Source organism: Streptomyces sp. NPDC051315, from assembly GCF_044455165.1.
GTDB lineage: Bacteria > Actinomycetota > Actinomycetes > Streptomycetales > Streptomycetaceae > Streptomyces.
This window is the reverse complement of record NZ_JBITEN010000003.1, coordinates 285617-341314: the sequence shown is the minus strand read 5'-3', so window position 1 is coordinate 341314 and position 55698 is coordinate 285617. Positions and strand designations below refer to the sequence as shown.

Genomic DNA, 55698 nt, shown 5'->3' with positions numbered 1-55698 from the left:
CACGGCGTCGGCCGGTGCGGTCACGCGGGGCAGCGTCAGCGGGTTCGCGACGGTCACAGCAGGCATGTCGGTACCTCCTTGGGCGACGTACGTCCCAGTTTAGTTGAGCGTTGAACTTTCTGCCACCCAGAACGACGAGAGCCCGGAGGGCATTCCCTCCGGGCTCCACCGCCTCGACGACCCTCTCCGGCCGCCGGGAAGGCTGTCAGCCGTACATCCGGCGCATCGCGAAGTCGACCATCTGCTCGACCGCCTTGGCGTCGAAGACCATCCGGTGCTCGCCCTCCATGTCGAGGACGAAGCCGTAGCCGGTGGGCAGCAGGTCGAGCACCTCGGCGCCCGTGATCACGAAGTACTTGGACTCCTTGCCCGCGTACCGGCGCAGCTCCTTGAGCGTGGTGAACATCGGGATCACCGGCTGCTGGGTGTTGTGCAGGGCGAGGAACCCGGGGTTGTCGCCGCGCGGACAGTAGACCTTCGAGGTCGCGAAGACCTGCTGGAAGTCCTCGGCGGCCAGCTGCCCGGTGGTGAAGGCCCGCACCGCGTCCGCGAGCGAGGGCGGGGACGGCTCGGGGTAGAGGGGCGGCTGCTGTCCGTATCCGCCGGCCATGGGCTGCTGCGGCGGGGCGTACTGCTGCTGAGCGCCGACGTTCTGGTCGTAGCCGTACATGGGCGCAAGCGTACCGAGAGCGTTCCCCGGGCGGGGACGGTACGGGTGCCGAGGGGCCGCCCGGCGGTCCCGCCCGTCTGACGCGTCACACTTCCGGATCGGGGTTGCGACTTATTACCGACGGGTAGCATCATCGTAGCTACTTGTTGGTACGTGAACTAGAGCGAGGATCTCAGTGCCTCGCCGATCTCTCTAACGGAGCCGGGAGCCGTCCGCCATGGGGCACTACAAGTCGAATCTCCGCGACATCGAGTTCAACCTCTTCGAAGTACTCGGGCGCGACAAGCTGTACGGCACCGGCCCGTTCGAGGAGATGGACACCGAGACCGCCAAGAGCATCCTCGAGGAGCTGACCCGCCTCGCGGAGAACGAGCTGGCCGAGTCCTTCGCGGACGCCGACCGCAACCCCCCGGTCTTCGACCCGGAGACCAACACCGCGCCCGTGCCGGCCTCCTTCAAGAAGAGCTACCAGGCCTTCATGGACTCCGAGTACTGGCGCCTCGGCCTGCCCGAGGAGATCGGCGGCACGACCGCTCCGCCGTCCCTGATCTGGTCGTACGCCGAGCTGATCCTCGGCGCGAACCCGGCCGTGTGGATGTACTCCTCCGGCCCCGCCTTCGCCGGCATCCTCTTCGACGAGGGCAACGAGGTCCAGAAGAAGATCGCCCAGATCGCCGTCGAGAAGCAGTGGGGCTCCACCATGGTCCTCACCGAGCCGGACGCCGGCTCGGACGTCGGTGCCGGCCGCACCAAGGCGGTCCAGCAGGAGGACGGCTCCTGGCACATCGAGGGCGTGAAGCGGTTCATCACCTCCGGTGAGCACGACATGTCGGAGAACATCCTCCACTACGTGCTCGCGCGCCCCGAGGGCGCCGGACCCGGCACCAAGGGGCTCTCCCTCTTCCTCGTCCCGAAGTACCTCTTCGACTTCGAGACCGGCGAGCTGGGCGAGCGCAACGGCGTCTACGCCACGAACGTCGAGCACAAGATGGGCCTGAAGGCCTCCAACACCTGCGAGATGACCTTCGGCGACCAGCACCCCGCCAAGGGCTGGCTGATCGGCGACAAGCACGACGGCATCCGCCAGATGTTCCGCATCATCGAGTTCGCCCGCATGATGGTCGGCACGAAGGCGATCTCCACCCTGTCGACGGGCTACCTCAACGCGCTGGAGTACGCCAAGGAGCGCGTCCAGGGACCCGACCTGGCCAACTTCATGGACAAGACCGCGCCCAAGGTCACCATCACCCACCACCCCGACGTCCGCCGCGCGCTGATCACGCAGAAGGCCTACGCCGAGGGCATGCGCGCGCTGGTGCTGTACACCGCCTCCATCCAGGACGCCATCGCCGTCAAGGAGGCGAACGGCGAGGACTCCTCCGCCGAGCACGCGCTCAACGACCTGCTCCTGCCGATCGTCAAGGGCTACGGCTCCGAGAAGGGCTACGAGCAGCTCGCCCAGTCGCTGCAGACCTTCGGCGGCTCCGGCTTCCTGCAGGAGTACCCGATCGAGCAGTACATCCGCGACGCCAAGATCGACACCCTGTACGAGGGCACCACGGCGATCCAGGGCCAGGACTTCTTCTTCCGGAAGATCGTCCGCAACCAGGGCGCCGCCCTGAACTCCCTCGCCGAGGACATCAAGAAGTTCCTGGCCCTCGGCACCGGCGGCGAGGAGCTCGCCGGCGCCCGCGAGCACCTGGCCAAGGCGGCCGTGGAGCTGGAGGCGATCGTCGGCCTGATGCTGACCGACCTCGCCGCCACCGAGCAGGACGTCAAGAACATCTACAAGGTGGGCCTGAACACCACCCGCCTGCTGATGGCCTCCGGTGACGTCGTCGTCGGCTACCTGCTGCTGAAGGGCGCCGCGGTCGCCGCCGAGAAGCTCGAGACGGCCTCCGTCAAGGACAGGGCCTTCTACACCGGCAAGATCGCGGCGGCGAAGTTCTTCGCGGCGAACGTCCTGCCGGGCGTCACCCTGGCCCGCAAGGTCGCCGAGGGCGTCGAGCTGGACCTGATGGAGCTGGACGAGGCCGCCTTCTAGGACACCTCCGGGCTCCGTCCGCCGGCTGCCACAAACTCCACATCGTCCTCACGAGGGCCCGCTCCCTTCACCGGGAGCGGGCCCTCGTACGTCGTTAAGGTGAACCCCATGAGCGAACCCTCCCGCTTCGACCGCGGCCACACCGACGACCTCATGTCCTTCCTGACGGCCAGCCCGTCGCCCTACCACGCCGTGGCGAACGCCGCGGAACGGCTGGAGAAGGCAGGTTTCCGGCAGGTCGCCGAGACGGACGCCTGGGACGGGGCGAGCGGCGGCAAGTACGTGCTGCGCGGCGGCGCGATCGTGGCCTGGTACGTCCCCGAGGGCGCCACGCCGCACACCCCCTTCCGGATCGTCGGCGCCCACACCGACTCGCCGAACCTCCGCGTCAAGCCGCTGCCCGACACCGGCGCGCACGGCTGGCGGCAGATCGCCGTCGAGATCTACGGCGGACCGCTGCTCAACTCCTGGCTCGACCGGGACCTGGGCATCGCCGGCCGGCTGACCCTGCGCGACGGCTCGACCCACCTGGTGAACGTCGCCCGGCCACTGCTGCGGGTGCCGCAGCTCGCCATCCACCTGGACCGGGCCGTGTCCACGGAGGGGCTGAAGCTCGACAAGCAGCGCCACCTCCAGCCCGTCTGGGGCCTCGGCAACGACGTCCACGACGGCGACCTGATCGCCTTCCTGGAGGAGGAGGCGGGGCTGCCCGCGGGCGAGGTCACCGGCTGGGACCTGATGACGCACTCCGTCGAGCCGCCCGCCTACCTGGGCCGCGACGAGGAACTGGTGGCCGGCCCGCGCATGGACAACCTGCTGTCCGTACACGCCGGTACGGCGGCGCTGGTGGCCGTCGCGACCGGCGGGGCCGGCCTGCCCTGCATCCCGGTGCTCGCCGCCTTCGACCACGAGGAGAACGGCTCGCAGTCCGACACCGGCGCGGACGGGCCGCTGCTCGGCAGCGTGCTGGAGCGCTCGGTGTTCGCGCGCGGAGGGTCGTACGAGGACCGGGCGCGGGCCTTCGCCGGCACCGTCTGTCTCTCCTCCGACACCGGTCACGCCGTCCACCCCAACTACGCGGAGCGGCACGACCCGACGCACCACCCGCGTGTCAACGGCGGCCCCCTCCTCAAGGTCAACGTCAACAACCGGTACGCCACCGACGGTTCGGGCCGGGCGGTCTTCGCCGCCGCCTGCGAGAAGGCCCAGGTCCCCTTCCAGTCCTTCGTCTCCAACAACTCCATGCCCTGCGGCACGACGATCGGCCCGATCACCGCGGCCCGGCACGGCATCCGCACCGTGGACATCGGCGTGGCCATCCTGTCGATGCACAGCGCCCGGGAGTTGAGCGGCGCGGACGACCCCTACCTGCTGGCGAACGCGCTGACGGCGTTCCTGGAGGGCTAGCCCCACCTGCGTAAACGCTGGCTCCCGCATGGGAGTTGCCCGCCGGGGTACACGGATGCGGACACCGGAACGACCGGTAGACCGGACAGGGAGGCGACACTCATGGGCCTCGGCGGGTGCATCATCCTCATCGCCGTGGGAGCCATCCTCACGTTCGCGACCGACTGGGACATGCAGGGGGTCAACCTCGACCTGGTCGGCGTCATCCTGATGATCGTCGGCCTGATCGGCGTGACGACCTTCAGCAGCATCGCCCGGCGCCGCCGCGTGGTGGTGCCTCCGGCCTCGACGACCGTCGTCGAGGAGGAACGCCACCACCACCATCACCGCGGCGGATACAACGACGGGTACGGCGTGTGACCCTCGCCGGGATCAGGCGTCCAGGCCGGCCAGCACCAATGGCAGCCGGTCGGCGCCGTTCTCGGTGAGCAGCACCGGAACACCCCAGTCCTGCTGGTGGACATGGCAGGCCGGGTACTCGTTGGCGGGATCGTCGTCGCAGGACGCGGCCATCGCGGAGACGTGCAGCACCCCTTCTCCCACCTCCGGGTCGAGCTCCAGCGTGCGGGAGAGTTCCGTGCCCGCACCCTCCCCCGACAGCAACAGCTCGGGCGGGGTGGAGGAGACCAGGAGGCGGGTGGAGGGGCCGTACCGCGTGTCCAGCTTCTGCCCCGCGGGGGCCTGGAAGATCACGTCCAACGCGACTTCACCGGGCGCCACTTCGGTGGCCTCGCGCCGGGTGCGGTGGGCGACGGCCTCCACGCGGACCGCCTCCTCCGGCAGACGCAGACGGGTCAGGCGGTGGCGGGCGGACTCGACGACCACGATGTCGTCGCCCACGAGGACCGCGTCACTGGGCTCCCGCAGATCCGTCGCCAGCGTCGTCACCTCGCCCGTCGCCGGGTCGTAGCGGCGCAGGGCGTGGTTGTAGGTGTCGCTGACCGCGACCGAGCCGTCGGGCAGCGCGGTGACGCCCAGCGGGTGCTGGAAGAGCGCCTGGCCGGCGGCGCCGTCACGGTGACCGAAGTCGAACAGGCCGGTGCCGACGGCGGTGTGGACCTGGCCGTCGAGGTCCACCCAGCGCAGCGCGGAGGTCTCGGAGTCGGCGAGCCAGAGCCGGTCGGCGGTGGCCGCCAGCCCGGACGGCTGCGCGAACCAGGCCTCGGCGGCGGGGGCGTCGACGAGGCCCTCGTTGGTGGTGCCGGCCGCCGCCTCGACCGTGCCGGCGGCCGGGTCGTACGTCCACAGCTGGTGGACGCCCGCCATCGCGATCCACACCCTGCCTCCGAACAGGGCCACGTCCCACGGTGAGGACAGGTCGATCTCGCGAGCCGGGCCGGACGTCGCCGAGCCCTGCCACCACTGCTGCCCGGTGCCCGCCAGCGTCGTCACCGCACCGGAGACCAGGTCGACCCGGCGCAGGGCGTGGTTGACGGTGTCGGCGACGACGACCGAGGTGTCGTCGAGGAGGGCGAGGCCCTGCGGCTCGCTGAAGGCGGCCGCGTCCGCCGTGCCGTCGGCGAAACCGCGCGTGCCGGAACCGATGCGGCGCACGACGCTCTCGCCGTCGGCGGCCAGCTCCACCAGCTGGTGCCGGGTGGTGTCGCTGACCAGGAAGGTCCCCGACGGAAGCAGGACCGCCTTGCCGGGGAAGCGCAGGGCCGTCGGCTCGGGCTCCGGCGCCACGTACGGCCCGTCGCCCCGGCGCAGGGTGCCCTTCGCCTCGTGCTCGGCCTCCAGCTCCGTCACCAGCCGCTCGATGGCGTGCACATGGCCCTCGCCCGCGTGCTGCGCGACGACGTACCCCTCGGGGTCGATGACGACGAGCGTCGGCCACGCGCGCACGGCGTACTGCTTCCAGGTGGCGAGCTCGGGGTCGTCCAGGACGGGATGTTCGACCCCGTAGCGCTCCACCGCGTCGACGACCGCCCGGTGGTCCGCCTCGTGGACGAACTTGGGCGAGTGGACACCGATGACGACCACCGTGTCCCGGTGCTTCTCCTCCAGCTCGCGCAGCTCGTCCAGGACGTGCAGACAGTTGATGCAGCAGAACGTCCAAAAGTCCACGATGACAATGCGTCCTCGCAGGTCGGCGAGGGTGTACTGCCGGCCGCCCGTGTTCAGCCAGCCGCCCTTGCCGATCAGCTCGGGGGCGCGGACACGGGCGCGGCGGGAGGTCGGGGCCGGGGATGCGTCGGTCATGGATCAAGGGTGCCACTCGCCACCGACAGCACCGACGGTCACCCCAGCGCGTGCCCCGTGGTCGCGTCCACGTGGTCCGGTACCTCGTCGTGGCGGTCGCCGACGGTGGAGGTTCCGGTGGGCTCGAACACCAGGATCTCGGTGGGCACGGGCGCGTACGGCTTGTGCTCGGTGCCGCGCGGCACGGTGAAGACGGCGCCCTTGGGGAGGGTCACCGTGCGTTCGCCGTCGGCCTCGCGCAGGGAGATCCGCAGCTCGCCGTCGAGGACCAGGAAGAACTCGTCGGTGTGGTCGTGGACGTGCCAGAGGTGCTCGCCCTCGGCCTTCGCGACGCGGACGTCGTAGTCGTTGACGGCGGTGACGATGCGCGGGCTCCACTGCTCCGAGAAGGAGGCGAGGGCGGCGGACAGGACGACGGGTTCGTGGGTCATGGCGTCATCCTCGGCCGTGGCGCGGGGCCCGCACGAGTGCTAGGAATCGCATATGCCGCAAGAATCCTCTCAGCCGCACCGGGTCGCCGTCATCGTCGACGAGGGCACCAACCCGTTCGAGGTCGGGGTCGCCACCGAGCTGTTCGGCCTGCCCCGCCCCGAACTCGGCCGGCCGCAGCCGCTGTACCGGGTCACCCTGTGCACGCCCACGCGCTCGGTGCGGATGAACCACGGCTTCTTCACGCTGACCGGCACGGCCGGTCTCGACGCCGTCGACTCGGCGGACACCCTCGTCGTGCCGGGCCGGCCCGACAACGTCGTCCCGCGTGGGGAGGACGTCCTGGACGCCATCCGGCGCGCCCACGCGCGCGGGGCACGCGTCATGAGTTTCTGCACGGGCACCTTCGCGCTCGCCGAGGCCGGGCTGCTCGACGGACGCCGTGCCACCACCCACTGGATGTGGGCCGACACCTTCCGGGAACTGCATCCGCGGGTGCGGCTCGAGTCCGACGTGCTCTTCGTCGACGAGGGCGACCTGCTGACCGCCGCGGGCAGCGCCGCCGCGCTCGACCTCGGGCTGCACGTCGTACGCCGCGACCACGGCGCCGAGATCGCCAACGCCTTCTCCCGCCGGCTGGTGTTCGCCGCCCACAGGGACGGCGGGCAGCGGCAGTTCGTGGAACGGCCGGTGCCCGAGACGCGGGACGAGTCCCTGGGGCCGTTGCTGGCGTGGGCGCAGGAGCGGCTGGGGGAGCCGCTGACGGTGGCGGACCTGGCGGCCCGCGCGGCGGTGTCGCCGGCCACGCTGCACCGGCGTTTCCGCGCCCAGCTCGGCACGACACCGCTGGCCTGGCTGACGGGGGAGCGGGTGGCCCTGGCGTGCCGGCTGATCGAGCGCGGGGAGGAGCGGCTGGACGTGGTCGCGGCGAGGAGCGGGCTGGGGACCGCCGCGAACCTCCGGACGCGGCTGCGCCGCGAGACCGGACTCAGCCCGTCGGCCTACCGGCGGCGTTTCGGACCGGCCGCCGGGGAAGCGCTGACCGTATGAGATTCCTCGTACGCGACCGGATCCTCGGCTTCGGTGACGACTACTGGATCGAGGACGACCGCGGCCACAAGGTCTACCTCGTCGACGGCAAGGCGATCCGGATGCGGGACACCTTCGAGCTGAAGGACACCCGCGGACAGGTCCTGATCGACATCCGCCAGAAGATGTTCGCCCTGCGCGACACGATGGTGATCGAACGGGACGGCGAGCCCCTGGCGACCATCCGCCGCAAACGGCTGTCGCTGCTGCGCAACCACTACCGCGTCTCCCTGGCGGACGGCCGTACCGTGCTCGACGTCAGCGGCAAGATCCTCGACCGGGAGTTCGCCGTCGAGTACGACGGCGAACCGCTGGCCGTCGTCTCCCGGCGCTGGCTGCACGTACGGGAGACGTACGGCGTCGACGTCCTCCGGGAGGACGCCGACCCGGCCCTGCTGATCGCGGTGGCGGTGTGCGTGATCCACCTGGCGGAGAAGGAGCGGGAGGACTAGGTGTGCTGTCCGGCGGATCCGGCCGGGCGTGCCGGTCGCCGGCCCGGATGTCCCAGGCGCCTCCACGGTCGCCATGGCCGCCACGCCCGTACGGGTCCGGGCGCCGCAGCCGGTCCGGCGGGGGCCGCTCCGCTCCAGCCGCGGTGGGAAGCTCTCAATCCCGAGCCGCCAGCCCCGGCGGGGGGCCTCTCAACCCGAGCCGGTCAGCCCGGACCCGGGCCACGCAACCCCGAGCCGCTCAGCACCGGCGGAGGTCATTCCGCGCCGGCGGAGGTCACTCCGCCGGGCGGGGGGCCGCTCAGCCGCGGGGAGGGCGCAGGCCCAGTACGCGGTCCTTCAGGGCCGGGAACTGCTCCCGGGTCGTCGCGACCTTCGCCGGGTCGAACTCCACCGTGAGCACCTGCTCGCCGTGTCCGGCCTCCGCGAGCACCTCGCCCCACGGATCGACCACGATCGAGTGACCCGCCTGCGGAACTCCCGCGTGCGTCCCGGCCGTTCCACACGCGAGCACGAACGCCTGGTTCTCGACCGCCCTCGCCCGGGCCAGCAGCGTCCAGTGCCCCCGGCGGCGCTCCGGCCAGCCCGCCGGCACCACCAGGGTCTCGGCACCGGCGTCGACGAGGCCGCGGAAGAGCTCGGGGAAACGGAGGTCGTAGCAGGTGGCCACACCGAGGGTCGTGCCGGGGAGCCGTACCGTCACCAGTTCGCTCCCCGCGCCCATCAGGACGGCCTCGCCCTTGTCGAAGCCGAAGCGGTGAATCTTGCGGTAGGCGGCGGCCAGTTCACCGGAGGGGGAGAAGACGAGAGACGTGTTGTAGAGGGGGCCGTCACCCGCGGCGGAGCCGCTGTCGGACGGAGCCCGTTCGGGGATCGACCCGGCGTGCAGCCAGACGCCCGCGTCGCTCGCGGCCTTGGCCATCGCCTCGAAGGTCGGGCCCTGCAGCGGTTCCGCCTCGCTGCCGAACTCCTCGTAGGCGAACGCCCCGGTCGTCCACAGCTCCGGCAGCACGACGAGGTCGGCGGCACCGGCCTGCTCGCGCACCAGCGAGGCAACCCGCGTCCGCCGCGCTTCGACCGATTCGCCCTCTTCCACGGCGATCTGGATCAGAGAGGCGCGCACACTACCACCGTCCTGGCATTCGAGCCGTCCACACAGGCCTACGATCGTCACACGAAAGCACTGCCGGGTTGCCTCTCAGCAGCGTAACTTAACGTTCCGAGACACCCGCCGACAGCCACCTCCCGCAGGCAAAGCCGCCGCACCAACCGCCCGAGTACCGACCGCCGAGGGGTCCCGTTCCGTGAGTCTGCATCCCACCCTCCAGCCCTACGCCGACGCCTGGACGCACTCCATCGAAGCGATATCCGAGCTGGTGCAGCCACTGGTGGAGGCGGACTGGAACCGCCGCACCCCGTGCCCGGGCTGGTCGGTGCGCGACATCGTGTCGCACGTCATCGGCCTGGACTGCGAGATGTACGGCGACCCGCGGCCCATCCACTCCCTCCCGCGCGACCTGTTCCACGTCACCACCGACCTCCAGCGCTACATGGAGATGCAGGTCGACGTCCGCCGTCACCACACGGCACCGGAGATGACGTCCGAGCTGGAGTACACGATCATCCGCCGCAACCGCCAGCTGCGGAACGAGTCGCGCGACCCCGGCACCAAGGTGCGCGGTCCCCTCGGTACCGAGCTCACCCTCGAGGAGTCCATGCGCAACCACGCGTTCAACGTGTGGGTGCACGAGCAGGACCTGCGCGCCTCCCTCGGCCGCCCCGGCAACCTCGACTCCCCCGGCGCGTACGTCGCCCGTGACGTGCTCCTCGAGGCGCTCCCCGCCGTCGTCGCCGGCAAGGCCGACGCCCCGCGCAGCTCGGCGATCGTCTTCGACGTGCACGGGCCCGTGGAGTTCCTGCGCACGATCCGGGTCGACATCCAGGGCCGCGGCACCCTGGAGACGGCCCCCGCCCTCGGGCCCGCCGCCGCCTTCACCCTCGACTGGGAGACGTACGTCCGCCTCGCCTGCGGCCGGGTGACCCCGGAGGCGGTCGCGGACCGGGTGAAGGCGGAGGGCGATCCGGAGCTGACGGCGGCGATCCTGCGGAACTTCGCGGTGACGCGGTAGCGGTCGACGCGGCAGCGGTACGACGCGGCAGCGGCAGGACGCGGCCGCCTTACGCGCAACGGGCCCGTCGTGAGTGTTCACGACGGGCCCGTGCGCGTGCTGTGCCGACGTCAGCTGATCTTCGCGTAGCCGAAGTTGATGAGCTTCTTCACGTCCGTCGTGCGGTTGGCCGCCGAGGAGGAGGTGAGGACCGTGCCCATGACCGACTTGCCGTTGAGCGTGGCGGCGAAGACGAGGCAGTACTTGGCCTCGGTACCGGAACCGGTCTTCACGCCGAGCGTGCCGTTCCAGCCGAGGAGGGTGTTCGTGTTCGTCCACGGCGCCATCGTGCGCGTCGCACCGGTCTTGGTGATCGTCTTGGCCGTGTACGACTTGGCCTTCACGACGGTCTTGAACGTGGTGCTCTTCATCGCGCTCCGGGCGAGGAGCGTGAGGTCGCGCGCCGTCGAGTAGTTCGAGCCCTTGCTGATGCCGTCGAACGAGTCGAAGTGCGTGTTGGTCATGCCGAGCTGCTTCGCCTTGTTGTTCATCTTGGCGATGAAGTTCTTGACGCGCGCGGCCCGGGTGGTGCCGGTGCCGAACTTGTCGGCGAGCGCGTACGCGGCGTCGCAGCCCGAGGGCAGCATCAGCCCGTACAGCAGCTGACGGACGGTGACCTTGTCGCCGACGATCAGCTTGGCGTTGGAGGCGTAGTTGTTGGCGATGATGTAGTCGCTGTACGCCTTCTGGATGGTGACCTTGGCGTCCAGGTTCAGGTTCGTCTGGGAGAGCACGACCTTCGCGGTCATGATCTTCGTGGTCGAGGCGGTGAGCCTCTTGGTGTCAGCGGCCTTGGCGTAGAGCGCCTTGCCCGTGGCGCCGTTCATCACGAAACCGCTCTTGGCGGTGATCGTGGGCACCGTGACAGCTTGTGCGGGCGCCGCGGTGAGGGCACCGGTGACGAGCACTGCGCCGGTCGTCACGGCGACGGCTGCGGCCCTGCGGACACGGAAGCCCTTGCTGGCGGTTATCAACTGAAATACCCCGATTACGTCGAATGCCCCTGCGGTGCGGCCGAGTTGGAGGGGGAAAGCAGATGGGGCCGCATGTGTGTGACACGTAAGTAGCACAGAAGGTTGTGCGTCCGCTGCGCGGAGTTTCCCGACGTCCCCTCCTGTCCCTCCTGCCGGTGATTCTCATCCCCCGGGCGGCCCCCTCCCGGTCCGCATGGTGGACGCGGGGCACCGATGCGTACGTGTTGTATCTATCCTGTGGACATGCCTTCGGCCCCACCCGCTCCCCTCAAGCAGCCACCCGCCGCCGACCGCGTCTACGCCCACGTCAAACAGGGCGTCCTCGACCGCCTTTACGAGGGCGGCACGCTCCTCACCGAAGGCGAGCTGGCCGAGGCCGTCGGGGTCTCGCGCACGCCCGTGCGCGAGGCGCTGCTGCGCCTGGAGGTGGAGGGGCTGATCAAGCTCTACCCGAAGAAGGGCGCACTGGTCCTGCCGGTGTCCGCGCAGGAGATCGCGGACGTGGTGGAGACCCGGCTGCTGGTGGAGGAGCACGCGGCGCGCAAGGCCGTACCCGCCCCGCCGGGCCTCATCGCGCGGCTGGAGGAACTGCTCGCGCAGCAGAAGGCGCAGGCCGCCGCCGGCGACCTGGCCGGAGCCGCCGTCACCGACCGCTGCTTCCACGCCGAGATCGTCCGCAGCGGCGGCAACGAAATCCTGTCGCGGCTGTACGACCAACTGCGCGACCGGCAACTGCGGATGGGCGTCGCCGTACTGCACTCCCACCCCGACCGGATCGCCAAGACCCTCGTCGAGCACGAGGAGATCCTGGAGGCGCTCCGCTCCGGTGACGCGGAGACGGCCGTGGGGCTGGTCCACCGGCACGTCGGCTGGTTCTCGCACCTGGCGCGGGGGGAGGTCCGATGAGGCCGGACAGGCCGGTCGGCAACCCCACCCTTCCGGGGGACCCGCCCGGTGGACGGCGCGCTGTCGCCGTCTGGGGGATCGGGGTCTCCGTCTACTTCGTCGCCGTCATCTTCCGTACCTCGCTGGGCGTGGCGGGCCTCGACGCCGCCGACCGCTTCCATGTGAACGCCTCCGCGCTGTCCACCTTCTCGATCCTCCAACTGCTGGTCTACGCCGGCATGCAGATACCTGTCGGTCTGCTGGTCGACCGGCTCGGCACCAAGAAGGTGCTGGCCATCGGGGTCGTGCTGTTCACGGCCGGGCAGCTCGGGTTCGCCTTCTCACCGTCGTACGGCATGGCGCTCGCCTCGCGGGCGCTGCTCGGGTGCGGCGACGCGATGACCTTCATCAGCGTGCTGCGGCTCGGCACACGGTGGTTCCCCGCCCGGCGCGGGCCGCTGGTCGCGCAGTTCGCGGGGCTGGCGGGCATGGCGGGCAACCTCGTCTCCACGCTGGTGCTGGCGCGGCTGCTGCACGGGGTGGGATGGACGGCGGCCTTCGCGGGCAGCGCGCTCGCGGGCGTCGTGGTCCTGGTGCTGCTGGTGCTGTTCCTGAAGGACCACCCCGAGGGGCACGAGCCGGAGCCCTTCCCCCACCAGGGGGCCGCGTACGTACGGCGGCAGATCGCCGCGTCCTGGCGCGAGCCGGGGACGCGGCTGGGGCTGTGGGTGCACTTCACCACCCAGTTCCCGGCGATGGTGTTCCTGCTGCTGTGGGGGATGCCCTTCCTCGTCGAGGCGCAGGGACTCAGCCGGGCCACCGCCGGGGAGCTGCTCACCCTCGTCGTCCTGTCCAACATGGTCGTCGGGCTCGTGTACGGGCAGGTCGTCGCCCGGCACCACGGGGCGCGGCTGCCGCTCGCCCTCGGGACCGTCGGGGTGACCGCGCTGCTGTGGGCGGCGACGCTGGCGTACCCCGGCGGGCGCGCGCCGATGTGGCTGCTGGTGGTGCTGTGCACCGTGCTCGGGGCGTGCGGACCGGCCTCGATGATCGGCTTCGACTTCGCGCGGCCGGCGAACCCGCCCGAGCGGCAGGGGACGGCGTCCGGGATCACCAACATGGGCGGGTTCGTCGCCTCCATGACGACGCTCTTCGCGATCGGCGTGCTGCTGGACGCGACCGGGGACGACTACCAGGTCGCCTTCTCCGCGGTGTTCGTGCTGCAGGCCCTCGGGGTGAGTCAGATCCTGCGGTTGCGCAGGCGGGCGGCCCGGCGCGAGCGGGAGCGGCTGATAGCGAGCCGGGTGTCCTCGGTGCACGTCCCCGTGTGACGGAGCGGATGCCGGTGCGGGCGGCGCCGCGGCTGCCCTCCGCGGCCGCCCGCTCCAGCCCGGCCGCCCGCTCCGGCCCGGCCGCCCGCTCCGGCCCGGCGGGCCGCGGCAGTGCGTCGCCCGGTGAGGGTCACCGGCCGGCGTGCGGCGCGGGCGGTCACCGCCGAAACCGGTTGTCCGCACACCTGTACGGCGTCTAACCTCAGGGCCCATCGACGTGTAGCTCAGCAGCAGAGCACCGGGCTGCAACCCGGAGGGCGCGGGGGCGGAACCCGCCACGTCGGCTCCACGACGTGTAGCTCAGCAGTAGAGCACCGGGCTCGGGACCCGGAGGGCACGGGGGCGGAACCCGTCACGTCGGCTTATGAACCACGACGCTGACCAGCAGCACCTCGCAGAGGCGAACCCGGGCTACGCGTCCGGCCAACTGGCCAAGGCGCTCAGGACCGCCCGCACCCACCACGACCCCGACACCCGCGACCGCGCGCGGGAGAAGAGCCGCGCCTGGCGGGCCGTCCTCGCCGGCATGGCCAACGGGCTGCTCGCGATCGGCTCCCGCACCCCGGTCGCCGGGCTGCCCGCCTGGGTGACGCCCGAGGTCGTCCGCGGCGGCTTCGCCACCGGCGAGCCCGCGGCCGGCGGTCCGCTGCGCCCGTACGAGACCGAGGTCGCGCGGCAGGCGGGGATCCCCCAGGACCGGCGGGCCCTGTTCGCGTACTGGCTGTCCGAGGACGGGCTGAGCCGGCTCTACGACCTGCTGGACAGCGGACGGTACGAGGTGACCGTCCCCGAGGAGGCCGCCCTGCTCACCGTGGCCTGGCTCGCCCGGGCCGGCGAGACGGACGCGGCCCTGGACCTCGTCGAGGAACTCGCCCCGTTCGCGGACCGCCTGCGTTTCTCGCCTCCGCCCGCCGACCGCCCGGCGCCCGGCGCCGACGCGGTGCACCGCCGTACCGTCGGCGACGCCTCGCACGCCCTCGGCCGGCGCCGGCCGAACCGGGCCGTGGAGACGCAGCGGGAGGCACTCGCCGTCTGGCAGCCGTTCGGGGACGAACTGCTCGCGCACTGGCTGGAGACGGCCGAGGACGGGCAGGGCGCGACCGTCCTGACGCGCACGCCCGACGACGCCTGGCACGAGCGGGGCGCCGCGCTGCTGCGCCGCTACCGCGACCTCGCCGGCCGGCACACGTACTGCACCAAGCACCTCGACCCCAAGCAGAACCTGGCCATCCTGCGGGGAGCCCTGGAGGAGACCGTCGCCGGACGTCCGCTGGACGCACGCCGGCTCGGGCTGCTGCGGCACGCGGTCACCTCCATGGTGCGGCGGCGCGGGCTGCCCGGTTCCCCGGAGCTGACGGCCCTGCGCCGGGAGCAGGCCGCGCAGGCGGCGCTGCCGTCGCACCACGCGCTGGCCCAGCTGGTGCTGCGCCGGCTGTCCGGGCTGCCGCGGGAGGAGGGCGTCGGCGAGGTCGCACCGCTCATCGCCCCGGTCGGCGAGGAGGAGGCGCGGGAGACCGGCCTGCCCGCGGGGGCGGCGATCCCGCCCGCTCTGCGCCGGCCCGTCGAGGCCGCGCTGAGCGCACCCCTCGGCACGCTGGTGGAGCGCGGTGTCGTGCCGTCGGCGGAGGCGCTGGCCGAGCTGGTCCCGCAGCTCGTCGCCGCCACCACCGCGCAGGCCTACACCGAGGAGTCCCTGCGCACCCTGGCCGCCGCCCACTACCGCGCCTTCCGCAACCGCCGTTCACTGCTCCTGCTCAACCTGGAGCGGCAGGTGCGTCTGGAGGAGCTGCCGTGGGTGCGGGCCGTGGCCGGACGGCGCTCCGACACCGAGGCGGGCGAGGCGTCCGCCGTCGCGCTGCGGCAGCTCGGCGAGCTGGCCGTGCAGGCGTTCCCCGGCACGATCCTGCCCAACCCGCTCGTGCGTGAACTGTCCGTCCTCGCCCGCGAGGCCGACCTGGGTGCCCCCCTGGTCGAGGAGCTGGCCGCGGACATCTTCATGGGCACGTTCACCCCGAAGTTCCTCGCGGCGGCCCGCGTCGCCGCGGAGCTCCTCGGCGGCGGTTCGCTCTACGAGCGCTACTACGCCATCGACTACCGGGCCGTGCGCAACCTGGCGATCGCCGAGGCCGGTGAGGCACAGACCCGGACGATCCGGCCCCGGACCTCACCGGCGTTCGCGAAGCTGTGCGCCGAACGGGCCGGTGCCTCCTCGTCCCGCGCGCGCTGGGGCTTCGGGTCGGTGGCCGCGAACGGCACGGTGATCGAGCAGGCGCAGATCCTCACCACGCACAACCTGGCCACCCTGGTGCACCGGGTCGGCATCGCCCCGGCCACGGGGTGGGAGGACCTGGCCCTCCGCGGCTTCGACACCGTCTGCCGCCTGACCGCCCGCGTCCACGGCAACCCGCGTCCCCTGGCCACCATCAAGGACGCGGCCTACGCCTGGCGCCAGACGCTGTTCCACCTGTCCCTGTGCACCCCGCGGGAGCAGGAGCGCACGCTGGCCCGGTTCTCCGAGGAGATCACCCGCCACCCGGGCCATGTGGAGGCCCGCCTCGCCCCCGCCCTCACCGGCCTGCGCCAGGTCGCCGAGGGCGGCTCGGCGGACGAGGGCGAGGGCCGACGGCTGCTGGGCTGGACCACCGGGGCCCACTGGATGAGCGGGGAGACCGCGGCGGCCCGTCGGGACACCTGAGCCGACCACCGGGGCACGGGCCGCTTCTCGGGCGGTGGGTTTGTGGGTGACGTCATGGGGCGTCGGTCCGTGGGTGACTTCAGGGGGTGTGGGCCCGTGGATGGCTTCACGGACCGTGGAGCTGTGGGCGACTTCACGGGGCGTGAGCCCGTGGGTCACTTCACGGGGCGTGGGGCGCTTCTCGGGCCGTGAGTCACTGCCGGGCCGTGGGGCAGGTCACGGGCCGTGGACCTGTGGGTGACACCACGGGGCGTGGGTTGACTTCGCGGGCCGGGGTGTCACGGCCGTCGGGCACTCCGCGGGCCGAGAGGAGCCGTCGTCCGGCCCGAGGAATCGGGAGCCGCGTCCCGTCCGGCGGGTACGCGGCTCCCTCAGGTCCTGCGGGTCACCCGGATCGCCCGGGGTGCCCGGGTCCCCGGGTTGCCCAGGTCCCCCGGCTTGCCCGGGGCTCACCCCCAGGTGATCAGCCGCTTCGGCTGCTCGAGGATCGCCGCGACGTCCGCCAGCACCTTGGAGCCCAGCTCACCGTCGACCAGACGGTGGTCGAAGCTCAGCGCGAGCGTGGTGACCTGACGCGGCTTCACCTTGCCCTTGTGCACCCACGGCTGGAGCTTGATCGCGCCGACCGCGAGGATCGCGGACTCGCCGGGGTTGAGGATCGGCGTCCCGGTGTCGACGCCGAAGACGCCGACGTTGGTGATGGTGACCGTGCCGCCCTGCATGGCCGCCGGGGACGTCTTGCCCTCACGGGCCGTCGCCACCAGCTCGCCGAGCGCCTCGGCGAGCTGCGGCAGCGTCTTGTCGTGGGCGTCCTTGATGTTCGGCACGATCAGCCCGCGTGGGGTCGCCGCCGCGATGCCCAGGTTCACATAGTGCTTGCGCACGATCTCCTGGGCGGCCTCGTCCCAGGACGCGTTGATGTCCGGGTTGCGCTTGATGGCGACCAGCAGGGCCTTGGCGATCAGCAGGAGCGGGTTGACCCGCAGGCCCTGCATGTCCTTGTCCTGCTTGAGCTCCTCGACCAGCTTCAGCGTGCGCGTGACGTCGACCGTCACGAACTCGGTGACGTGCGGCGCCGTGAACGCCGACCCGACCATCGCCTGCGCCGTCGCCTTGCGCACCCCCTTGACGGGGATCCGGGTCTCGCGGGCCGAGTCGTACGTGACGACCGGGGCCGGGGCGGCGGGAACGGCGGCCGGGGCGGGGGCGGCCGTCGGGGCGGGCTGCGGTGCCGTCGGCGCGGGCGCCTCGGCCGGGGCCGCCGCCGCGTGGACGTCCTCGCGCGTGATGATGCCGTCCGGGCCGGACGGGACCACCGTCGCGAGGTCCACCCCCAGGTCCTTGGCCAGCTTGCGCACGGGCGGCTTGGCGAGCGGGCGGGGCCGGTCCACGGCCGCGCCCTGGGCCGCCGCTCCGTGCCCGTTCAGCTCAGCCTGGACGGCCGCGGCCGCCGCCGGCTCCTGGGCGGGGACTCCCGTGGCCTTGCGCGGCCGGCGCTTGGTGGAGGAGGCGGCCACGCCGTACCCGACGAGGACCGGCTGACGGCCGGATCCCTCCGCCTTGGGGGCGGCGGCTTCCGGCTCCGCGGGCACGGCCGCTGCCGGGGCCGGCGCCGGGGCCCCGGCGGGCGCGGCGCCGCCCGCCACGTCCACCGTGATGATCGCCGTGCCCACGTCCACCGTGGTGCCCTCGGGGAAGCGCAGCTCGCGGACCACACCGTCGTAGGGGATGGGCAGTTCGACGGCGGCCTTGGCCGTCTCGACCTCGCACACCACCTGACCGTCCGTCACCGTGTCCCCGGGCTGGACGTACCACTTGAGGATCTCGGCCTCGGTGAGTCCCTCGCCCACGTCGGGCATCTTGAACTCGCGTACGGACGCATCCGTCATCGTCGTCACGACCCTCTCCTCAGTACGCCAGGGCACGGTCGACGGCGTCGAGTACCCGGTCCAGGCCCGGCAGGTACTCCTCCTCGAGGCGCGCCGGCGGGTACGGGGCGTGGTAGCCGCCGACCCGGAGCACCGGGGCCTCCAGGTGGTAGAAGCAACGCTCCGTGATCCGCGCGGCGATCTCGGCGCCCGAGCCGAAGAACACCGGCGCCTCGTGGACGACGACCAGACGGCGGGTCTTCTCCACGGAGGCCTGGATGGAGTCGAAGTCGAGCGGGGAGACCGAGCGCAGGTCCAGGACCTCCAGGTTCCTGCCCTCCTCGGCGGCCGCGGCGGCGACCTCCTGGCAGAGCTTCACCATCGGGCCGTAGGCGACGAGGGTCAGGTCGGTGCCCTCGCGGACGACCCGCGCCTTGTGCAGCGGGCCGGGGATGGCCTCGGTGTCGACCTCGCCCTTGTCCCAGTAACGCCGCTTCGGCTCGAAGAAGATCACCGGGTCGTCGCTCTGGATGGCCTGCTGCATCATCCAGTAGGCGTCGCCGGCGTTCGACGGGGAGACGATCTTCAGGCCCGACACGTGCGCGAAGAGCGCCTCGGGGGACTCCGAGTGGTGCTCGACGGCGCCGATGCCGCCGCCGTAGGGGATGCGGACGACGACGGGGAGCTTGACCTTGCCCAGCGAGCGGGCGTGCATCTTGGCCAGCTGGGTGACGATCTGGTCGTAGGCGGGGAAGACGAAGCCGTCGAACTGGATCTCCACCACCGGGCGGTAGCCGCGCAGGGCCAGGCCGATCGCGGTGCCCACGATGCCCGACTCGGCGAGCGGGGTGTCGATGACGCGGGACTCGCCGAAGTCCTTCTGCAGTCCGTCCGTCACCCGGAAGACGCCGCCGAGCTTGCCGACGTCCTCACCCATGACGAGGACCTTCGGGTCGGACTCCAGGGCGTGACGCAGCGACTCGTTGATCGCCTTCGCCAGAGCCATGTTCTTGCTGGTCGCAGTGGCTGCCATCTCAGTTGCCCCCCTCACCCGCGGCGAAGCCGCTCTCGGACTCGGTCGCGAACGACGCCTGGTAGGCGGCGAACTGGGCCCGCTCCTCGTCCACGAGCGCGTGCCCGTCCGCGTACACGTTCTCGAAGATGGCGAAGTGGTCCGGGTCCGGCATGGCACGGACCGCTTCGCGCACTCGCCTGCCCAACGCCTCGCTCTCGGCCTCGAGTTCCGCGAAGAATCCCTCGTCCGTGTGGTTTGAGGACTCCAGGTAGCGGCGGAGACGCAGGATCGGGTCCTTCGCCTCCCAGGCGGCGCGCTCGTCGTCGTGCCGGTAGCGGGTGGGGTCGTCGGAGGTGGTGTGGGCGCCCATGCGGTACGTGTACGCCTCGACGAGGGTCGGCCCCTCGCCCCGGCGGGCCCGCTCCAGGGCCCACTTGGTGACCGCGAGGCAGGCCAGGACGTCGTTGCCGTCGACGCGGACGCCGGGGAAGCCGAAGCCCTGCGCGCGCTGGTAGAGCGGGACGCGGGTCTGCTTCTCGGTCGGCTCGGAGATCGCCCACTGGTTGTTCTGGCAGAAGAACACCACCGGGGCGTTGTAGACCGCGGAGAAGGTGAACGACTCGGCGACGTCGCCCTGGCTGGAGGCGCCGTCGCCGAAGTAGGCGATGACCGCGCTGTCCGCGCCGTCCTTGGCGATGCCCATCGCGTAACCGGTGGCGTGCAGCGTCTGGGAGCCGATGACGATCGTGTAGAGGTGGAAGTTGTTGCCGTTGGGGTCCCAGCCGCCGTTGTTGACGCCGCGGAACATGCCCAGCAGGTTGGTCGGGTCGACACCGCGGCACCAGGCCACGCCGTGCTCGCGGTAGGTCGGGAAGACGTAGTCGTCGTCGCGCAGGGCGCGGCCGGAGCCGATCTGGGCGGCCTCCTGGCCGAGCAGCGACGCCCACAGGCCCAGCTCGCCCTGACGCTGCAGGGAGGTGGCCTCGGCGTCGAAGCGGCGGGTGAGCACCATGTCGCGGTACAGGCCGCGCAGCTCCTCGGGGGTGACGTCGGCGACGTACGGGTCGTACTCGGCGTCCTTCACGCGCTTGCCCTCGGGCGTGAGCAGCTGTACGAGCTGCGTCTCGGTGCCCTTCTTGGCGGTGGCGCGGCTGGTTCGGGTGGTGCGGGTCGCGCTGGCGGCGCGCTCGGTGCCGGTGGCCTTGGCCGCCGCGGCGCGGGTGGTGCCGGCCGCCGCCTCGGTGCCGGTGGCGCCGGCCTTGCTTCCGGCGCTGCGTCGCGGCTTGCGCGCGGCAGTGCTCTCCACGGTCACGTGTGCTCCTCCGTCGGTCCGGCCCCCGGGGTTGCCGGGAACCAGTGCGGCTCACCTGTTTCCGACACCCGGGCACGGGGTGGGTGTCACTCGGCCGGAACAGGCGTGACAGGTGCCCCGGCGAGCGCCCTGCAGGATTCACGTTACCCAGTACGCCACATTTCTGTGAAACCCCACCTGACCTGCGTTTTTGCTTGGATTTCCAAGTAAATCGGCAAAGCCGGGAAGGCGCCTGGTCACAGCCTTGCAGGAGGCCGGAGCAACGGCACGTTATCCCGCTGACCCAGGTCACGGGAAGAGTTCGTGTCGAAAACCGGTGCGGTGCGCCAAGAAGGAAAAATCAAGGTAATTCCCCCGGTGGGCGTAGCGAGCCGCGGACGGAATGCGGACCGGGGGTCGCCGAGCCTCCGGCCCCGCCCCCGGGACCGCTTCCCGCCCGAGGCGCACCCCAGGACGACCACCGGAGACCACTTGTGACAGATGGTGACTTTCTGTGACAACGCCCAGCTCACGGGCCTGGCTGGTGCCCTAGCATCGGCGCGTGCCGCGCTCCTGTGTACCACCCCTCGTACCCCACGCGCCCCCTTTGGGCGCCCTGCTCCGCCGCTACGCCGCCGGGTCCGCCCTCGCCTGCGAGCCCGTCGACCAGGGCCTGCTGAACCGCGGCTACCGGCTGCGCACGACGCGCGGCCACTACTTCCTCAAGCACCACTTCGATCCGGACACCGCCGACCCGGCCTCGATCGTCCGCCAGCACCGGGCCACCCAGCGCCTGGCCGTCCTGGGCGTTCCGGTGGCGCCCCCGCTGCCCGGCCGGGACGGCCGCACGGTAGCCGTCGTCGGTGGCCACGCCTACGCCCTGCACCCCTGGATCGACGGCCGCCACCGGCACGGCGCCCAGCTCACCCCCGACGAGTGCGCCCGTCTGGGAGCGCTGCTGGGGGTCGTGCACGCCGGCCTGGAGCGCGTGATGCCCGCGCGGGCGCGGGCGCGCACCATGTCCGCCGAGAGCCCCGCCCCCGCGGACACCTTCGCCCTCATCGACGACCTCCTCGCGCGCGTGCGCCGCCACCGCCCCGCCGACTCCTTCGACGAACTGGCCCATCACCGGCTCCTGGAACGGCGCGCCCTGCTGGAACGCCACGCGGACCGGCGCCCACCGCACGCCGGCCCGGTCGGCTGGGTCCACGGGGACTTCCACCCGTTCAACCTGCTCTACCGCGGCGACGCCCCCGCCGCCATCGTCGACTGGGACCGGCTCGGCGTGCAGCCCCGCGCGGAGGAGGCCGTCCGCGCCGCCGCGATCTTCTTCGTCCGGCCCGACGGCACCCTCGACCTGCCCAAGGCACGGGCGTACGCGCGCGCGTACCGGCGCGCGGCCGGCGCCACCCCCTCGGAACTCTCGGCAGCCGTGCACCGCGTCTGGTGGGAGCGCCTCAACGACTTCTGGATGCTCCGCTGGCACTACGAACGCGGCGACACCCGCGCCGACCCCCAGTTCCCGGCGGCATCGGCCCTCGCGGTGTGGTGGACCCGGGAGTACGACGCGGTGTGCGACGCGTTCACGGACTGAACGGGCGTGCAGGGACCAACTGGGGGTGGGGCCGGAACCCCAGGCCCGGTGTCGGACCCGCCGGGGCCAACAACGCGGCACGCGCGCGTGGAGCCCCGTTCAGGCTCCGCGCGCGCGTGGGGGGAATCTGCCGTGCGACCGGTCAGGACTCCCCTTCCTCGCCGCCGCTCGTGAGTCCGGAGACCGTGCCGCCGTCGGTCGTACCGCCGTCGCTCGTGCCGCCGTCCGTGGTGCCCGGGTCACTCGTCACGGGGTCGCTCGGCTCCTCCGTCGCCGGGTCACTCGTCACCGTGTCCGACGGCTCGTCGGACGGCTCGCTGCTGTAGCTGGGGGACTCCGAGTACGACGGCTCCACCGGCTGCGTCCAGTCCGACCCGGAGTTCGAGCCGGTGCTGCCGTCCGAGGTGTCCTCCGAGGTCTCGTCGGTCGGCGAGTCGCTCGGCGCCGCGCTGGTCTGGCCGTCCGTCACGGACGGCGTGGCGCTGGGCGACTTGGTGGTCTTCGCCCCGCCCTCACCCGAACCGGCGTTGTTCAGCGCCAGGGCGACGCCCGCGGCGATGGCGATCACCGCGAGGACGGCGAGCACCCACAGCTTGCCGCGGCCGCTGCCCCTGTTGCCGTGCCCCTCGAAGCCGCCCTCGTCGCCGCCTCCGTAGTTCGAGGGCAGGATCGGCTGGGGGATCTGCGAGGTGTGGGAGCCGTCGGCGCCCTGCGCCATCACCGCCGTGCTCGCGAAGCCCGCCCCGGCGGCCTTGCCGGCGGGCGCGTCGACCGGCCCGGTGTTCCACGTGCCGGTGTGGCCGCCCTGGTCGTACAGCATCTGCAGGGCGTACTGGACCAGGCCGCGCATCTCCTCCGCGGTCTGGAAACGGTCGTCGGGCTCCTTGGCGAGGGAACGCATGACGAGGCCGTCGAGTTCCGGCGGGCACGCCCCGTCCGAGGTCCGCGACGGCGGCACCGGGATGTCCTGGACGTGCTGGTAGACCACTGAGAGCGGGGTCTCGCCGGTGAAGGGCGGGCGCAGCGCGAGCAGTTCGTACAGCAGGCAGCCCGTCGCGTACAGGTCGGAGCGGTGGTCGACGGCCTTGCCGAGGGCCTGCTCCGGCGAGAGGTACTGCGGGGTGCCCATGACCATGCCGGTCTGCGTCATCGTCGTGGACGCGCCGTGCAGGGCGCGGGCGATGCCGAAGTCCATCACCTTCACCGCGCCGTTGTGCGTGATGATGACGTTCGCCGGCTTGATGTCGCGGTGCACGATGCCGTGCTGGTGCGAGTACGCCAGCGCCTCCAGCACCCCGGAGACGATGATCAGGGCCTGCTCGGGACCCGGCGCCTCGGCGTTGAGCAGCAGGTCGCGGATGGTCCGCCCCTCGACCAGCTCCATGACGATGTACGGCACGCTCTGGCCGCCGACGACGTCCTCGCCGGAGTCGTACACGGCGACGATCGCGTGGTGGTTGAGGCCGGCCACCGACTGGGCCTCGCGGGTGAAGCGGGCCTTGGACACCGGGTCCTCGGCGAGATCGGCGCGCAACAGCTTGACGGCGACCGTGCGTCCGAGGCGCACGTCCTCGGCGGCGAACACCTCCGCCATGCCGCCCCGGCCGAGTCTGCCGGTCAGCCGATACCGGCCGTCCCCGACAAGTCCGCCGTTACCCCACATCTCCGGCGCATCTGACATACCGCCGCCAGTCGCCTCGGGGTCGGACGGGCCCTGAGCGCGCTGCTGCTGTGCCATCAGTCCTCGCCGTCGTTTCTGCCCGCGGTGCGCGCGGTGTTGTTACGGTCTCCGTCGGCCACGCTACAGCCTCCGCGCAAGCCGCCGGTCCGGGACGAGCCCGCTTACCGGTTCGAGACGGACCGGTCATGAAACCCGCACTCCCTGCCTGCGTGCAAATTCCGTGTACCGGCCGTACGCCCGCTGTAACGCTTCCGCGACGCTTCTTTCGCGTACGGTCACGGAACGGGCACCGAGCTTGACGTGTCAGTGGCCTGGGGCAGACTTGGCCGGGAATAACACTTTCGATCAACGGCGAGCCACGGCAAGCGACAGGCGCCTGAGGCCTTACGGGGGACGCAGAAGATGAGCCAGGACGGCGCACAGGGCCGGTTCGCGGGGCGGGCACTCGCCGGTGGCCGTTATCAGCTGCGCGACCTGCTCGGCGAGGGCGGCATGGCCTCGGTCCACCTCGCCTACGACTCCGTGCTCGACCGCCAGGTCGCCATCAAGACGCTCCACACCGAACTCGGCCGCGAGCAGGCCTTCCGCGAGCGCTTCCGTCGCGAGGCCCAGGCCGTGGCGAAGCTCACGCACACCAACATCGTCTCCGTCTTCGACACCGGCGAGGACGACGTGGACGGGATGACGACGCCGTACATCGTCATGGAGTACATCGAGGGCCGCCCGCTCGGCTCCGTGCTCGACGAGGACGTGCGTCAGCAGGGCGCGATGCCCGCCGACAAAGCGCTGAAGATCACCGCGGACGTGCTCGCGGCACTGGAGATCAGCCACGAGATGGGGCTGGTCCACCGCGACATCAAGCCCGGCAACGTGATGATGACCAAGCGCGGCGTCGTCAAGGTGATGGACTTCGGCATCGCGCGTGCGATGCAGTCCGGTGTCACCTCGATGACCCAGACCGGCATGGTCGTCGGCACCCCGCAGTACCTTTCGCCCGAGCAGGCGCTCGGCCGTGGCGTGGACGCCCGCTCCGACCTGTACTCGGTCGGCATCATGCTGTTCCAACTGGTCACCGGGCGGCTGCCGTTCGACGCGGACTCGCCGCTGGCCATCGCCTACGCGCACGTGCAGGAGGAGCCGGTGGCTCCGTCCTCCATCAACCGCGCGCTGCCGCCGGCCGTGGACGCGCTCATCGCCCGCGCGCTGAAGAAGAACCCGAACGAGCGCTTCCCCACCGCCGTCGCCATGCGGGACGAGTGCCTGCGCGTCGCGGCCTCCTTCCAGCCCGCCCCGCCGAGCATCGTCCCCGGCGCCCAGACGTCGAGCGGCGCGGGCGTCGGCTCCGCGGTCTTCCCGCCGGTCGGCCAGGGCGGCCAGGGCCCCACGGGCAACGTGCAGACGCCGTACCAGCCGCACACCCCGGCCCCGAACAACCCGTACGGCACCCCGGCGCCCTCGACGCCCGCCCCGTCGTACGGCTATCCGCAGCAGGGCGGCTACCGAACGCCCGCTCCGGCCTACGGCCACCAGCAGGCCCCGCACACCCCGCCCGCGTACAACATCGGCCCGCAGGCCTCCACCACCGTCTCCTCGGGCGGCGGACGCAAGGGCAACAAGCCGGTGATCATCGGGTCGACGATCGTCGCGGTCGTGGCCGTCGGCTCCCTGATCGGCGCGCTCATCGTGAACAGCGGCAGCGAGGACGACAAGGGCTCCGGCGGCTCCAGCGCCTCGGCGACGGCGACGGCCACCAAGGCGGCGGGCTACCGCGGCCCGGACACGACCAAGACGATCGACCCCACCGAGTGCTCCGAACCACAGGAGTCGTACAACGACCCCGCCAAGATCCGGGTGCCCGACTTCAAGTTCAAGTACATCAAGTCGGTCAAGGAGTGCTTCCAGGCCGCCGGCTGGACGATGAAGATCAAGGACTACAACGAGAACACCTACGGCGAGGGCGCGGTCATGGACCAGTTCCCGTCCGCCGGGACGGACGTCGACCCGAAGGACATGCCCGAGATCGAGCTGAGCGTGTCGACGGGCAACCCGGCGTCCTGACACCGAGCGGAGTCGAGAACGCTCCAGCACGCACGAGGACGTGGCAGGGCCCGGCACTCGGGGTGCCGGGCCCTGCCACGTCCATGAGGTCCGCCGGATCCGCCGCCGGGCCGCGTCCGCCGAAGTCGGCTACCGGGTCCTACAGGTACGGTCCGCCCGTACGGCCGCCCGCGCGCGGGTCGTCGGCGCCCTCATGGCCGCCCACACCCGGCGGCAGGGCGCGCCGCATCTGCTCCAGCTGAGCGCGCGCGGCCATCTGCTGGGCGAACAGGGTGGTCTGGATGCCGTGGAAAAGCCCCTCCAGCCACCCGACCAACTGAGCCTGGGCGATCCGCAGTTCGGCGTCGCTGGGGGTCGCGTCCTCGTTGAACGGCAGGGAGAGCCGCTCCAACTCCTCGACGAGCTCCGGCGCCAGGCCGTCCTCCAGCTCCTTCACCGAGCTCGCGTGGATCTCCTTGAGCCGGGCCCGGCTCGCCTCGTCCAGCGGAGCCGCGCGCACCTCCTCCAGCAACTGCTTGATCATGCTGCCGATCCGCATGACCTTCGCGGGCTGCTCGACCTGTTCCGTCACCGGGGTCTCACGGGAGTCCTCGTCTGCGTCGATGCCGCCGAGTGCCATGCCATCCTGGCCTACGACCAGGATTTTCTGGGCGTTCTCCGGCGACCTTTCGTTCCTCGGCATCTCCATGCCGCCATTCTCTCGCACCCCTACACCTCATCACCGTGGTGCCCCCCGCGGAGGGTGATCCACCGTTTCCGTTTGGCGTAGTCCGAAATGCGGTGAAAATCCCTGTGCGTGAGGCTTGTGGATACTTCTTTTCTGTCAGCTGAACACCGGGAGGGGGTCACTGGCGTGACTCCATGGCAGCGGGGGTTGTGCGGGCTGGGGGTGGGCCTGGTGGCGGCGGCCGGGCCGCAGTACGGGTACGTCGCGTCCTCCGCGGCCGTACCGGTGCCGCCGGCCTTCACCACGTCCCAGGCCGCTGCGTCCTACGACAGCGTCTCCTACGCCGCCGTATCGACGCCCTCCTCTTCGGCCTTGCCCTCTTCGCTCTCGTCTTCTTCGGCCTCGTCTTCTTCGGCCGCGCCCTCTTCGCCCTCGCCTTCCTCGGCCTCGCCTTCCTCGCCCTCGCCCTCTTCGCCCTCGCTCTCTTCGCCCTCGTCTTCTTCGGCCTCGTCTTCTTCGGCCTCGTCTTCTTCGGCCTTCCCCTCTCCGTCCGCGTCCGCGTCTCCCGCCGGACCCGAGCGGGCCGGGAGCCGGGCCGGAGAGGGGCGGGCCCGTCCGGGGCGGAGCGTGGAGGCGGTCGGTGACGAGGAGGAGGACGGCGAGACGGAGGAGCCCCCGCCGGAGGGCGAGGATCCCGCCGAGGAGTCCCCGACCGGGTCGCCGCCTCCCCACGAGGCCGGGTTCATGCCCTCCGCCTCACCGCAGGCGGTCACCGCCGAGGAGCAGCCCGTCGGGCGCGTGCTGCGCATCCTGCCCCTCGGCAGCGGCCTGATCCTCATCGGCCTCGGCCTCGGCCTCGCCTTCCTCGGCCTGCGCCTGCGACGCGGATAGGGCCGCCGTCAGGGGGTGACCAGCAGGACCTTTCCGATGTGTCCGCTCTCCTCGACCACCCGGTGGCCGGCGGCCGCGTGGCTCATCGGGATCTCGCGGTCCACGACGGGCCGGACCCGGCCGGCGGCGATCAGGGGCCAGACGTGCTCGCGTACGGCCGCGACGATCGCCGCCTTCTCACCGAGGGGGCGGGCCCGCAGCGAGGTCGCGCTGATCGCGGCCCGCTTGCGCAGCAGCGCGCCGATGTTCAGCTCCCCCTTCACACCGCCCTGCATACCGATGATCGCGAGACGGCCGTTGACCGCGAGGCTCTGGACGTTCCGCTCCAGGTACTTCGCCCCCATGTTGTCGAGGATGACGTCCGCCCCGGCGCCGTCCGTGGCCTGTTCGATCTCGGCGACGAAGTCCTGCTCGCGGTAGTTGATCAGGACGTCCGCGCCCAGCTCGGCACACCGCCGCAGCTTCTCCTCGGTGCCCGCGGTGACGGCGACCCTGGCCCCGAGGGCCTTGGCCAGCTGGATCGCCATCGTGCCGATACCGCTGGAGCCGCCGTGCACGAGCAGCGTCTCACCGGGCCGCAGGTGGGCGACCATGAAGACGTTCGACCAGACCGTGCAGGTCACCTCGGGGAGCGCGGCGGCCCGCTTCAGATCGATGCCCTCGGGCACGGGCAGCAGCTGCCCCGCCGGAACGGCGACCTTCTCCGCGTATCCACCGCCCCCGAGCAGCGCGCACACCTCGTCACCGACGGACCAGCCGGAGACGCCGGGGCCGAGCGCGGCGACGCGCCCCGAGCACTCCAGACCCGGATAGGGCGAGGCCCCCGGGGGCGGGTCGTAGAAGCCCTGCCGCTGCAGTATGTCGGCGCGGTTGACGGCACCGGCCACCACGTCGACCAGGACCTCGCCCTCGCCGGGTACGGGATCGGGGACCTCGTCCCACACCAACGCCTCGGGACCACCGGGTTCGGGAATCGTGATCGCATACATGAAGGGGACGCTACCCCTGCACCTCGACCGGGATCCGCCTTCCCCCGCCGGGACCCGTCCTTCCCCCGCCGGGACCCGCGCCTCTCCAGTGCCGGAGTGCCGGGGCCCACCCTTCCCCAGCCGGGACCCGCGCCTTCGCCCGTGGGGATCCGCGCGTCTCCCCACCCGGCGCCCGTGGGGATCCGCCCGTCCCCCCGACCCGCCACTTCCACGTCCCCCGGCCCACGGACCCTTCGTGCCCCGCTCCCGGCGCCTCCGTCCCCGGTCGGAGTCGCGTCGGCCGTTGGGCCGATCCTTCGGAAAATCGCTGTGCGCCACCGATGAGTTTGCGCGACGGTGAAGGTCTCCCCATGCGTAACCCATGCGCGGAAGGACACCCACCATGAGCCAGCACACCGCCGGCCTGGCCATCGAGACAGCGGGCCTGGTGAAGACGTTCGGCGAGACCAGGGCCGTGGACGGCGTGAACCTCGCCGTACCCGCCGGCACGGTCTACGGCGTCCTCGGCCCGAACGGCGCCGGGAAGACCACCACCGTCAAGATGCTCGCCACCCTCCTCAGGCCCGACGGCGGTGAGGCGCACGTCTTCGGTCACGACGTCGTCCGGGAGGCCGACGAGGTGCGCGGCCTGGTCAGCCTGACCGGCCAGTACGCCTCGGTGGACGAGGACCTCACCGGCACCGAGAACCTCGTGCTGCTGGGCCGGCTCCTGGGGCACGGCAAGAAGGCCGCCCGGGAGCGCTCGGCGCAGTTGCTGGAGGCGTTCGGGCTCACGGACGCGGCCGGAAAGCAGGTCAAGCACTACTCGGGCGGCATGCGACGCCGCATCGACATCGCCGCGTCCATCCTCAGCACGCCCGAGCTGCTCTTCCTCGACGAGCCGACGACCGGTCTCGACCCACGCAGCCGCAACCACGTGTGGGACATCGTGCGGGCGGTGGTCGCGCAGGGCACCACCGTGCTGCTGACCACGCAGTACCTGGACGAGGCCGACCAGCTGGCGTCCCGGATCGCCGTCATCGACCACGGCAAGGTGATCGCCGAGGGCACGAAGGGCGAACTGAAGGCGTCCGTGGGCGCCGGGTCCGTCCATCTGCGGCTGCGCGACGCCGACCAGCGGTCCGAGGCGGCGGAGGTGCTGCGGCGGGTGCTGGACGCGACCGTACAGCCCGATCCGGACCCGGTGGCCCTGACGGCCCGGCTGGCCGCCGCGGCGGGCGACACGGCCGCCGAGCAGGCGGCACGGGCCCTCGCCGAGCTCGCCCGGGCCGGCGTCACCGTCGACAACTTCTCGCTGGGCCAGCCCAGCCTGGACGAGGTGTTCCTCGCCCTGACCGGACACGACACCCACGACACGGCCGACGACGCGACGGCCGGCCCGAAGGACGAGGTGGCGGCATGAGCACCGCGACGACCAACGACACCCAGGAACTCGCCCCGGTCCGCGTCGACTCCCTCGCCGCGCTGCTCGTCGCCAAGGAGCGGCCGCCGCGCCCGAGCGCCTGGTCCGCCTCGCTGACCTTCGGCTGGCGGGCGATCCTCAAGATCAAGCACGTGCCGGAGCAGCTCTTCGACGTCACCGCGTTCCCGATCATGATGGTGCTGATGTACACCTACCTCTTCGGCGGCGCCCTGGCCGGGTCGCCGAAGGAGTACATCCAGTTCCTGCTCCCGGGCATCCTCGTGATGTCGGTCGTGATGATCACGATGTACACGGGTGTCTCGGTGAACACGGACATCGAGAAGGGGGTGTTCGACCGCTTCCGCTCGCTGCCGATCTGGCGGCCGTCGACGATGGTCGGCTACCTCCTCGGCGACGCCCTGCGCTACACCATCGCCTCCGTCGTGATGCTCACCGTCGGCATGATCCTCGGCTACCGCCCGGACGGCGGGGTCGGCGGCGTCGTCTCCGGGATCGCCCTGCTGATCGTCTTCTCGTTCGCGTTCTCGTGGATCTGGACGATGTTCGGACTGATGCTGCGCACCGAGAAGTCGGTGATGGGCGTCAGCATGATGGTGATCTTCCCGCTGACCTTCCTGTCCAACGTGTTCGTCGACCCGAAGACCATGCCCGGCTGGCTCCAGGCGTTCGTCAACAACAGCCCGGTCACGCATCTGTCGTCCGCGGTGCGCGGCCTGATGGCGGGCGACTGGCCGACCGCCGAGATCGCCTGGTCGCTGGGGTGGGCAGCCCTGTTCGTGCTGGTCTTCGGGCCGATCACGATGCGGCTGTACAACCGCAAGTAAGTCAGAAGCGGGGTGCCGCCGGTGGTTCCGGCGGCACCCGCACGATCGTGACCAGCCGGTCCGTCAGCTCCAGGACACCGACGGCCGGATCGTCGTAGGCGAGGATCCGGTGGCCGCGCACGACGCTCACCACCAGGTCGTCCGTCTCGCGCGGGGTGCGCCCCGCCTCGGCCTTGGTGACCGGGCGTTCGACGAGGTCCATGCCACTGCCCTGGTGCATGAGGTCCTCCATGACCCGGCCGGCCGCGGGGCTGAGCACGGACAGGCCGAGGAGCCGTCCGGCCGCTCCGGCGCTCGTGATGACCTCGTCCGCACCGGACTGCTTCAGCAGCGGCGCGTTCTCCTCCTCCCGCACCGCGGCCACGATCTTCGCGCGGGGGTTGAGCTGGCGGGCGGTCAGGGCGACGAGGACGGCGGTGTCGTCGCGTTCGGTCGCGATGATGATCTTCCCGGCCCGCTGCACCTCCGCCTGCCGCAGCACATCGCTGCGCGTCGCGTCGCCGACCACGCCCTCATACCCCTCGGCCGTCGCCGCCTCGACCATCTTCGCGCCGGGGTCGATCACGACGACCTGTTCCTTCCGCAGCCCCGCGGCACAGGCGGTCCGGATCGCGGCCCGCCCTTTCGTGCCGAAGCCGACGACGACGGTGTGGTCGCGCAAGGAAAACCTCCGGAATGCTGGGCAAAACTGGGTGCGGACGGGTGTTGCATGTGACGGGTACGACCCCGCCGGGAACCATGGTGCCCACCGATCGGATCACCACCACAGGGGGCACGCGATGCGAGACCACGAACGAAAGCCTGCCGGGACGGGACAGCTCTCCCTCCTCAAATCGCTGTGGTACCGCTCGCGGGCCGAGGCACACGAGGACGCCGAGGCCGGCCGCTCCATCACGATGCCCCTGCAGAGCGCCCTCCCTCCGCTCCAGCAGGTGCTCCGTCGCCTCGCCCTGGCGTTGCTCGTGCTGGCCCTCACCACACTGATCGTCTACCTCGATCAGGACGGATACAAGGACAGCTCCGACGGCTCCGTCGACTTCCTCGACGCGGCCTACTACGCCACCGTCACCCTCTCCACCACCGGCTACGGCGACGTCACGCCCGTCAGCGACGCGGCCCGCCTCGTCAACATCCTCCTCATCACCCCGCTGCGCGTGCTGTTCCTGATCATCCTGGTCGGCACGACCCTCGAAGTGCTCACCGAGCGCACCCGCCAGCAGGTCCGCGTCCACCGCTGGCGCACCCGCACCCGCAACCACGTCGTGGTCGTCGGATACGGCACCAAGGGCCGCCACGCGGTGGAGACGCTGGTCGGGCAGGGCATTGCCAAGGAGCAGATCGTCGTGGTGGACGCCCAGCGCAGGGCCGCGCTGACGGCCGGCGACGACGGGCTGGTGGCGGTCACCGGGGATGCCACCCGCTCCGAGACGCTTCTGCGGGCCGAGATCCACAATGCCGCCCGGGTGATCGTCGCCCCGCAACGCGACGACACCGCGACGCTGGTGACCCTCACCGCCCGCCAGATGAACCGGCGCGCCACCATCGTCGTCGCCGCCCGGGAGGACGAGAACGTGCCGCTGCTCAAGCAGAGCGGCGCGGACACCGTGATCACCAGCTCCAGCTCCGCCGGCCGGCTGCTCGGGGTCTCCATGGTCAGCCCGACCGTGGCCCGGACCCTGGAGGACCTGATGACCCTGGGCAGCGGCCTGGACCTCGTCGAACGCCCCGTCACCAGCCAGGAGATGGGCCAGTCGCCCCGCGCCTGCGCGGACCTGGTGGTGGCCGTCGTCCGCGGCAAGGACCTCCTGGACTTCGCCGACCCCCGGCTCACGCACCTCAAGATCGGAGACCGTGTGATCGCGGTCAGCCGGGCAACCGTCGCCGAGCAGGCGTGACCAGGGGATCCAAGAGACCGATCCTCGGCTGTTTCACGTGAAACAGGACGGGGTGGTCTATCCGTGTGTTTCACGTGAAACACGTCAGGGTGGCACTTGCCTCGCCCTTCCGGTGTTTCACGTGAAACAGACCGCGATCCCCGCCGCAGCCCACGGCAGATCGAGCAGTTCCGCCTCCTGACCGGCCCGCAGCCCACCGGGCGGTACGACGGCGAGGGCGTCGGCCGCCGCGATGCCCCGCAGCATCGCCGGGCCGTTGTAGTGCAGCGGCACGGCATGGTCGCCCCGCAGGACGACCGGGATCAGCCGGGTGTCGTACGGATGCCCGTGCGCCGCGTCCCGCAGCGGCAGCGTGTACGACTCCGGAGCCGGGCGGGCCGCAAGGGTACGCAGCAGGGGCTCGGCCAGCGTGAGCAGGCCGGAGACGGCCGCGAGGGGGTTGCCGGGCAGACCGACCAGATGCAGGTCGTCCTTGAGCCGCGCCAGCAGCATCGGGTGGCCGGGACGCACCTGGACGCCGTCGACCAGCAACTCGGCGCCGATACGCCGCAGGGTGGGGTGGACGTGGTCGACGGGTCCCGCGGCCGTGCCGCCGGTGGTGACGATCAGATCGGCCGCCGACGTCGTCAGAGCCTGGTGGAGGGCCTCCGCGTCGTCGCCCAGCCTCCGCAGGACGACCACCTCGGCGCCCAGTGCCCTCAGCCACGGCGGCAGCATCGGGCCGAGCGCGTCCCGGATGAGGCCGTCGTGCGGGCGGCCCTCGGTGAGCAGTTCGTCGCCCAGGACGAGCAGCTCCACCCGGGGCCGGGGGACGACCGCCAGCGTGTCGTACCCGGCGGCCGCGGCGAGTCCCAGCACGGCCGGGGTCACCACCGCGCCCGTGGGCAGCAACTGGTCGCCGCTGCGGCACTCCTGGCCGCGCGGACGAATGTCCTGGCCGTGCTGGACCTCGCGGGTGGGGTGCAGGCGCCCCTTCTCGTCGGTGCGCCCGTGCTCGCTGCGCAGCACCGCCGTGGTGTCCGCGGGGATCCGGGCGCCGGTGGCGATGCGGGCGGCCTGCCCGTCGGTGAGGGCCGCGGACTCGGCGTGCCCGGCCAGGACGCCCTCTTCCCGTACGTCCCAGGGGCCGGGGCCGGCGACCGCCCAGCCGTCCATCGCGGAACTGTCGAAGGAGGGCAGGTCGGTGAGGGCGGTGAGGGGGGCGGCCAGGACGAGGCCGAGGGCGTCGCCGAGGGTCACGGAGACGGGGGTGCGACGGGCGGCGAGTGAACGGGCCGCACGTCCGGCGATCGTCCGGGCATCGGTCCAGGGGATGGCCCGGTGGTGGGAGTCCCGGGCACGGGACGAGCGGGGGCCGTGGCCTTCACCCCGTCCTCCTCCGTGGCCCTGGCCGGGTCCCCCGCCGTGGTGTTCATCCCGCCCTCCGCCAGGGCCTTCCCCGTGCCTCCCGCCGTGGTTCTCGGCGTGCGCGGCCGTCGGCGCGGGGACGGATCCGCGGTCACCGGCCGGGCGGGGGGAGCTGTTGTCGTCCTTCACGAGGGCGAGCGCCTCCTCGACGTGGAGGTCCTCGGCGTCCTGGCCGTGCCGGACGCCAGGGGCGGTCATCCGGCGTCCGGACGGTTGTCGGGCGTGGCGTCGGGGGCCACGTCGGGCCGGCCGGCGCCGGCCGGGTCGTCGGCCCCGTCCTCGTCGGCCCAGCGCACGGCCAGGGCCGCGGCCTTGCGGGCGGCCTCGGCGACGGCTTGCGGGCCGCCCTGGGCCTGCGCGGCCGCGTAGCCGACCAGGAAGGTGGTCAGCGGTGCGGCGGGCCGGGCCACTCCGTGGGCGGCGTCGCGGGCGAGGTCGAGGAGGAGGCCGGTGTCGACGTCGAGATCGATACCCAGCTCGTCCTTGACTGCGGAAATCCATTCATCCAACACGTGGCCATGCTCCCTGATACGTGCCCTGGCGGTGGCGATGTCGTCCCAGGTGTCGCAGTCGAAGGAGGCGACGGGATCCGGGACGCGGGTGAGGTCGAGCGCGGTGGTCAGCCGGCGCAGGGGGAGGCCGGTGAGGCCGCCCTTTTCCTCGCCGAGCGCCGTCAGTTCGCGGCGCAGGGCGGCCGTCCGGTACGCGGCGACGAGCGGCTGGTCACGGCCGTCGGCATCGGTCAGCATCGCCCCCTCGGCGCCGCTGTCGTCCAGGGCGGCCAGCAGCCGCCGGACGGTGCCCGCCGCGAGGAAGGGCAGGTCGGCGGAGAGGACGACGGCGCGGTCGGCGGTGGTGTGGCCCAGTCCGGCGCCGAGGGCGGCGAGGGGGCCCGCGCCGGGAGGGTCCTCCCGGGCCCACCGCACGGGCCGGACGGTGGGGCGCGGGTCGGCGACGACGACGGTCGTCCGCGCGCCGGCACAGGCGGCCAGCACCCGGTCGAGCAGCGCGCGCCCGCCCACCCGAAGGCCCGGTTTGTCGGCGCCGCCGAGGCGGCGGGCGGCGCCGCCGGCGAGCACGACGGCGTCGTACGCGCGGGCGGCCCGGCCCGACGCGCGGTGGGAGGCCGGGCCTGGGTCACGGCCGCCGGGGGGCTCGTTCGAGGTCACCCCCCGAGTATGCGCGGCGCGCCGATCACAGGGAACGCGGGAGGAGCCGCGCCGTCACAGTGTGCGCAGCAGCACCGCCGGCTGTTCCACACAGTCCGCCACGTAGCGCAGGAAACCGCCCGCCGTGCCGCCGTCGCACACCCGGTGGTCGAAGGTGAGCGACAGCTGCACGACCTGCCGCACCGCGAGCTCGCCCTCGTGGACCCAGGGCTTGGGGACGATACGGCCGACGCCGAGCATGGCCGCCTCGGGGTGGTTGATGATCGGTGTGGAGCCGTCGACGCCGAAGACGCCGTAGTTGTTCAACGTGAAGGTGCCGCCGGTCAGGTCGGCCGGGGTGAGGGTGCCGGTCCGGGCCGCCTCGGTGAGGCGGGCGAACTCCGCGGTGAGGCCCTCGGCGTCCCGGGCGTGCGCGTCGCGGACGACGGGCACCACGAGCCCTCGCTCGGTCTGCGCGGCAAAGCCGAGGTGGACGTGGTCGAGCTGGACGACCTCCCTCGCCTCCTGGTCGACCGTGGAGTTGAGCTCCGGGAAGCGGGCCAGGGCCGCGGTGCAGATGCGGGCCAGCAGGGCGAGCAGGGAGATCTTCGGTCCGCCGGCCGCGTTCATCGCCGTCCGGGCGCGCATCAGCTCCGTCGCGTCGGCGTCCACCCAGCAGGTCGCGTCGGGGATCTCGCGGCGGCTGCGGGAGAGCTTGTCGGCGACGGCACCGCGGACGCCCTTGAGGGGGACGCGGGTGCCGGCGGAGACGGCGGCGGGGGCGGGCGTCGCGGCGGGTGCGGGGGTGCGGGCGGGTGCCGACGCCACGGCCGGCCGGGACCCGGCGGGCACGGTGGGGCGGCCCTGCGCGGCGGAGGCCCGCAGCGCGTACTCCACGTCGGCTCGCAGGATCAACCCGTCGGGCCCGGAACCGGTCAGCTCCCTCAGGTCGAGGCCGTTCTCGCGGGCGAGCCGGCGGACGAGGGGGGAGATGACGGGCACGGGCCCGTCGGCCACCTCGGTGGTGGCCTGCCCGTTCGCCGCCGCCCGAACCGTGGGTGCGGCGGGAGCCGGACGGTCCGGCCGCACCCGGCGTCGCCGCGCGGGCGTCTCCGAGGTGCCGTAGCCCACCAGGACGTTGCCCGAGCCGCCGCCCTCGGTCTCTCCCGTGGCGGCGGGCGCGCCGACCGCGACCGTCAGCAGCGGGGCGCCCACGGGCAGTTCGGTGCCCTCCTCGCCGAAGCGGGCGGTGACCACGCCGCCGTAGGGGCAGGGCACCTCGACCATCGCCTTTGCCGTCTCGACCTCGACGACCGGCTGGTCGACGGTGACGACATCACCGACCTGGACCAGCCAGCGCACGATCTCCGCCTCGGTGAGCCCCTCCCCGAGGTCGGGCAGCTTGAACTCCAGCACCTGTGCCATCAGCTCTCGGCCTCCCACTGCAGACGCGCCACGGCGTCCAGGATGCGGTCGACGCCGGGCAGATGGTGGCGCTCCAGCATCGGCGGCGGATAGGGGATGTCGAACCCGGCCACCCGGAGCACCGGTGCCTCCAGGTGGTGGAAGCAGCGCTCCGTGACACGGGCCGCGATTTCCCCGCCCGGACCTCCGAAGGAGCCCGATTCGTGGACGACGACCGCGCGTCCGGTCCGCCGTACCGAGGAGCAGACCGTCTCGTCGTCGAAGGGCACCAGGGAGCGCAGGTCGACGACTTCGAGGTCCCACCCCTCGGCCCGAGCCGCCTCGGCGGCTTCGAGGCAGACCGGCACCGACGGCCCGTACGTGATGAGTGTGGCGCTCCGGCCCGAGCGCCGCACCACCGCGCGGCCGATGGGTTCAACGGTCCGCGGGTCCTCCGGGTTCCAGGCGTCCTTGGACCAGTACAGGCGCTTGGGTTCGAGGAAGACGACCGGGTCGTCGGAGGCGATGGCGGCGCGCAGCAGGCCGTAGGCGTCGGCGACGGTGGCGGGCGTGACGACATGGAGCCCCGGAGTCGCCATGTAGTACGCCTCGGAGGAGTCGCTGTGGTGCTCGACGCCGCCGATGCCGCCGCCGTAGGGGACGCGGACGGTGATCGGCAGGGGCATCCGGCCGCGGGTGCGGTTGCGCATCCGGGCGACATGGCTGATGAGCTGCTCGAACGCCGGATAGGCGAAGGCGTCGAACTGCATCTCCACGACCGGCCGCAGCCCGTACATGGCCATGCCGACGGCAGTGCCGAGGATGCCCGCCTCGGCCAGCGGGGTGTCCGTGCAGCGGTCCTCGCCGAACTCCTTGGCGAGTCCGTCGGTGACCCGGAAGACGCCGCCGAGGGGGCCGACGTCCTCGCCCAGGACGTGCACGGACGGGTCGGCGGCCATCGCGTCGCGCAGCGCGCGCGTGAGGGCCTGTGCCATGGTGGCGGGCTTGACGGCGACGGTGGTCATCAGTGGGCCCCTTCCTGCTCCGCGTCCAGCTCGGCCCGCAGCAGGGCGCGCTGCTCGCGCAGCTGGGGGGTGGGCTCGGCATACACGTGGGCGAACAGGTCCATGGGGTCGAGCGTCGCGTCCTGGTTCATCCGGGCCCGCAGGTCGGCGGCCATGGTCTCGGCGTCGTCCCGCGCGGCCTGCTTCGTCTCCTCGTCCAGCAGCCCGCGCGCGGTCAGCTCGCGTTCCAGCAGCAGGATCGGGTCGTGCTCGCGCCAGGTCTCGACCTCGGCGTCACCGCGGTAGCGGGTCGCGTCGTCGGCGTTGGTGTGGGCCTCGATGCGGTAGGTGACCGCCTCCACGAGCGTCGGGCCGCCACCCGCGCGCGCGTGCCGTACGGCGTCGCTCAGCACCTCGTACACGGCGGCCGCGTCGTTGCCGTCGACCAGCCGGCCCGGCATGCCGTACCCGACGGCCTTGTGGGCCAGGGAGGGGGCGGCGGTCTGCTTGGCGAGCGGGACGGAGATCGCGAAGCCGTTGTTCTGGACGAGGAAGACGACCGGTGCCTGCCAGACGGCGGCGAAGTTCAGCGCCTCGTGGAAGTCGCCCTCGCTGGTGCCGCCGTCGCCGACCATGGCGAGCGCGACCACGTCGTCGCCCTTGAGGCGGGCGGCGTGGGCGAGTCCGACGGCGTGCGGGAGCTGGGTGGCGAGCGGCGTGCACAGGGGCGCCACCCGGTGCTCGTAGGGGTCGTAGCCGGTGTGCCAGTCACCGCGCAGCAGGGTCAGGGCCTCTACGGGGTCCACACCGCGGGCGACGACCGCGAGGGTGTCGCGGTAGCTGGGGAAGAGCCAGTCCCGCTCCTGGAGCACGAGCGCGGCGGCGACCTCGCAGGCTTCCTGGCCGGTGCTGGAGGGGTAGACGGCGAGGCGTCCCTGCTTGGTGAGGGCGGTGGCCTGCGCGTTGTAGCGGCGGCCGCGTACCAGCTGGGCGTAGAGCCGGCGCAGCAGTTCCGGGTCGGCCTGCGCGGCCGCCTCGGTGCCGAGGACGCGGTGGGGCTCGGCGTCGGGCAGCAGCGGCGCGGGGTCGGTGCGGGGCTGCCAGGCGGGCGGCGGCGTAGGCCGATACGCGCCCCGCTGCTCCATGACCGTCATGACGGCACCTCCTCGTGGGAGTGGCTACAGGAGGCGTGTCGGCTGTGACCCGCCTCACCTACCGATTGTTCGGTCGTCGGCACATTTTGGCTACAGGCACCCTCAGGCTGTGGACAAACGGTTCTGCACAGCATGGGATACACGCAGGACGTCCACGGCGGAGAGGTGGGGGGACATGGCATCTGAACAAATGGCCGACAGCCCTGACGGCGGCACCCCGCTGCCACCACCCCGCCCGCTCGACGCCATCGACCAGGACATCCTGCGGATGCTCCAGTCGGACGGCCGCGCCTCGATACGGTCGGTCGCCGAGCGGGTCCACGTCTCGCGCGCCAACGCCTACGCGCGCATCAACCGGCTCGTCGAGGACGGCGTCATCCGTGGCTTCGGCGCCCGCGTCGACCACGAACGCGCGGGTCACGGCACGTCCGCCTACATCACGCTGAAGATCGTCCAGAACTCCTGGCGCACGGTCCGCGAGCAGCTCAGACAGCTTCCCGGCGCCTCCCACATCGCCCTGGTCGGCGGCGACTTCGACGTGCTGCTGCTGGTGCACACCCCGGACAACAGGGCGCTGCGCGAGCTGGTGCTGACCCGGCTCCAGGCGATCCCCGAGGTGCTCAGCACCCGCACGCTGCTGGTGTTCGAGGAGGAGGACCTCGAACCGCAGGGGTGAACGGGCGCCTCGAACGGACTCACGCCGTCAGCCGGAGGCCGTCGCCGCGCCCAGCAGGATCGCGAACGTCAGCGGCAGCAGCGCACAGCCGAGCCCGGTTCCGGCCGCTGCCGTCCTCAGCCCGCGCACCGACCGGCGGTGCGGCAGCACCCAGGCGAGCGCGAGCAGGCCGGACGCCCAGTACAGGATGCCGCCGAAGGCACCGGGGCCGTCCTGGGAGGCGAACCAGCGGTACTCCCAGACGAGGACGGGAAGGCCGAACAGGGTGGCCAGGGCAGGCGCCCTCCACCACGTCCGGTGGGCGGCGGAGCGGGACGGCACGGCGTTCTTCGACATGCCCGCCAGCCCATCACCGCCGGGCCTCCGGGACATCGGAGGACGTACTCATCCCCGCCACGCGCGCGTACTCACGCGGACCGCGACGGCGGTCGGTTCGGGCCGCAGGCCGGGCTGGAAGCCAGGCTGGAGACGCCCTCAGCCGGCCCGGCGCAGCCCCTCGAACACCAGCCGGGCGACGGCGTCACCCACCTCGCGCTCGCCCATGCCCCGCCCGTCCGGCCGGTACCACTCGACGATCGAGTTGATCATCCCGAAGACCAGCCGGGTCGCCAGCCGCACCTCCACGTCACCGCGCACGCTTCCGTCGGCGGCGGCCGCCTTGAGCAGGGCGGCGACCCGGTGGTCGAACTCGCGGCGCCGTTCCAGGGCCCACCGCTCGGTGTCGGTGTTGCCGCGCACCCGCAGCAGCAGCGTCACATAGGGCAGCTCGGCTATGAGCACCTCGACCATGCGCCGGACGACGTACTCCAGGCGGTCGGCGGGACCCCCCACGCGCGCGTGCTCCTCGTCGAGGATCCCGAAGAGGCCGTCCAGCGCCCGGCTGACCGCCCGGCGCAACAGTTCCTCCTTGCCGGAGACGTGGTGGTATATCGACGACTTGGAGATACCGGCCGCCCTGGAGAGGTGCTCCATGGAGGTGCCGTCGTAGCCGCGCTCGTTGAAGACCTGCACGGCGACCGACAGCAGGGTCTCCGGGGTGTACGTGTCGCGCTTGGCGGTGGTCACGAGGAGCCCTCCCGCTTCTCGGTGGCGTAGGAGTGCTTGTAGAGCGCGAGGGACGGCGCGTAGCGGCCGGAGGGGTCGCGCTGGTGCAGGTCCTCCAGGAGGAAGCAGGCCCAGGTGTTGCCCAGCCTGCGGCTCCACTCGAAGGGGCCGAGGGGGTAGTTCACCCCGAGGCGCATCGCGGTGTCGATGTCCTCCTCCGTGGCCACGCCCTTGGCCACGGCGTCGTGCGCCAGATCGACGATCCGCGCGACCGTGCGGGCGACGATCATGCCGGGGACGTCGCCGATGACGCTGACGTCCTTGCCGAGCGCCTGGAACAGGCCGATGGCCTCGGACAGGACCTGCGCGGAGGTGTCCTGGGAGGCGGACAGGGCGATACGGGTGGCCTTGCGGTAGTCCAGGGCGAGATCGAAGTAGACGACGTCCTCGAACTCCACGGAGGTCCGGCCGTCGGCGAGTTCCAGCCGGCCGCCGCCGGGCAGCGCCAGGTGGCTGCCCTGCTCCTCGTCCACCTCACGGACCTCGATGCCCGCCTCCCGGATCATCGCGAGCAGCTCCGCGGCGGGGCCCAGGTCCCCTTCGACGCCGACGTACGCGGGCGGTCGGTGCTTCTCCGCGGTGTGCGGCTCGGCGCGCTCTGCGCCCTCGCGGTAGTCGTACCAGCCCTGTCCGGTCTTGCGGCCGAGGCGGCCGGACTCGACCAGGCGGCGCTGGGCGAGCGAGGGGGTGAAGCGCACGTCCTGGAAGAAGGACTGCCAGACGGAGTGGGTGACGGACTCGTTGACGTCCTGCCCGATCAGGTCGGTCAGTTCGAACGCGCCCATCCGGAACCCGCCGGACTCCCGCAGGACGGCGTCGATGGTGGCCGGGTCGGCGCCCTGGGCCTCGTAGACGGCGAAGGCCTCGGCGTAGAAGGGCCGCGCGATGCGGTTGACGATGAAGCCGGGGGTGTCGGCGCAGGCGACCGGGGTCTTGCCCCAGGCCCGGGCGGTCTCGTACGCGCGTGTGGCCGAGGTGACGTCGGTGGCGAAGCCGGAGACGACCTCGACCAACGGCAGCAGCGGCGCGGGGTTGAAGAAGTGCAGGCCCACGAAGCGGCCCGGGTTGCGCAGGGCGCCGCCGATGGCCGTGACCGAAAGGGACGAGGTGTTGGTGGCGAGCAGACAGTCCTCGCCGACGACGTCCTCCAGCGCCCGGAACAGCTCCTGCTTGACGTCCAGCCGCTCCAGGACGGCCTCCACGACCAGGGCGCAGTCCGCGAGGCCGGCGAGCTCCTCCACGGGCGTGAGACGGGCGCGGGCGGCGTCCCGCTCGACGGCGGTGAGCCGGTCCTTCTCGACGAGTCGGTCGAGGCGCGAGCCGATCGCGACGGCCGCTTCCCGGGCCCGGCCGGCGACGGCGTCGTACAGCCGCACGGGGTGGCCCGCGACCAGCGCGACCTGGGCGATGCCCTGGCCCATGGTGCCGGTGCCGACGACGGCCACGGGGCTGCTGAGGTCGAGTGCTGTCATGTGCGCGATCCTCCCGCACGGGCTTGTCCACAGATGCGGCGGACCCCCTTGTCCCGACCGATCGTTCGGTTACTCTAACTCTGACTGGCTGTTCCTGTCCTTGTTTCACCCAGGTCAAGAGCTCGACGAAGAGTTCTCCAGACGAGGAGTTGGTCCCGCATGGCCGCCGAACTCACCGCGCACGATCTGATCGCCAAGCACCGGCCCACCCTCGACCAGGCCCTGGAGGCGATCCGCACCCGCGCGTACTGGTCCCCGCACCCCGAGCACCCCAAGGCCTACGGGGAACACGGCAGTCTGGACGCGGCGGCGGGCAAGGCCGCATTCGACGCCCTCCTCGGCACCCGCCTCGACCTGGGCCAGCCCGGCACGGACGACTGGGTGGGCGGCGAGGTCTCCCCGTACGGCATCGAGCTGGGCGTGACCTACCCGCACGCGGACGTGGACGTGCTGCTGCCCGCCATGAAGGCCGGACAGCGCGCCTGGCGGGACGCCGGCGCCGAGATCCGCGCGGTGGTCTGCCTCGAGATCCTCAAGCGGATCAGCGACCGGACGCACGCGTTCGCGCACGCGGTCATGCACACCTCCGGCCAGGCCTTCATGATGGCCTTCCAGGCGGGCGGCCCCCACGCCCAGGACCGCGGCCTGGAGGCCGTGGCGTACGCGTACGCCGAGCAGGTCCGCACGCCCGACACGGCCGAGTGGACCAAGCCGCAGGGCAAGCGCGACCCGCTCGCGCTGACCAAGCGGTTCACCCCGGTCCCGCGCGGCGTCGCCCTGGTCATCGGCTGCAACACCTTCCCGACCTGGAACGGCTACCCGGGCCTGTTCGCCTCCCTCGCCACCGGCAACGCGGTCCTGGTCAAGCCCCACCCGCGCGCGGTGCTGCCGCTGGCGCTCACCGTGGGGGTCGCGCGCGAGGTGCTCGCCGAGGCCGGTTTCGACCCGAACCTGGTCGCGCTGGCCGCCGAGCGGCCCGGCGAGGGCATCGCCAAGACCCTGGCGACCCGCCCCGAGATCAGGATCATCGACTACACCGGCTCGACCTCCTTCGGCGACTGGCTGGAGGCCAACGCCCGCCAGGCGCAGGTGTACACGGAGAAGGCCGGCGTCAACACCGTGCTCGTGGAGTCCACCGCGAACTACAAGGGCATGCTCTCCAACCTGGCCTTCTCGCTGTCCCTCTACAGCGGCCAGATGTGCACCACCCCGCAGAACCTGCTCATCCCCCGCGACGGCATCCGCACCGACGAGGGCCCCAGGACCTACGACGAGGTCGTCGCCGACCTGGCCCGCGCGGTCGACGGTCTCCTCGGCGACGACGCCCGCGCGAACGCCCTGCTCGGCGCGATCGTGAACCCGGACGTCAAGGCCCGTCTGGAGGCGGCGGCCGGCCTCGGCGAGGTCGCGCTCGCCTCCCGCGAGGTCGCCAACCCCGACTTCCCGGACGCGGTCGTGCGCACGCCCGTGATCGTGAAGCTGGACGGAGCCAAGCCGGACGACGAGGCCGCCTACATGAGCGAGTGCTTCGGACCGGTCTCCTTCGCCGTCGCCGTCGACTCGGCCGAGGACGCGCTCGCGCTGCTGCGGCGCACGATCCGCGAGAAGGGCGCGATGACGGTCGGCGCCTACACGACCGACGCGGAGGTCGAGCAGGCCGTCGAGGAGGTCTGCATGGAGGAGGCCGCCCAGCTGTCCCTCAACCTCACCGGCGGGGTCTACGTCAACCAGACGGCCGCCTTCTCCGACTTCCACGGCTCGGGCGGCAACCCGGCGGCCAACGCGGCCCTCACCGACGGCGCGTTCGTCGCGGGCCGCTTCCGGGTGGTGGAGGTCCGCCGGGAGGCGTAGTCCCCGGCTCAGACGGGTGCGCCCCCGCCGGCGCTCCAGTGGTACAGCGTCATGGCCACACTGGTGGCGAGGTTGTAGCTGGAGACCTGGGGGCGCATCGGCAGGGCCAGCAGGTGGTCGGCCCGCGCGCGGAGCTCCGCGGACAGCCCGCTGCGCTCCGAGCCGAAGGCGAGGACGGCGTCGTCCGGGAGCTTCACCCCGCGGATGTCCTCGCCCTCCGGGTCGAGCGCGAACACCGGGCCGGGCGGCAGTTCCGCGACGGTCAGCCGTTCCACGGCGGTCGCGAAGTGCAGCCCCGCCCCACCGCGCACGACGGTCGGGTGCCAGGGATCGAGGGTGCCGGTGGTGACCACGCCGGTCGCCCCGAAACCGGCGGCCAGCCGGATCACGGCCCCCGCGTTCCCCAGGTTGCGCGGCTCGTCGAGGACGACGACGGGCGCGGTGCGCGGCATCCGGGCCAGCGCCCGCAGATGCGCCTCACGGGCGGGCCGTACGGCCAGGGCGGCCACGGCGGTGGGATGCGGCCGCGGCACGAGCGAGGCGTACGTCTCCTGCGACACCTCCGTCAGCAGCGCGTCCAGCGTCGCCCGTACGTCGGGGGCGAGGTCGTCGGCGAGGGCGAGCACCGCCCGCCGGTCGACGGCGACCGCCACCGGGACCTCGGCCCCGAAGCGCACGGCGTGCTTCACGGCGTGGAAGCCGTCCAGCAGCACGGAGACGTCGGCGAGCCGGCGCCACAGGGCGAGCGGATCGGTCATGCCGTGAAGCCTACGCGGCTGGGTTCGGCCTCCTGGATCGGCGGCGCGTCCGGCCGCTCCGGGACGGAGGCTCCGTCCCGCGCCAGAACCGCGGCACGCGCGCGTGCCGCCCATCCGCCCAGCCGGCGCAGGAACGACGTCGGAAGGAACACCGCGTCGGCCGCGATCATCGCCAGCGAGAAGAACGGCAGTCCGAGCACCACGGCGATCACCGCGTGCTCGATCATCATGGCCACGAGCAGGACGTTCTTCACCCGCCGGTTGAACACCGTGAAGGGGAAGGCGACCTGCACGACGACCGTCGCGTACGTCACGAGCATCAGCATCGTGCCGTTGGCGGACAGCAGGTCGCCGAGGGCGGGCCAGGGCGAGAAGTAGTCCAGTTGCAGCGGGTAGTAGACGGCGGTGCCGTCCTGCCAGCGCGAACCCTGGATCTTGTACCAGCCGGCCGTGGCGTAGATCAGACAGGCCTCGGCCATGATCACCAGCAGGGCCCCGTTGTGCAGGACGTTGGTGACGACGTCCAGCAGGATCCGGGGCTCGGCGGACTGGGGCAGGCGTCCCACGGCCCACCACAGGCCCTGCGCGGCCCACGCCGCCCACAGGATCGCCGGCACCATCCAGTCGCCGTCGAAGCGGCCCGTCCCGGTCGCCGCGACCAGCGCGACCCCCGACGCGCCCCACAGCGCGGGCCCGACCCGGTCGGTCACCCGCTCACCCCGCGCGCGTGCGTCGGCCGTACGCCGCGCCCGCCGCGCGTCCAGCGACCACACCTGGCCGCACCGGGTGAACACGAGGTAGATCGACATCAGGTGCAGCACGTTGTCGCCGCCGTCGCCCATGAAGACACTGCGGTTCTGCAGCGAGAGCACGCCCACCATGAACAGCACCGACATCGTGCGGGTGCGCCAGCCGAGCAGCAGCAGCACGCTCGCCAGCACCGCCAGCGCGTACACGGCCTCGAACCAGCCCCGCGTGTCCGACCACATCAGCACCGTGAAGGCGCCGTTGCCCTCGATCAGCCGCCGCGCCAGCTCCCAGCTCCAGGGGCCGTCGGGGCCGTACAGTTCCGCGCGGTGGGGCAGCTCGCGCAGCAGGAACAGCAGCCAGGTCAGACTGAAGCCGATGCGGACCACGGCGGTCTGGTACGGCCCGAGCGCGGACTGGGTCACGCGCGCTATGACGGCGGCCACCGACAGGGAGAACCGGTTCATCGCACGCCTCCCTCGGTCTCGGCGGCCGCCACCGGCCACCAGGGCAGCACGCGGTACACCGGCGTCGACGTGACCTTCTCGCCGCTCCACGAGGGCGGCGGCACATTGGTGGTCTGCGAGCGGACCTGGACCCGCTCCACGCGGCCGTCCGGCCCGACCGCACCGCCCCGCTCCAGGCGCAGCACGATGATGCGGCGCAGGTACTCCTCGGAGAGGGCTCCGCGCGGGCCCAGCGAGCGGTTATCGGAGTCGTGCGAGCCCAGGTAGAAGTCCCAGGCGCGGCGCAGTTCGTTCTGCTGGGTGTGGCTGGGCAGCAGATTGCCGTCGATGTCCCGGCCGTCCTGCGCGGAGAGGTCGTACCAGCCGGTGGTCCGCGAGGAGCCGTCCGCCGTGCGGATGTCGGCGCGGACCTGGACGGCGATGTTCTGCTGCAACGGGTTCGGCGCGAACAGCTTCCAGTTCTGCTCGAACTCGGGGAAGACCCACTCGTCGATCGCCTTGCCGTGCGTCTTGGTGATCGTGTTGGACGGCGCGACGTGCAGGAAGACCATGCCGAGGTGCACACAGACGCCGACCGCGACGACCGCGAGCGCCAGGGCGGCGGCTATCTGGTAGCGGGGGGAGAGTGCGGCCACGCCGGTGCGGGGGTCGGGGGCCGCGGGGGGAGCGGGCGGAGCGGGCGTGGGTATGGCGGCGAGGACCGCGGGGGTACCCACGCCGGCTCGGGGGCCGGGCTTCGCGGCTCGGGTCGGATCCACCGCATCAGCGGTCTCATCGGCCCCGGCAGCCTCGGTGGCCTTGGCCCTGACGGCCTCGGTGGCCTCCCTGGCCTCCCAGCTCTCCGTGGGCTCTCTTGCCTCACCGGCCTCGACCGCATCTGTGGCCTCAGGTCGCTCCCGGTCGCGGTCGGGGCCCTGGGAGGAACCGGCACGCGCCTCGGCGCCTCCCGCGGAGGAGTCCGAGGGTGCTTCCGAGCCCCCCGATCGGGCTGCTGCCGAGCCGTTCTTCACCGGCGGACCGTCCGTGGGCCACCCCGCCTCGGGCCCGGGCACCGCCCCCGCCTCCCGTGGGGCGTCAGAGCCTCCGTCGTACGCGTCCATTCCGCCCCGTTCCCCGATTCCGGTCCGTCTTCCGACTGCTGTGCCGCGCCACGCCCATCCGCTCGGCCGCGTCCACCGCACCGCGCGCCCGCTCATGCGCGCCCGCCCGTGCGCCACCGCGCACAGCCGAACGGCCTTCGCACGTGCCGTCGCACAGTCGCCGCACGAACGGTACTCAGCCCCGCCCATACCGCGCAGCCCTCCCCCCGGACCGGCCCGTCCCGGCGGCGCCGCGGCCGTGGGACGTCGGGCGCGCGCCAGTTGTCCACAGGCAGGCCCGCAGGTTGTCCACAGCGGTTGACACCTTACGACGACCGTCTCACCATGGAATCGCACGGACCGAACGATCGGTCGGGAGAAGGCTCGGGCAGAGCCCAAGGTCGAGGGGGACCGCATGGCGACAGCAGCCGCGCACCAGCCGGCCCGCACACAGCAGTACGCGGCCTACGACGGCACAACCGACGCCGGCACGGCCGAAGACGCCCACCAGCGCGCCTTCGACGCCGCCGTGGCCGCCGACGAGCGCATCGAGCCACGGGACTGGATGCCCGACGCCTACCGCGCCACCCTGGTCCGCCAGATCGCCCAGCACGCCCACTCCGAGATCATCGGCATGCAGCCGGAGGCCAACTGGATCACGCGCGCGCCCTCCCTGCGCCGCAAGGCCATCCTCATGGCGAAGGTCCAGGACGAGGCGGGCCACGGCCTGTACCTCTACAGCGCCGCCGAGACCCTGGGCACCGGCCGCGACGAACTGCTCGACAAGCTGCACACCGGCCGCCAGAAGTACTCCTCGATCTTCAACTACCCCACGCTCACCTGGGCGGACGTCGGCGCGATCGGCTGGCTCGTGGACGGCGCCGCCATCACCAACCAGGTCCCCCTGTGCCGCTGCTCCTACGGCCCGTACGCGCGCGCGATGGTCCGCATCTGCAAGGAGGAGTCCTTCCACCAGCGCCAGGGGTACGAGCTGCTGCTGGCCCTCAGCCGCGGCACCCCCGAGCAGCACGCGATGGCCCAGGACGCGGTGGACCGCTGGTGGTGGCCGTCGCTGATGATGTTCGGCCCGCCCGACGACGAGTCCGCGCACTCCGCCCAGTCGATGGCCTGGAAGATCAAGCGCCACTCCAACGACGAGCTGCGCCAGCGCTTCGTCGACATCTGCGTCCCCCAGGCGGAGTCCCTGGGCCTCACCCTCCCCGACCCCGACCTGCGGTGGAACGAGGAGCGGGGGCACTACGACTTCGGCCCGATCGACTGGACGGAGTTCAAGGAGGTCCTCAAGGGCAACGGCCCGTGCAACGAACAGCGGATCACCCAGCGCAGGCGGGCGCACGACGAGGGCGCCTGGGTACGGGAGGCGGCCGCGGCCTACGCGGTCAAACACAGCGGTGCGGCGGGCACCGGCGAGACGGGAGCGGAACAGGCATGACGAACACCGACTGGCCCCTGTGGGAGGTCTTCGTGCGCTCCCGCCGCGGCCTCTCCCACACCCACGCCGGCAGCCTCCACGCGCCCGACGCGGAGTTCGCCCTGCGCAACGCCCGCGACCTGTACACCCGGCGCGGCGAGGGCGTCTCGATCTGGGTCGTGCCGTCCACGGCGGTCACCGCGTCCTCGCCCGACGAGAAGGACCCGTTCTTCGAACCGTCCGCCGACAAGCCGTACCGGCACCCGACGTTCTACGAGATCCCGGAGGGGGTGAAGCACCTGTGACCACGACCGCTCACGCCGCGAGGAACGCCGCCCTCGCCCTCGGCGACGACGCCCTGGTGCTCTCCCACCGCCTGGGGGAGTGGATGGGCCACGCGCCCGTGCTGGAGGAGGAGGTCGCCCTCGCCAACATCGCCCTCGACCTGCTGGGCCAGGCCCGCGTCCTGCTGTCGACGGCCGGCGACGAGGACGAACTGGCCTACCTGCGCGAGGAACGCGCCTTCCGCAACCTCCAACTGGTCGAGCAGCCCAACGGCGACTTCGCCCACACCATCGCCCGCCAGCTGTACTTCTCCACCTACCAGCACCTGCTGTACGACCGGCTGGCGGCGACGGACGGCCCGTTCGCGGGGCTGGCGGCCAAGGCGGTCAAGGAGGTCGCCTACCACCGCGACCACGCCGAGCAGTGGACCCTCAGACTGGGCGACGGCACCGACGTCAGCCATGAGCGGATGCGGCTGGCCTGTGCCGCCCTGTGGCGGTTCACCGGAGAGATGTTCCAGCCGGTGGACGGCATCGACACCGACTGGGCGGGCCTGGAGACGGCCTGGCTGGAATCGGTCGGGGACATCCTGCGCCGGGCCGGCCTCGCGCTGCCCGAGGGGCCGCGGACCGGGGCGTGGAGCGCCGGCGCGGGCCGCCAGGGCCTGCACACCGAGTCCTTCGGCCGGATGCTCGCCGAGATGCAGCACCTGCACCGCAGCCACCCGGGGGCGTCATGGTGACGCTCACCCCGCTGGAGGCGGAGCTTTTCGAGGTCGCCGGCTCGGTACCCGACCCCGAGCTGCCCGTGATCACGCTCCAGGAACTCGGCGTCCTGCGCGCGGTGCACGTGCGCGACGGGGACGCCGTCGAGGTGGAGCTGACCCCGACGTACACCGGCTGCCCGGCCGTGGAGGTGATGTCCCTGGACATCGAACGGGCGCTGCGCGAGCACGGCGTCCGGGACGTCACCGTGCGCACGGTGCTCGCCCCCGCCTGGTCCACGGACGACATCTCCGCCGAAGGACGCCGCAAACTGCGGGAGTTCGGCATAGCGCCCCCACGCACCCGGACGGCGTCCGGGCCGGTCGCCCTCACCCTCGGTCCGACCCGCGGGAACATCCCGGCGGAGCCGGCCGACGACCCGGTCCGCTGCCCGCACTGCGGTTCCCCGGACACCGAGCTGCTCAGCCGCTTCTCCTCCACCGCCTGCAAGGCGCTGCGGCGCTGCCTCGCCTGCCGTGAACCCTTCGACCACTTCAAGGAGTTGTGATGGCCCGCTTCCACCCGCTCCCCGTGGCCGCGGTGGACCGGCTCACCGACGACTCCGTCGCCCTCACCCTCACCGTCCCTCCCGACCTGCGCGAGGAGTACCGGCACGCCGCCGGCCAGCACCTCGCCCTGCGGCGCACCACCGACGGGACCGAGATCCGGCGGACCTACTCCATCTGCTCGCCCGCGCCCGACCCCGGCGGCGAGGGCCCGCGCAGCCTGCGGGTGGGCGTGCGCTTGGTGGAGGGCGGGGCCTTCTCGACGTACGCGCTCAAGGAGATCGCCGTCGGCGACGAGCTGGAGGTGATGACACCGGCGGGCCGGTTCACCCTCGAGCCGGCGCCCGGCCTGTACGCGGCGATCGTCGGCGGCAGCGGCATCACACCCGTGCTGTCGATCGTCTCCACCCTGCTGGCACGCGAGCCCGAGGCTCGTTTCTGCCTCATCCGCAGTGACCGGACGGCCGCCTCGACGATGTTCCTGGAGGAGGTCGCCGACCTCAAGGACCGGTACCCGGACCGGTTGCAGCTGGTCACCGTGCTCTCCCGGGAGGAACAGCAGGCCGGGCTGCCGTCCGGGCGGCTGGACCGGCAGCGGCTGACCTCCCTGCTGCCGGCGCTGCTGCCGGTGACGGACGTGGCCGGATGGTTCCTGTGCGGGCCGTTCGGCCTGGTCCAGGGCGCGGAGCGGGCACTGCGGGAGCTCGGCGTCGCCCGTTCCCGCATCCACGAGGAGATCTTCCACGTGGACGTCACCGGCCCCTCCGCCACCCCGGGCGCGCCCTCGCACGCCACGGTCACCGCCCGCCTTGACGGCCGGGGCGGCAGCTGGCCCGTGCGGGACGGGGAGTCGGTCCTGGAGACGGTCCTGCGCAACCGCCCCGACGCGCCCTACGCCTGCAAGGGCGGAGTCTGCGGCACCTGCCGGGCCTTCCTGGTCTCCGGCGAGGTGCGCATGGAGCGCAACTACGCGCTGGAGCCGGAGGAGACGGAGGCGGGCTACGTCCTGGCCTGCCAGTCGCATCCGCTGACCGAGACGGTGGAGGTGGACTTCGACCGCTGAACCACCGGAGGGAGGCCGGGTGTTCGCGCCGTTGGAGACCGGTGTTCGCACCGTCGAGGACGGTGCCGGCGCCGTCAGGGGTCGAGCCGTCCCATCCCATCCCTTCCGTTCCCTTCTCCTAGAACCTGTTCTATCTTGACGGCCCGTCAGATTCGCTGACCCGTCGGGAGGACAGGACGTGGACTTCACCTTCACCGAGGAGCAGCAGGCGGCGGCTGAGGCCGCCCGAGGAGTCCTCGCCGACGTCGCACCGGACGGTGTGCCCAGTCCCGCCCTCACCAGGGGCGCCGTCGCCGATGACTTCGACCGGGCGCTGTGGGCCGGGCTCGCCGACGCGGACCTGCTGAGCCTGCTGCTCGACGAGGAGTTCGGCGGGGCCGGCCTGGACGCCGTCGCGCTCTGCCTGGTGCTGCGCGAGTCGGCCAAGGTCCTGGCCAGGGTCCCCCTTCTGGAGACCAGCGCGGCCGCAGCCGCCCTCCAGGCGTACGGCTCGCCGGAGTTGAAGTCCGCGCTGCTCAGGCCGGTCGCCCGGGGCGAGGTCGTCCTGACCGTCGCCGCACACGGCCGCACCGGCCACGACCCGGCTGAACTCGCCGTGACCGCCCGGCAGGACGGCGCGGACTGGGTGCTGGACGGAGCGCAGACGGCGGTGCCGTGGGCGTACGACGCCGACCACGTCCTCGTCCCGGCGCACACCGGGGACCACCACAGCGTCCTCGCCCTGGTGCCCCGCGGACACGAGGGAACCGCGCTCGCCGAACAGATCTCCACCACCGGCGAACGGCTCGGCGAACTGCGCCTGGACTCCGCGCGGATCACCGCTCGGGACGTCATCACCGCCGACGGCGCCTGGGAGTGGTTGCGCGGACTGCTGGCCACCGGGACCTGCGCGCTGGCACTCGGCCTCGGCGAACGCGTCCTGCGAATGACCGGCGACTACACCAGCGAACGGAAGCAGTTCGGGCGTCCGATCGCCGGCTTCCAGGCGGTCGCCGTCCAGGCCGCCGACCGCTACATCGACCTGCGTGCCATGGAGGTCACCCTGTGGCAGGCCGCCTGGCGGATCGCCTCAGGCGCACCGGGCACGCTGCCCGCCTCCGGCGACATCGCCGTGGCCAAGATCTGGGCCTCGGAGGGCGTCCGGCGGGTCGTGCAGACCGCGCAGCACCTGCACGGCGGGTTCGGCGCCGACGTCGACTACCCGCTGCACCGCTACCACGCCTGGGCCAAACACCTGGAACTGTCGCTCGGCCCGGCCGCGGCGCACGAGGAGCTGCTGGGCGACCTGCTGGCCGCCCATCCCCTCGGGTGACACCCGCGTCAGACGACGAAGCCGGGCTTCCCCTCGTCGGTCACGACCGGACGGCCGACCGCCGCCCAGTACTGCATGCCGCCGTCGACGTTCACCGCGTCGATGCCCTGCTGGACGAGGTACATCGTGACCTGGGCCGAACGGCCACCGGATCGGCAGATCACATGGACCCGCCCGTCCTGCGGAGCCGCCTCGGTCAGCTCGCCGTACCGCGCCACGAACTCGCTGATGGGGATGTGCAGGGCCCCCTCGGCGTGACCCGCCTGCCACTCGTCGTCCTCACGGACGTCCAGCAGGAAGTCGCCGTCCTTGAGGTCCTCGACCTGGACCGTGGGCACACCAGCTCCGAAACTCATACCCCCGACGCTACCGGACTCGGCGCACACCACGACGGTCCCGGGCCCACCCGCCGCCCGCCCCGGCTGCCCCTGCACGCTCGCCCACCCGCCGCGCACCACACCGCTCGCCCCGCACCACAGGACCGCACGCTGCCCCCTGCCCGCAGCGCACCACACACCGCACGGCGCCACCACATGCAGCACGGCGCCCACCACACCCCGTACGCCGCACGCCGTCCCCCGCCCGGTCGCGCGCCGACCCGAGCGCCTACCCCACCAGCTCCGCCAGCTCGGCCTCCTTCTTGGCGACCTCCGCCAGCAGCTGATCGGCGATCTCGTCCAGCAGACGGTCGGGGTCGTCCGGGGCCAGCCGGAGCATCGCGCCGATGGCGCCCTCCTCCAGTTCCCGGGCGACCAGCGCGAGCATCTCCTTGCGCTCGGCGAGCCACTCCAGGCGGGCGTACAGCTCCTCGCTGGGGCTCGGCCGGCGCTCCGCGGGCGCCGGGCCCGCCGCCCACTCCTCGGCCAGCTCCCGCAGCAGAGCCTCGTCGCCGCGGGCGTAAGCGGCGTTGACGCGGGTGATGAACTCCTCGCGCCGCGCCCGCTCCGCCTCCTCCTGCGCCAGGTCGGGATGGGCCTTGCGGGCCAGCTCACGGTAGAGCTTGCGGGCCTCGTCGCTGGGCCGCACCCGCTCCGGGGGCCGCACCGACTGGTCCGTGAGCATCGCCGCGGCCTCCGGGAGCAGTCCCTCCCCGTCCATCCAGCCGTGGAACAGCTCCTCGACCCCGGGCATCGGCAGCACCCGCGCCCGCGCCTCGGCGGCCTTGCGCAGATCCTCCGGGTCGCCGGTGCGGGCGGCCCGGGCCTCGGCTATCTGCGCCTCCAGCTCGTCGAGCCGGGCGTACATCGGACCGAGTTTCTGATGGTGGAGCCGCGAGAAGTTCTCGACCTCGACGCGGAAGGTCTCCACCGCGATCTCGAACTCGATCAACGCCTGCTCAGCGGCCCGCACGGCCTGCTCCAGCCGCTCTTCGGGCCGCGACTGCTCAGCTTCGGGGGTCGTCACCCGACCAGCGTAGGCCAAGCCCGGGACAGCACCGGAAACGCGCCGTCCCCGCCCCGGGCCCCTCATCGGGAGCCCACGGCCTCCACCGTCCCCCCGGCTGTCACAGTCCTCCTCGTCCCCGCCCTCCCCCACGCGGTGGCTCGGGCCGTCACACCCCCGCCTCCGCCGCGATCCGCCCCGCCCGCACCGCCGCCACCAGCTCCGCGTGGTCGGCTTCCGTGCGGTCGGCGTAGGCGACGGCGAACGCCGCGATCGCCTCGTCCAACTCCTCGTTCTTGCCGCAGTAGCCGGCCACGAGGCGAGGGTCGGCGCTGTGGGAGTGGGCGCGGGCCAGCAGGGCGCCGGTCATCCGGCCGTAGTCGTCGATCTGGTCGGCGGCGAGGGCGGCGGGGTCGACGCTTCCCTTGCGGTTGCGGAACTGGCGAACCTGGAAGGGCCGGCCGTCGACCGTCGTCCAGCCGAGCAGGTTGTCGCTGACGACCTGCATCCGCTTCTGCCCGAGGACCACCCGGCGGCCCTCGTGGTCGACGTCCGACGCCTCGAAGCCGGCGGTCAGCAGATGCGGCACCAGGGCCGACGCCCGGGCCTCCTTCACCTGCAGCACCAGTGACTCGCCCCGGTGGTCCAGCAGCAGGACGACGTACGACCGTGTGCCCACGCTGCCGGTGCCGACGATGCGGAAGGCGACGTCGTGCACCGCGTACCGGGCGAGCAGCGGCAGGCGGTCCTCCGAGAGCGTGGTCACGTACTGCTCCAGGGACGCGGCCACCGCCGCGGCCTCCGCGTCGGACACGCGCCGCAGCACCGGCGGCGCGTCGACGAAGCGGCGGCCGCCCTCCGGCGTCGGCTCGGTCGACTTCGCCGCGAACCGCCCGCTGGTGTTGGCCCGCGCCTTCTCCGAGACCCTCTCCAGGGTGCCCAGCAGGTCGTGGGCGTCGGTGTGGGAGACCAACTCCTCGTCCGCGATGGCGTTCCACGCGTCCAGGACCGGCAGCCTGGCCAGCAGACGCATGGTGCGGCGGTAGGCGCCGGCCGCGCCGTGCGCCGCCTTGCGGCAGGTGTCCTCGTCGGCGCCGGCCTCCCGGCCCGCGAGCACCAGCGAGGCGGCGAGCCGCTTGAGGTCCCACTCCCAGGGGCCGTCGACCGTCTCGTCGAAGTCGTTGAGGTCGATCACCAGGCCGCCGCGGGCGTCGCCGTACAGGCCGAAGTTGGCCGCGTGCGCGTCACCGCAGATCTGGGCGCGGAGCCGGGTCATGGGGGTGCGGGCGAGGTCGTACGCCATGAGCCCCGCCGAGCCGCGCAGGAACGCGAACGGCGTGGCCGCCATCCGGCCCGCCCGTATCGGGGTGAGCTCGGGGATGCGCCCCCGGTTGGACTCCTCGACCGCCGTCACCACCTCCGGGCGGGAGGCGTCCAGGTCGAGTTCGGCGTGCGCCGAGCGGGGCACCCGGCGGCGCAGCGCCTTGCCCTCCTCCTTCGGAGACCCCGCGACCGGCCAACCGGCGAAACCACGCACCCGGGGAAGCCGCGGCCCCGCGCCGGTGCTCGTCCCCACCCCGCCCTCGGTCACCATGGCTGACCGCCTCCCCCGCACGTCACCGTGGCTCGTCACACGGCTCGGACACCGGCCCGACGAGCCGAACATCAACTCGTGCCGACCGTACAGCCCGACGGCCGGACCGCGTCAGACCCTGTGGACAACTGCCCGCCTGTGGACAACCCGGGGCGCGACCCACTACTCCCCGTGAGATACCTCACGCACACAGAGCCCCGGCCCACCACACCCCGCCGACGGCCCCACACGAAGAAGCCCCGCAGGTCTGAGACCTGCGGGGCTTCCAGCTGTGCGCGAGGGGGGAGTTGAACCCCCACGCCCTTTCGGGCACTGGAACCTGAATCCAGCGCGTCTGCCTATTCCGCCACCCGCGCATTGGGTGTGTCCTCGGGCTGCTTTGTGGGCTTTTCGGCCCGGCGGCGCCTTCCGACATGCAGAACATTAGCACGCTGGGCAGGGTGCGTTCACATCCCTTCCCCCGGGGCAGGGGGACACCAGGAAGGCGTCCGGCAACCTCCGTACGTCTCGGCGGCAACCGGTTCACGTATCAACCTCGTACCTATGACG

The 55698-nt window shown here is 72.3% G+C and carries 50 protein-coding genes, 3 tRNA genes and 1 pseudogene (1 of these 54 running past the window's edge); 26 read left to right on the top strand and 28 right to left on the bottom strand.

Going from position 1 to position 55698, the window contains the following annotated elements:
• A protein-coding gene (locus tag ACIBBD_RS07915; RefSeq protein ID WP_399418422.1) for a pirin family protein crosses the window boundary here: on the bottom strand, positions 1 to 66 show its 5' portion. It extends 915 nt beyond the left edge of the window; only the first 66 of its 981 coding nucleotides appear in the window; the start codon lies at positions 64 to 66; its stop codon lies off the left edge, out of view.
• Between the two features lie 139 nt (positions 67 to 205).
• The gene (locus ACIBBD_RS07910; protein WP_399418421.1) at positions 206 to 670 is read right to left on the bottom strand and encodes an SseB family protein; all 465 of its coding nucleotides are present in this window, start codon (positions 668 to 670) and stop codon (positions 206 to 208) included.
• 217 nt (positions 671 to 887) lie between these two features.
• Here ACIBBD_RS07910 and ACIBBD_RS07905 point away from each other — a divergent pair, with 217 nt between their 5' ends.
• The 3 genes from ACIBBD_RS07905 to ACIBBD_RS07895 all read left to right on the top strand — a co-directional run bounded on the left by ACIBBD_RS07905 (position 888) and on the right by ACIBBD_RS07895 (position 4481).
• Positions 888 to 2714 (top strand): acyl-CoA dehydrogenase, encoded by a 1827-nt coding sequence (locus ACIBBD_RS07905; RefSeq protein WP_399418420.1) that lies wholly within the window; start codon positions 888 to 890, stop codon positions 2712 to 2714.
• Positions 2715 to 2822: 108 nt separating this feature from the next.
• Entirely contained in the window at positions 2823 to 4121 is a 1299-nt protein-coding gene (locus tag ACIBBD_RS07900; RefSeq protein WP_399418419.1) for a M18 family aminopeptidase, read from the top strand.
• A gap of 102 nt (positions 4122 to 4223) precedes the next feature.
• On the top strand, positions 4224 to 4481 hold the full coding sequence (locus tag ACIBBD_RS07895; RefSeq protein ID WP_399418418.1) for a DUF6458 family protein: 258 nt from the start codon (positions 4224 to 4226) through the stop codon (positions 4479 to 4481).
• A gap of 12 nt (positions 4482 to 4493) precedes the next feature.
• On the opposite strand, the gene ACIBBD_RS07890 is transcribed toward ACIBBD_RS07895, so the two are convergent.
• Positions 4494 to 6323, bottom strand: coding sequence for a thioredoxin-like domain-containing protein (locus ACIBBD_RS07890; RefSeq protein WP_399418417.1), 1830 nt, complete (start codon positions 6321 to 6323; stop codon positions 4494 to 4496).
• Positions 6324 to 6361: 38 nt separating this feature from the next.
• Positions 6362 to 6754, bottom strand: a complete 393-nt coding sequence (locus tag ACIBBD_RS07885; protein WP_399418416.1) for a cupin domain-containing protein — start codon at positions 6752 to 6754, stop codon at positions 6362 to 6364.
• Positions 6755 to 6806: 52 nt separating this feature from the next.
• On the opposite strand from ACIBBD_RS07885, the gene ACIBBD_RS07880 reads away from it, so the two are divergent.
• Positions 6807 to 7802, top strand: a complete 996-nt coding sequence (locus tag ACIBBD_RS07880; protein WP_399418415.1) for a GlxA family transcriptional regulator — start codon at positions 6807 to 6809, stop codon at positions 7800 to 7802.
• Complete coding sequence (locus tag ACIBBD_RS07875; RefSeq protein ID WP_399418414.1) at positions 7799 to 8293, top strand: LURP-one-related/scramblase family protein; 495 nt, start codon at positions 7799 to 7801, stop codon at positions 8291 to 8293. Before ACIBBD_RS07880 ends, ACIBBD_RS07875 begins: the two co-directional genes overlap by 4 nt.
• Before the next feature lie 298 nt (positions 8294 to 8591).
• On the opposite strand, the gene ACIBBD_RS07870 is transcribed toward ACIBBD_RS07875, so the two are convergent.
• Complete coding sequence (locus ACIBBD_RS07870) at positions 8592 to 9413, bottom strand: carbon-nitrogen family hydrolase (RefSeq protein ID WP_399418413.1); 822 nt, start codon at positions 9411 to 9413, stop codon at positions 8592 to 8594.
• Between the two features lie 181 nt (positions 9414 to 9594).
• Here ACIBBD_RS07870 and ACIBBD_RS07865 point away from each other — a divergent pair, with 181 nt between their 5' ends.
• On the top strand, positions 9595 to 10419 hold the full coding sequence (locus tag ACIBBD_RS07865) for a maleylpyruvate isomerase family mycothiol-dependent enzyme (protein WP_399418412.1): 825 nt from the start codon (positions 9595 to 9597) through the stop codon (positions 10417 to 10419).
• Positions 10420 to 10529: 110 nt separating this feature from the next.
• On the opposite strand, the gene ACIBBD_RS07860 is transcribed toward ACIBBD_RS07865, so the two are convergent.
• Entirely contained in the window at positions 10530 to 11432 is a 903-nt protein-coding gene (locus ACIBBD_RS07860) for a D-alanyl-D-alanine carboxypeptidase family protein (RefSeq protein WP_399418411.1), read from the bottom strand.
• Between the two features lie 243 nt (positions 11433 to 11675).
• Here ACIBBD_RS07860 and ACIBBD_RS07855 point away from each other — a divergent pair, with 243 nt between their 5' ends.
• The 5 genes from ACIBBD_RS07855 to ACIBBD_RS07835 all read left to right on the top strand — a co-directional run bounded on the left by ACIBBD_RS07855 (position 11676) and on the right by ACIBBD_RS07835 (position 16343).
• Positions 11676 to 12338 carry a GntR family transcriptional regulator gene (locus ACIBBD_RS07855; protein WP_399418410.1) on the top strand — a complete coding sequence of 221 codons (663 nt, stop codon included), beginning with the start codon at positions 11676 to 11678 and terminating at the stop codon, positions 12336 to 12338.
• Positions 12335 to 13648 carry a nitrate/nitrite transporter gene (locus tag ACIBBD_RS07850; RefSeq protein ID WP_399418409.1) on the top strand — a complete coding sequence of 438 codons (1314 nt, stop codon included), beginning with the start codon at positions 12335 to 12337 and terminating at the stop codon, positions 13646 to 13648. Before ACIBBD_RS07855 ends, ACIBBD_RS07850 begins: the two co-directional genes overlap by 4 nt.
• Before the next feature lie 213 nt (positions 13649 to 13861).
• A tRNA-OTHER gene (locus tag ACIBBD_RS07845) sits at positions 13862 to 13932 on the top strand.
• Positions 13933 to 13937: 5 nt separating this feature from the next.
• Positions 13938 to 14009 (top strand) — tRNA-Pro (locus ACIBBD_RS07840).
• Positions 14010 to 14012: 3 nt separating this feature from the next.
• Positions 14013 to 16343: a hypothetical protein gene (locus tag ACIBBD_RS07835; RefSeq protein ID WP_399418408.1), complete on the top strand. Its 2331-nt coding sequence runs from the start codon at positions 14013 to 14015 to the stop codon at positions 16341 to 16343.
• Positions 16344 to 16792: 449 nt separating this feature from the next.
• Here ACIBBD_RS07835 and ACIBBD_RS07830 read toward each other — a convergent pair whose 3' ends face one another.
• Genes ACIBBD_RS07830 through pdhA (ACIBBD_RS07820) form a run of 3 tightly spaced genes read right to left on the bottom strand, consistent with a single transcriptional unit; the run spans position 16793 to position 20538 of the window.
• Positions 16793 to 18241, bottom strand: a complete 1449-nt coding sequence (locus ACIBBD_RS07830; protein WP_399418407.1) for a dihydrolipoamide acetyltransferase family protein — start codon at positions 18239 to 18241, stop codon at positions 16793 to 16795.
• Between the two features lie 10 nt (positions 18242 to 18251).
• Positions 18252 to 19244 (bottom strand): alpha-ketoacid dehydrogenase subunit beta, encoded by a 993-nt coding sequence (locus tag ACIBBD_RS07825; protein ID WP_399418406.1) that lies wholly within the window; start codon positions 19242 to 19244, stop codon positions 18252 to 18254.
• A gap of 1 nt (position 19245) precedes the next feature.
• Positions 19246 to 20538 carry a pyruvate dehydrogenase (acetyl-transferring) E1 component subunit alpha gene (gene pdhA, locus ACIBBD_RS07820; protein WP_399418405.1) on the bottom strand — a complete coding sequence of 431 codons (1293 nt, stop codon included), beginning with the start codon at positions 20536 to 20538 and terminating at the stop codon, positions 19246 to 19248.
• Between the two features lie 541 nt (positions 20539 to 21079).
• Between pdhA (ACIBBD_RS07820) and ACIBBD_RS07815 the strand changes: the two genes are divergently transcribed.
• Complete coding sequence (locus ACIBBD_RS07815) at positions 21080 to 22111, top strand: phosphotransferase (protein WP_399418404.1); 1032 nt, start codon at positions 21080 to 21082, stop codon at positions 22109 to 22111.
• A gap of 142 nt (positions 22112 to 22253) precedes the next feature.
• Here the strand turns inward: ACIBBD_RS07815 and ACIBBD_RS07810 are convergent, their stop codons facing one another.
• Positions 22254 to 23849 (bottom strand): protein kinase, encoded by a 1596-nt coding sequence (locus ACIBBD_RS07810; protein WP_399418403.1) that lies wholly within the window; start codon positions 23847 to 23849, stop codon positions 22254 to 22256.
• Between the two features lie 345 nt (positions 23850 to 24194).
• On the opposite strand from ACIBBD_RS07810, the gene ACIBBD_RS07805 reads away from it, so the two are divergent.
• Positions 24195 to 25850 (top strand): protein kinase, encoded by a 1656-nt coding sequence (locus ACIBBD_RS07805; protein ID WP_399418402.1) that lies wholly within the window; start codon positions 24195 to 24197, stop codon positions 25848 to 25850.
• A 139-nt stretch (positions 25851 to 25989) separates the two neighbouring features.
• Here ACIBBD_RS07805 and ACIBBD_RS07800 read toward each other — a convergent pair whose 3' ends face one another.
• Positions 25990 to 26538, bottom strand: coding sequence for a bacterial proteasome activator family protein (locus tag ACIBBD_RS07800; protein ID WP_399418401.1), 549 nt, complete (start codon positions 26536 to 26538; stop codon positions 25990 to 25992).
• A 173-nt stretch (positions 26539 to 26711) separates the two neighbouring features.
• Here ACIBBD_RS07800 and ACIBBD_RS07795 point away from each other — a divergent pair, with 173 nt between their 5' ends.
• Together ACIBBD_RS07795 and ACIBBD_RS07790 are read left to right on the top strand one after the other, a co-directional pair.
• Positions 26712 to 27161, top strand: coding sequence for a hypothetical protein (locus tag ACIBBD_RS07795; protein WP_399418400.1), 450 nt, complete (start codon positions 26712 to 26714; stop codon positions 27159 to 27161).
• Positions 27145 to 27408, top strand: a complete 264-nt coding sequence (locus ACIBBD_RS07790) for a hypothetical protein (RefSeq protein ID WP_399418399.1) — start codon at positions 27145 to 27147, stop codon at positions 27406 to 27408. Before ACIBBD_RS07795 ends, ACIBBD_RS07790 begins: the two co-directional genes overlap by 17 nt.
• 8 nt (positions 27409 to 27416) lie before the next feature.
• On the opposite strand, the gene ACIBBD_RS07785 is transcribed toward ACIBBD_RS07790, so the two are convergent.
• On the bottom strand, positions 27417 to 28397 hold the full coding sequence (locus tag ACIBBD_RS07785) for an NAD(P)H-quinone oxidoreductase (RefSeq protein ID WP_399418398.1): 981 nt from the start codon (positions 28395 to 28397) through the stop codon (positions 27417 to 27419).
• Positions 28398 to 28779: 382 nt separating this feature from the next.
• Here ACIBBD_RS07785 and ACIBBD_RS07780 point away from each other — a divergent pair, with 382 nt between their 5' ends.
• Both ACIBBD_RS07780 and ACIBBD_RS07775 read left to right on the top strand, forming a co-directional pair.
• Positions 28780 to 29799 carry an ATP-binding cassette domain-containing protein gene (locus tag ACIBBD_RS07780; RefSeq protein WP_399418397.1) on the top strand — a complete coding sequence of 340 codons (1020 nt, stop codon included), beginning with the start codon at positions 28780 to 28782 and terminating at the stop codon, positions 29797 to 29799.
• Positions 29796 to 30644 carry an ABC transporter permease gene (locus ACIBBD_RS07775; protein ID WP_399418396.1) on the top strand — a complete coding sequence of 283 codons (849 nt, stop codon included), beginning with the start codon at positions 29796 to 29798 and terminating at the stop codon, positions 30642 to 30644. Before ACIBBD_RS07780 ends, ACIBBD_RS07775 begins: the two co-directional genes overlap by 4 nt.
• Before the next feature lies 1 nt (position 30645).
• Here ACIBBD_RS07775 and ACIBBD_RS07770 read toward each other — a convergent pair.
• Positions 30646 to 31314, bottom strand: a pseudogene (locus ACIBBD_RS07770) (potassium channel family protein); the annotation flags it as partial.
• A gap of 109 nt (positions 31315 to 31423) precedes the next feature.
• Between ACIBBD_RS07770 and ACIBBD_RS07765 the strand changes: the two are divergent.
• Positions 31424 to 32539 (top strand): potassium channel family protein, encoded by a 1116-nt coding sequence (locus ACIBBD_RS07765; protein ID WP_399418395.1) that lies wholly within the window; start codon positions 31424 to 31426, stop codon positions 32537 to 32539.
• A gap of 117 nt (positions 32540 to 32656) precedes the next feature.
• Here ACIBBD_RS07765 and ACIBBD_RS07760 read toward each other — a convergent pair whose 3' ends face one another.
• Genes ACIBBD_RS07760 through pdhA (ACIBBD_RS07740) form a run of 5 tightly spaced genes read right to left on the bottom strand, consistent with a single transcriptional unit; the run spans position 32657 to position 38656 of the window.
• Positions 32657 to 34144: a molybdopterin molybdotransferase MoeA gene (locus ACIBBD_RS07760; RefSeq protein WP_399418394.1), complete on the bottom strand. Its 1488-nt coding sequence runs from the start codon at positions 34142 to 34144 to the stop codon at positions 32657 to 32659.
• The gene (locus tag ACIBBD_RS07755; protein WP_399418393.1) at positions 34141 to 35115 is read right to left on the bottom strand and encodes an NTP transferase domain-containing protein; all 975 of its coding nucleotides are present in this window, start codon (positions 35113 to 35115) and stop codon (positions 34141 to 34143) included. The genes ACIBBD_RS07760 and ACIBBD_RS07755 overlap by 4 nt, the downstream gene beginning before the upstream one ends.
• A gap of 54 nt (positions 35116 to 35169) precedes the next feature.
• On the bottom strand, positions 35170 to 36519 hold the full coding sequence (locus ACIBBD_RS07750) for a dihydrolipoamide acetyltransferase family protein (protein ID WP_399418392.1): 1350 nt from the start codon (positions 36517 to 36519) through the stop codon (positions 35170 to 35172).
• Positions 36519 to 37523 (bottom strand): alpha-ketoacid dehydrogenase subunit beta, encoded by a 1005-nt coding sequence (locus tag ACIBBD_RS07745; protein WP_399418391.1) that lies wholly within the window; start codon positions 37521 to 37523, stop codon positions 36519 to 36521. The genes ACIBBD_RS07750 and ACIBBD_RS07745 overlap by 1 nt, the downstream gene beginning before the upstream one ends.
• On the bottom strand, positions 37523 to 38656 hold the full coding sequence (gene pdhA / locus ACIBBD_RS07740) for a pyruvate dehydrogenase (acetyl-transferring) E1 component subunit alpha (RefSeq protein WP_399418390.1): 1134 nt from the start codon (positions 38654 to 38656) through the stop codon (positions 37523 to 37525). Before pdhA (ACIBBD_RS07740) ends, ACIBBD_RS07745 begins: the two co-directional genes overlap by 1 nt.
• Positions 38657 to 38846: 190 nt before the next feature.
• Between pdhA (ACIBBD_RS07740) and ACIBBD_RS07735 the strand changes: the two genes are divergently transcribed.
• Complete coding sequence (locus tag ACIBBD_RS07735) at positions 38847 to 39332, top strand: Lrp/AsnC family transcriptional regulator (protein ID WP_399418671.1); 486 nt, start codon at positions 38847 to 38849, stop codon at positions 39330 to 39332.
• 27 nt (positions 39333 to 39359) lie between these two features.
• Here ACIBBD_RS07735 and ACIBBD_RS07730 read toward each other — a convergent pair whose 3' ends face one another.
• The 3 genes from ACIBBD_RS07730 to ACIBBD_RS07720 all read right to left on the bottom strand — a co-directional run bounded on the left by ACIBBD_RS07730 (position 39360) and on the right by ACIBBD_RS07720 (position 41908).
• Entirely contained in the window at positions 39360 to 39668 is a 309-nt protein-coding gene (locus tag ACIBBD_RS07730; RefSeq protein ID WP_399418389.1) for a hypothetical protein, read from the bottom strand.
• A 138-nt stretch (positions 39669 to 39806) separates the two neighbouring features.
• A complete protein-coding gene (locus ACIBBD_RS07725) occupies positions 39807 to 40397 on the bottom strand; it encodes a TetR/AcrR family transcriptional regulator (RefSeq protein ID WP_399418388.1) in 591 nt (196 codons plus the stop codon).
• Positions 40394 to 41908, bottom strand: coding sequence for a 3-hydroxyacyl-CoA dehydrogenase (locus ACIBBD_RS07720; protein ID WP_399418387.1), 1515 nt, complete (start codon positions 41906 to 41908; stop codon positions 40394 to 40396). The genes ACIBBD_RS07725 and ACIBBD_RS07720 overlap by 4 nt, the downstream gene beginning before the upstream one ends.
• A gap of 159 nt (positions 41909 to 42067) precedes the next feature.
• Here ACIBBD_RS07720 and paaN point away from each other — a divergent pair, with 159 nt between their 5' ends.
• Positions 42068 to 43759 (top strand): phenylacetic acid degradation protein PaaN, encoded by a 1692-nt coding sequence (paaN, locus tag ACIBBD_RS07715; protein WP_399418386.1) that lies wholly within the window; start codon positions 42068 to 42070, stop codon positions 43757 to 43759.
• 8 nt (positions 43760 to 43767) lie between these two features.
• On the opposite strand, the gene ACIBBD_RS07710 is transcribed toward paaN, so the two are convergent.
• From ACIBBD_RS07710 to ACIBBD_RS07700, 3 genes are read right to left on the bottom strand one after another with little or no spacing between them, the layout of a single operon-like run.
• The gene (locus ACIBBD_RS07710; RefSeq protein WP_399418385.1) at positions 43768 to 44517 is read right to left on the bottom strand and encodes a TrmH family RNA methyltransferase; all 750 of its coding nucleotides are present in this window, start codon (positions 44515 to 44517) and stop codon (positions 43768 to 43770) included.
• Positions 44514 to 45731, bottom strand: a complete 1218-nt coding sequence (locus ACIBBD_RS07705; RefSeq protein WP_399418384.1) for an HTTM domain-containing protein — start codon at positions 45729 to 45731, stop codon at positions 44514 to 44516. Before ACIBBD_RS07705 ends, ACIBBD_RS07710 begins: the two co-directional genes overlap by 4 nt.
• On the bottom strand, positions 45728 to 46447 hold the full coding sequence (locus tag ACIBBD_RS07700) for a DUF5819 family protein (RefSeq protein ID WP_399418383.1): 720 nt from the start codon (positions 46445 to 46447) through the stop codon (positions 45728 to 45730). The genes ACIBBD_RS07705 and ACIBBD_RS07700 overlap by 4 nt, the downstream gene beginning before the upstream one ends.
• Before the next feature lie 778 nt (positions 46448 to 47225).
• Between ACIBBD_RS07700 and paaA the strand changes: the two genes are divergently transcribed.
• From paaA to ACIBBD_RS07670, 6 genes are all read left to right on the top strand, one after another.
• Positions 47226 to 48263, top strand: a complete 1038-nt coding sequence (paaA, locus tag ACIBBD_RS07695) for a 1,2-phenylacetyl-CoA epoxidase subunit PaaA (RefSeq protein WP_399418382.1) — start codon at positions 47226 to 47228, stop codon at positions 48261 to 48263.
• Positions 48260 to 48547, top strand: a complete 288-nt coding sequence (paaB, locus tag ACIBBD_RS07690; RefSeq protein ID WP_399418381.1) for a 1,2-phenylacetyl-CoA epoxidase subunit PaaB — start codon at positions 48260 to 48262, stop codon at positions 48545 to 48547. The genes paaA and paaB overlap by 4 nt, the downstream gene beginning before the upstream one ends.
• The gene (gene paaC / locus ACIBBD_RS07685; protein ID WP_399418380.1) at positions 48544 to 49269 is read left to right on the top strand and encodes a 1,2-phenylacetyl-CoA epoxidase subunit PaaC; all 726 of its coding nucleotides are present in this window, start codon (positions 48544 to 48546) and stop codon (positions 49267 to 49269) included. The genes paaB and paaC overlap by 4 nt, the downstream gene beginning before the upstream one ends.
• Positions 49263 to 49799, top strand: a complete 537-nt coding sequence (gene paaD, locus ACIBBD_RS07680) for a 1,2-phenylacetyl-CoA epoxidase subunit PaaD (protein ID WP_399418379.1) — start codon at positions 49263 to 49265, stop codon at positions 49797 to 49799. Before paaC ends, paaD begins: the two co-directional genes overlap by 7 nt.
• Positions 49799 to 50860: a 2Fe-2S iron-sulfur cluster-binding protein gene (locus ACIBBD_RS07675; protein WP_399418378.1), complete on the top strand. Its 1062-nt coding sequence runs from the start codon at positions 49799 to 49801 to the stop codon at positions 50858 to 50860. Before paaD ends, ACIBBD_RS07675 begins: the two co-directional genes overlap by 1 nt.
• Before the next feature lie 178 nt (positions 50861 to 51038).
• Positions 51039 to 52172 carry an acyl-CoA dehydrogenase family protein gene (locus tag ACIBBD_RS07670; RefSeq protein WP_399418377.1) on the top strand — a complete coding sequence of 378 codons (1134 nt, stop codon included), beginning with the start codon at positions 51039 to 51041 and terminating at the stop codon, positions 52170 to 52172.
• Between the two features lie 8 nt (positions 52173 to 52180).
• On the opposite strand, the gene ACIBBD_RS07665 is transcribed toward ACIBBD_RS07670, so the two are convergent.
• From ACIBBD_RS07665 to ACIBBD_RS07650, 4 genes are all read right to left on the bottom strand, one after another.
• Positions 52181 to 52510 carry a rhodanese-like domain-containing protein gene (locus ACIBBD_RS07665; RefSeq protein WP_399418670.1) on the bottom strand — a complete coding sequence of 110 codons (330 nt, stop codon included), beginning with the start codon at positions 52508 to 52510 and terminating at the stop codon, positions 52181 to 52183.
• A gap of 268 nt (positions 52511 to 52778) precedes the next feature.
• A complete protein-coding gene (locus ACIBBD_RS07660; RefSeq protein ID WP_399418376.1) occupies positions 52779 to 53576 on the bottom strand; it encodes a hypothetical protein in 798 nt (265 codons plus the stop codon).
• A gap of 148 nt (positions 53577 to 53724) precedes the next feature.
• Positions 53725 to 55149: a DUF2252 domain-containing protein gene (locus ACIBBD_RS07655; RefSeq protein WP_399418375.1), complete on the bottom strand. Its 1425-nt coding sequence runs from the start codon at positions 55147 to 55149 to the stop codon at positions 53725 to 53727.
• A 272-nt stretch (positions 55150 to 55421) separates the two neighbouring features.
• Positions 55422 to 55505: transfer RNA gene (locus ACIBBD_RS07650), tRNA-Leu, on the bottom strand.
• Between the last annotated feature and the right edge of the window lie 193 nt (positions 55506 to 55698).

Bases quoted from the DNA above. Each gene is read 5' to 3' on its own strand.
- ACIBBD_RS07910 (WP_399418421.1), bottom strand. From the start codon at position 670: ATGTACGGCTACGACCAGAACGTCGGCGCTCAGCAGCAGTACGCCCCG.
- ACIBBD_RS07905 (WP_399418420.1), top strand. From the start codon at position 888: ATGGGGCACTACAAGTCGAATCTCCGCGACATCGAGTTCAACCTCTTC.
- ACIBBD_RS07900 (WP_399418419.1), top strand. From the start codon at position 2,823: ATGAGCGAACCCTCCCGCTTCGACCGCGGCCACACCGACGACCTCATG.
- ACIBBD_RS07895 (WP_399418418.1), top strand. From the start codon at position 4,224: ATGGGCCTCGGCGGGTGCATCATCCTCATCGCCGTGGGAGCCATCCTC.
- ACIBBD_RS07890 (WP_399418417.1), bottom strand. From the start codon at position 6,323: ATGACCGACGCATCCCCGGCCCCGACCTCCCGCCGCGCCCGTGTCCGC.
- ACIBBD_RS07885 (WP_399418416.1), bottom strand. From the start codon at position 6,754: ATGACCCACGAACCCGTCGTCCTGTCCGCCGCCCTCGCCTCCTTCTCG.
- ACIBBD_RS07880 (WP_399418415.1), top strand. From the start codon at position 6,807: ATGCCGCAAGAATCCTCTCAGCCGCACCGGGTCGCCGTCATCGTCGAC.
- ACIBBD_RS07875 (WP_399418414.1), top strand. From the start codon at position 7,799: ATGAGATTCCTCGTACGCGACCGGATCCTCGGCTTCGGTGACGACTAC.
- ACIBBD_RS07855 (WP_399418410.1), top strand. From the start codon at position 11,676: ATGCCTTCGGCCCCACCCGCTCCCCTCAAGCAGCCACCCGCCGCCGAC.
- ACIBBD_RS07850 (WP_399418409.1), top strand. From the start codon at position 12,335: ATGAGGCCGGACAGGCCGGTCGGCAACCCCACCCTTCCGGGGGACCCG.
- ACIBBD_RS07835 (WP_399418408.1), top strand. From the start codon at position 14,013: ATGAACCACGACGCTGACCAGCAGCACCTCGCAGAGGCGAACCCGGGC.
- ACIBBD_RS07825 (WP_399418406.1), bottom strand. From the start codon at position 19,244: ATGGCAGCCACTGCGACCAGCAAGAACATGGCTCTGGCGAAGGCGATC.
- ACIBBD_RS07810 (WP_399418403.1), bottom strand. From the start codon at position 23,849: ATGGCACAGCAGCAGCGCGCTCAGGGCCCGTCCGACCCCGAGGCGACT.
- ACIBBD_RS07805 (WP_399418402.1), top strand. From the start codon at position 24,195: ATGAGCCAGGACGGCGCACAGGGCCGGTTCGCGGGGCGGGCACTCGCC.
- ACIBBD_RS07800 (WP_399418401.1), bottom strand. From the start codon at position 26,538: ATGGAGATGCCGAGGAACGAAAGGTCGCCGGAGAACGCCCAGAAAATC.
- ACIBBD_RS07795 (WP_399418400.1), top strand. From the start codon at position 26,712: ATGGCAGCGGGGGTTGTGCGGGCTGGGGGTGGGCCTGGTGGCGGCGGC.
- ACIBBD_RS07785 (WP_399418398.1), bottom strand. From the start codon at position 28,397: ATGTATGCGATCACGATTCCCGAACCCGGTGGTCCCGAGGCGTTGGTG.
- ACIBBD_RS07780 (WP_399418397.1), top strand. From the start codon at position 28,780: ATGAGCCAGCACACCGCCGGCCTGGCCATCGAGACAGCGGGCCTGGTG.
- ACIBBD_RS07775 (WP_399418396.1), top strand. From the start codon at position 29,796: ATGAGCACCGCGACGACCAACGACACCCAGGAACTCGCCCCGGTCCGC.
- ACIBBD_RS07765 (WP_399418395.1), top strand. From the start codon at position 31,424: ATGCGAGACCACGAACGAAAGCCTGCCGGGACGGGACAGCTCTCCCTC.
- ACIBBD_RS07760 (WP_399418394.1), bottom strand. From the start codon at position 34,144: ATGACCGCCCCTGGCGTCCGGCACGGCCAGGACGCCGAGGACCTCCAC.
- ACIBBD_RS07750 (WP_399418392.1), bottom strand. From the start codon at position 36,519: ATGGCACAGGTGCTGGAGTTCAAGCTGCCCGACCTCGGGGAGGGGCTC.
- ACIBBD_RS07745 (WP_399418391.1), bottom strand. From the start codon at position 37,523: ATGACCACCGTCGCCGTCAAGCCCGCCACCATGGCACAGGCCCTCACG.
- pdhA (WP_399418390.1), bottom strand. From the start codon at position 38,656: ATGACGGTCATGGAGCAGCGGGGCGCGTATCGGCCTACGCCGCCGCCC.
- ACIBBD_RS07735 (WP_399418671.1), top strand. From the start codon at position 38,847: ATGGCCGACAGCCCTGACGGCGGCACCCCGCTGCCACCACCCCGCCCG.
- ACIBBD_RS07730 (WP_399418389.1), bottom strand. From the start codon at position 39,668: ATGTCGAAGAACGCCGTGCCGTCCCGCTCCGCCGCCCACCGGACGTGG.
- ACIBBD_RS07720 (WP_399418387.1), bottom strand. From the start codon at position 41,908: ATGACAGCACTCGACCTCAGCAGCCCCGTGGCCGTCGTCGGCACCGGC.
- paaN (WP_399418386.1), top strand. From the start codon at position 42,068: ATGGCCGCCGAACTCACCGCGCACGATCTGATCGCCAAGCACCGGCCC.
- ACIBBD_RS07710 (WP_399418385.1), bottom strand. From the start codon at position 44,517: ATGACCGATCCGCTCGCCCTGTGGCGCCGGCTCGCCGACGTCTCCGTG.
- ACIBBD_RS07705 (WP_399418384.1), bottom strand. From the start codon at position 45,731: ATGAACCGGTTCTCCCTGTCGGTGGCCGCCGTCATAGCGCGCGTGACC.
- paaA (WP_399418382.1), top strand. From the start codon at position 47,226: ATGGCGACAGCAGCCGCGCACCAGCCGGCCCGCACACAGCAGTACGCG.
- paaB (WP_399418381.1), top strand. From the start codon at position 48,260: ATGACGAACACCGACTGGCCCCTGTGGGAGGTCTTCGTGCGCTCCCGC.
- paaD (WP_399418379.1), top strand. From the start codon at position 49,263: ATGGTGACGCTCACCCCGCTGGAGGCGGAGCTTTTCGAGGTCGCCGGC.
- ACIBBD_RS07675 (WP_399418378.1), top strand. From the start codon at position 49,799: ATGGCCCGCTTCCACCCGCTCCCCGTGGCCGCGGTGGACCGGCTCACC.
- ACIBBD_RS07655 (WP_399418375.1), bottom strand. From the start codon at position 55,149: ATGGTGACCGAGGGCGGGGTGGGGACGAGCACCGGCGCGGGGCCGCGG.